This window comes from Pseudomonas paracarnis (assembly GCF_904063055.1).
Taxonomy (GTDB): Bacteria; Pseudomonadota; Gammaproteobacteria; order Pseudomonadales; family Pseudomonadaceae; genus Aquipseudomonas; species Aquipseudomonas paracarnis.
Genome location: NZ_CAJFCN010000019.1, coordinates 1 through 57671, shown reverse-complemented (window position 1 = coordinate 57671; position 57671 = coordinate 1). Strand labels below are relative to the sequence as shown.

50 protein-coding genes and 2 pseudogenes (1 of these 52 running past the window's edge) are annotated in these 57671 nt (G+C 60.9%); 23 read left to right on the top strand and 29 right to left on the bottom strand.

Annotated elements, in window-relative coordinates:
• The 14 genes from JMV15_RS25815 to JMV15_RS25750 form a co-directional block, all read right to left on the bottom strand.
• On the bottom strand, positions 1–116 hold the beginning of the coding sequence (locus tag JMV15_RS25815; protein ID WP_014717831.1) for an acyltransferase. Its footprint begins 706 nt before the window's first position; 116 of the gene's 822 nt are visible here — the first part of the coding sequence; it begins with the start codon at positions 114–116; its stop codon lies beyond the left edge, outside the window.
• The gene (locus tag JMV15_RS25810; protein WP_014717832.1) at positions 113–1516 is read right to left on the bottom strand and encodes an O-antigen ligase family protein; all 1404 of its coding nucleotides are present in this window, start codon (positions 1514–1516) and stop codon (positions 113–115) included. The genes JMV15_RS25815 and JMV15_RS25810 overlap by 4 nt, the downstream gene beginning before the upstream one ends.
• The gene (locus JMV15_RS25805) at positions 1516–2619 is read right to left on the bottom strand and encodes a glycosyltransferase family 4 protein (RefSeq protein ID WP_032903758.1); all 1104 of its coding nucleotides are present in this window, start codon (positions 2617–2619) and stop codon (positions 1516–1518) included. The genes JMV15_RS25810 and JMV15_RS25805 overlap by 1 nt, the downstream gene beginning before the upstream one ends.
• A complete protein-coding gene (locus JMV15_RS25800; RefSeq protein WP_201491956.1) occupies positions 2610–3824 on the bottom strand; it encodes a glycosyltransferase family 4 protein in 1215 nt (404 codons plus the stop codon). The genes JMV15_RS25805 and JMV15_RS25800 overlap by 10 nt, the downstream gene beginning before the upstream one ends.
• 22 nt (positions 3825–3846) lie before the next feature.
• Positions 3847–5187 (bottom strand): glycoside hydrolase 5 family protein, encoded by a 1341-nt coding sequence (locus tag JMV15_RS25795; RefSeq protein WP_201491955.1) that lies wholly within the window; start codon positions 5185–5187, stop codon positions 3847–3849.
• On the bottom strand, positions 5184–6365 hold the full coding sequence (locus JMV15_RS25790) for a glycosyltransferase (protein ID WP_038449663.1): 1182 nt from the start codon (positions 6363–6365) through the stop codon (positions 5184–5186). Before JMV15_RS25790 ends, JMV15_RS25795 begins: the two co-directional genes overlap by 4 nt.
• Positions 6365–8344, bottom strand: coding sequence for a GumC family protein (locus tag JMV15_RS25785; RefSeq protein ID WP_014717837.1), 1980 nt, complete (start codon positions 8342–8344; stop codon positions 6365–6367). Before JMV15_RS25785 ends, JMV15_RS25790 begins: the two co-directional genes overlap by 1 nt.
• A gap of 70 nt (positions 8345–8414) precedes the next feature.
• Positions 8415–9242 carry a polysaccharide biosynthesis/export family protein gene (locus JMV15_RS25780; protein WP_014717838.1) on the bottom strand — a complete coding sequence of 276 codons (828 nt, stop codon included), beginning with the start codon at positions 9240–9242 and terminating at the stop codon, positions 8415–8417.
• Between the two features lie 6 nt (positions 9243–9248).
• Positions 9249–10160, bottom strand: coding sequence for a glycosyltransferase family 2 protein (locus JMV15_RS25775; RefSeq protein WP_014717839.1), 912 nt, complete (start codon positions 10158–10160; stop codon positions 9249–9251).
• The gene (locus tag JMV15_RS25770) at positions 10160–11620 is read right to left on the bottom strand and encodes a mannose-1-phosphate guanylyltransferase/mannose-6-phosphate isomerase (protein WP_032903768.1); all 1461 of its coding nucleotides are present in this window, start codon (positions 11618–11620) and stop codon (positions 10160–10162) included. The genes JMV15_RS25775 and JMV15_RS25770 overlap by 1 nt, the downstream gene beginning before the upstream one ends.
• On the bottom strand, positions 11620–13059 hold the full coding sequence (locus JMV15_RS25765; RefSeq protein WP_014717841.1) for an undecaprenyl-phosphate glucose phosphotransferase: 1440 nt from the start codon (positions 13057–13059) through the stop codon (positions 11620–11622). The genes JMV15_RS25770 and JMV15_RS25765 overlap by 1 nt, the downstream gene beginning before the upstream one ends.
• A 414-nt stretch (positions 13060–13473) precedes the next feature.
• The gene (locus JMV15_RS25760) at positions 13474–15960 is read right to left on the bottom strand and encodes a TonB-dependent siderophore receptor (RefSeq protein WP_038449665.1); all 2487 of its coding nucleotides are present in this window, start codon (positions 15958–15960) and stop codon (positions 13474–13476) included.
• A gap of 104 nt (positions 15961–16064) precedes the next feature.
• A complete protein-coding gene (locus JMV15_RS25755; RefSeq protein WP_038449667.1) occupies positions 16065–17015 on the bottom strand; it encodes a FecR domain-containing protein in 951 nt (316 codons plus the stop codon).
• Positions 17002–17517: a sigma-70 family RNA polymerase sigma factor gene (locus JMV15_RS25750; RefSeq protein WP_014717844.1), complete on the bottom strand. Its 516-nt coding sequence runs from the start codon at positions 17515–17517 to the stop codon at positions 17002–17004. Before JMV15_RS25750 ends, JMV15_RS25755 begins: the two co-directional genes overlap by 14 nt.
• Before the next feature lie 169 nt (positions 17518–17686).
• Between JMV15_RS25750 and JMV15_RS25745 the strand changes: the two genes are divergently transcribed.
• Complete coding sequence (locus tag JMV15_RS25745) at positions 17687–18316, top strand: LysE family translocator (protein ID WP_014717845.1); 630 nt, start codon at positions 17687–17689, stop codon at positions 18314–18316.
• Positions 18317–18727: 411 nt separating this feature from the next.
• On the opposite strand, the gene inhA is transcribed toward JMV15_RS25745, so the two are convergent.
• Entirely contained in the window at positions 18728–19408 is a 681-nt protein-coding gene (gene inhA, locus JMV15_RS25740) for an isonitrile hydratase (protein ID WP_019818712.1), read from the bottom strand.
• Positions 19409–19497: 89 nt separating this feature from the next.
• Between inhA and JMV15_RS25735 the strand changes: the two genes are divergently transcribed.
• A complete protein-coding gene (locus tag JMV15_RS25735) occupies positions 19498–20466 on the top strand; it encodes a GlxA family transcriptional regulator (RefSeq protein WP_014717847.1) in 969 nt (322 codons plus the stop codon).
• Here JMV15_RS25735 and JMV15_RS25730 read toward each other — a convergent pair.
• From JMV15_RS25730 to JMV15_RS25720, 3 genes are read right to left on the bottom strand one after another with little or no spacing between them, the layout of a single operon-like run.
• On the bottom strand, positions 20452–21363 hold the full coding sequence (locus JMV15_RS25730) for an alpha/beta fold hydrolase (RefSeq protein WP_014717848.1): 912 nt from the start codon (positions 21361–21363) through the stop codon (positions 20452–20454). The genes JMV15_RS25735 and JMV15_RS25730 overlap by 15 nt on opposite strands.
• Positions 21351–23177 carry a glycoside hydrolase family 15 protein gene (locus tag JMV15_RS25725; protein ID WP_014717849.1) on the bottom strand — a complete coding sequence of 609 codons (1827 nt, stop codon included), beginning with the start codon at positions 23175–23177 and terminating at the stop codon, positions 21351–21353. Before JMV15_RS25725 ends, JMV15_RS25730 begins: the two co-directional genes overlap by 13 nt.
• Positions 23170–23970: a glucose 1-dehydrogenase gene (locus JMV15_RS25720; protein WP_014717850.1), complete on the bottom strand. Its 801-nt coding sequence runs from the start codon at positions 23968–23970 to the stop codon at positions 23170–23172. The genes JMV15_RS25725 and JMV15_RS25720 overlap by 8 nt, the downstream gene beginning before the upstream one ends.
• Positions 23971–24117: 147 nt before the next feature.
• On the opposite strand from JMV15_RS25720, the gene JMV15_RS25715 reads away from it, so the two are divergent.
• The 7 genes from JMV15_RS25715 to JMV15_RS28475 all read left to right on the top strand — a co-directional run bounded on the left by JMV15_RS25715 (position 24118) and on the right by JMV15_RS28475 (position 31374).
• Complete coding sequence (locus JMV15_RS25715; protein WP_014717851.1) at positions 24118–24519, top strand: cytochrome c; 402 nt, start codon at positions 24118–24120, stop codon at positions 24517–24519.
• 79 nt (positions 24520–24598) lie between these two features.
• On the top strand, positions 24599–25099 hold the full coding sequence (locus tag JMV15_RS25710; protein WP_014717852.1) for a sigma-70 family RNA polymerase sigma factor: 501 nt from the start codon (positions 24599–24601) through the stop codon (positions 25097–25099).
• 26 nt (positions 25100–25125) lie between these two features.
• Positions 25126–26076, top strand: coding sequence for a FecR family protein (locus JMV15_RS25705; RefSeq protein ID WP_019818704.1), 951 nt, complete (start codon positions 25126–25128; stop codon positions 26074–26076).
• A gap of 97 nt (positions 26077–26173) precedes the next feature.
• Complete coding sequence (locus tag JMV15_RS25700) at positions 26174–28567, top strand: TonB-dependent siderophore receptor (RefSeq protein ID WP_019818702.1); 2394 nt, start codon at positions 26174–26176, stop codon at positions 28565–28567.
• A gap of 234 nt (positions 28568–28801) precedes the next feature.
• Positions 28802–29821 carry a type III secretion effector protein gene (locus tag JMV15_RS25695; RefSeq protein WP_172832669.1) on the top strand — a complete coding sequence of 340 codons (1020 nt, stop codon included), beginning with the start codon at positions 28802–28804 and terminating at the stop codon, positions 29819–29821.
• Positions 29822–30112: 291 nt separating this feature from the next.
• Complete coding sequence (locus JMV15_RS28480) at positions 30113–30280, top strand: hypothetical protein (RefSeq protein ID WP_020301887.1); 168 nt, start codon at positions 30113–30115, stop codon at positions 30278–30280.
• Positions 30281–30456: 176 nt separating this feature from the next.
• Positions 30457–31374, top strand: a complete 918-nt coding sequence (locus JMV15_RS28475; protein WP_014717857.1) for a hypothetical protein — start codon at positions 30457–30459, stop codon at positions 31372–31374.
• An 8-nt stretch (positions 31375–31382) separates the two neighbouring features.
• On the opposite strand, the gene JMV15_RS25680 is transcribed toward JMV15_RS28475, so the two are convergent.
• Positions 31383–32534 carry an MFS transporter gene (locus JMV15_RS25680; protein WP_014717858.1) on the bottom strand — a complete coding sequence of 384 codons (1152 nt, stop codon included), beginning with the start codon at positions 32532–32534 and terminating at the stop codon, positions 31383–31385.
• Positions 32535–32883: 349 nt separating this feature from the next.
• Between JMV15_RS25680 and JMV15_RS25675 the strand changes: the two genes are divergently transcribed.
• The 5 genes from JMV15_RS25675 to JMV15_RS25655 all read left to right on the top strand — a co-directional run bounded on the left by JMV15_RS25675 (position 32884) and on the right by JMV15_RS25655 (position 39834).
• Entirely contained in the window at positions 32884–33870 is a 987-nt protein-coding gene (locus tag JMV15_RS25675; protein WP_038449672.1) for a DeoR family transcriptional regulator, read from the top strand.
• 296 nt (positions 33871–34166) lie between these two features.
• Positions 34167–36062, top strand: coding sequence for a type VI secretion system tip protein TssI/VgrG (tssI, locus tag JMV15_RS25670; protein WP_038449673.1), 1896 nt, complete (start codon positions 34167–34169; stop codon positions 36060–36062).
• Entirely contained in the window at positions 36062–36898 is an 837-nt protein-coding gene (locus JMV15_RS25665; RefSeq protein WP_038449675.1) for a DUF4123 domain-containing protein, read from the top strand. The genes tssI and JMV15_RS25665 overlap by 1 nt, the downstream gene beginning before the upstream one ends.
• Positions 36891–37670 carry a hypothetical protein gene (locus tag JMV15_RS25660; protein WP_038449676.1) on the top strand — a complete coding sequence of 260 codons (780 nt, stop codon included), beginning with the start codon at positions 36891–36893 and terminating at the stop codon, positions 37668–37670. The genes JMV15_RS25665 and JMV15_RS25660 overlap by 8 nt, the downstream gene beginning before the upstream one ends.
• Positions 37671–37683: 13 nt before the next feature.
• Positions 37684–39834, top strand: a complete 2151-nt coding sequence (locus JMV15_RS25655) for a lipase family protein (RefSeq protein WP_038449678.1) — start codon at positions 37684–37686, stop codon at positions 39832–39834.
• A gap of 9 nt (positions 39835–39843) precedes the next feature.
• Here JMV15_RS25655 and codA read toward each other — a convergent pair whose 3' ends face one another.
• From codA to JMV15_RS25635, 4 genes are all read right to left on the bottom strand, one after another.
• Positions 39844–41079: a cytosine deaminase gene (gene codA / locus JMV15_RS25650; RefSeq protein WP_014717864.1), complete on the bottom strand. Its 1236-nt coding sequence runs from the start codon at positions 41077–41079 to the stop codon at positions 39844–39846.
• Between the two features lie 50 nt (positions 41080–41129).
• Positions 41130–42398, bottom strand: a complete 1269-nt coding sequence (gene codB / locus JMV15_RS25645) for a cytosine permease (RefSeq protein WP_019818676.1) — start codon at positions 42396–42398, stop codon at positions 41130–41132.
• Positions 42399–42628: 230 nt separating this feature from the next.
• Positions 42629–42985 carry a 6-carboxytetrahydropterin synthase QueD gene (gene queD, locus JMV15_RS25640; RefSeq protein WP_003190259.1) on the bottom strand — a complete coding sequence of 119 codons (357 nt, stop codon included), beginning with the start codon at positions 42983–42985 and terminating at the stop codon, positions 42629–42631.
• A gap of 97 nt (positions 42986–43082) precedes the next feature.
• The gene (locus JMV15_RS25635; protein WP_019818670.1) at positions 43083–44162 is read right to left on the bottom strand and encodes a patatin-like phospholipase domain-containing protein; all 1080 of its coding nucleotides are present in this window, start codon (positions 44160–44162) and stop codon (positions 43083–43085) included.
• A 158-nt stretch (positions 44163–44320) separates the two neighbouring features.
• Here JMV15_RS25635 and JMV15_RS25630 point away from each other — a divergent pair, with 158 nt between their 5' ends.
• From JMV15_RS25630 to JMV15_RS25615, 4 genes are read left to right on the top strand one after another with little or no spacing between them, the layout of a single operon-like run.
• A complete protein-coding gene (locus JMV15_RS25630) occupies positions 44321–44623 on the top strand; it encodes a PepSY domain-containing protein (RefSeq protein ID WP_014717943.1) in 303 nt (100 codons plus the stop codon).
• A complete protein-coding gene (locus JMV15_RS25625; RefSeq protein WP_003190266.1) occupies positions 44623–44934 on the top strand; it encodes a PepSY domain-containing protein in 312 nt (103 codons plus the stop codon). Before JMV15_RS25630 ends, JMV15_RS25625 begins: the two co-directional genes overlap by 1 nt.
• Positions 44934–45602, top strand: coding sequence for a response regulator transcription factor (locus JMV15_RS25620; RefSeq protein ID WP_003190268.1), 669 nt, complete (start codon positions 44934–44936; stop codon positions 45600–45602). The genes JMV15_RS25625 and JMV15_RS25620 overlap by 1 nt, the downstream gene beginning before the upstream one ends.
• Positions 45599–46912 (top strand): sensor histidine kinase, encoded by a 1314-nt coding sequence (locus JMV15_RS25615; protein ID WP_038449681.1) that lies wholly within the window; start codon positions 45599–45601, stop codon positions 46910–46912. The genes JMV15_RS25620 and JMV15_RS25615 overlap by 4 nt, the downstream gene beginning before the upstream one ends.
• A 128-nt stretch (positions 46913–47040) precedes the next feature.
• Here the strand turns inward: JMV15_RS25615 and JMV15_RS28830 are convergent, their stop codons facing one another.
• Entirely contained in the window at positions 47041–47796 is a 756-nt protein-coding gene (locus JMV15_RS28830; RefSeq protein ID WP_370694801.1) for a methyl-accepting chemotaxis protein, read from the bottom strand.
• 102 nt (positions 47797–47898) lie between these two features.
• Positions 47899–48045 (bottom strand): annotated as a pseudogene (locus JMV15_RS28825) (HAMP domain-containing protein); the annotation flags it as partial.
• Between the two features lie 1372 nt (positions 48046–49417).
• On the opposite strand from JMV15_RS28825, the gene JMV15_RS25605 reads away from it, so the two are divergent.
• From JMV15_RS25605 to JMV15_RS28815, 3 genes and pseudogenes are all read left to right on the top strand, one after another.
• A complete protein-coding gene (locus JMV15_RS25605) occupies positions 49418–50737 on the top strand; it encodes a Na+/H+ antiporter family protein (protein ID WP_172832687.1) in 1320 nt (439 codons plus the stop codon).
• Between the two features lie 179 nt (positions 50738–50916).
• Positions 50917–51738, top strand: a pseudogene (locus JMV15_RS28820) (cache domain-containing protein); the annotation flags it as partial.
• A gap of 36 nt (positions 51739–51774) precedes the next feature.
• Positions 51775–52596 carry a methyl-accepting chemotaxis protein gene (locus JMV15_RS28815; protein WP_370874666.1) on the top strand — a complete coding sequence of 274 codons (822 nt, stop codon included), beginning with the start codon at positions 51775–51777 and terminating at the stop codon, positions 52594–52596.
• Between the two features lie 22 nt (positions 52597–52618).
• Here JMV15_RS28815 and trhP read toward each other — a convergent pair whose 3' ends face one another.
• Positions 52619–53932, bottom strand: coding sequence for a prephenate-dependent tRNA uridine(34) hydroxylase TrhP (trhP, locus tag JMV15_RS25595; RefSeq protein ID WP_038449686.1), 1314 nt, complete (start codon positions 53930–53932; stop codon positions 52619–52621).
• 171 nt (positions 53933–54103) lie between these two features.
• Between trhP and JMV15_RS25590 the strand changes: the two genes are divergently transcribed.
• On the top strand, positions 54104–55171 hold the full coding sequence (locus tag JMV15_RS25590) for an AI-2E family transporter (protein ID WP_019818663.1): 1068 nt from the start codon (positions 54104–54106) through the stop codon (positions 55169–55171).
• A 3-nt stretch (positions 55172–55174) separates the two neighbouring features.
• On the opposite strand, the gene JMV15_RS25585 is transcribed toward JMV15_RS25590, so the two are convergent.
• The 3 genes from JMV15_RS25585 to JMV15_RS25575 all read right to left on the bottom strand — a co-directional run bounded on the left by JMV15_RS25585 (position 55175) and on the right by JMV15_RS25575 (position 56251).
• Positions 55175–55357 carry a hypothetical protein gene (locus JMV15_RS25585; protein WP_003190283.1) on the bottom strand — a complete coding sequence of 61 codons (183 nt, stop codon included), beginning with the start codon at positions 55355–55357 and terminating at the stop codon, positions 55175–55177.
• A 91-nt stretch (positions 55358–55448) separates the two neighbouring features.
• Entirely contained in the window at positions 55449–55643 is a 195-nt protein-coding gene (locus JMV15_RS25580; RefSeq protein WP_014717949.1) for a hypothetical protein, read from the bottom strand.
• A gap of 233 nt (positions 55644–55876) precedes the next feature.
• Positions 55877–56251, bottom strand: coding sequence for a hypothetical protein (locus JMV15_RS25575; protein ID WP_019818659.1), 375 nt, complete (start codon positions 56249–56251; stop codon positions 55877–55879).
• A gap of 156 nt (positions 56252–56407) precedes the next feature.
• Between JMV15_RS25575 and JMV15_RS25570 the strand changes: the two genes are divergently transcribed.
• Complete coding sequence (locus tag JMV15_RS25570; RefSeq protein WP_014717950.1) at positions 56408–57226, top strand: shikimate 5-dehydrogenase; 819 nt, start codon at positions 56408–56410, stop codon at positions 57224–57226.
• Positions 57227–57671 lie beyond the last annotated feature (445 nt).

Sequence of the window (57671 nt, the reverse complement as noted above, 5' to 3'; positions counted from 1 at the left end):
TTGGCCAGGCACCAGTCCAGCGCCTCTTCCAGGTCCGGCAGGCTCACGCCCATTTCAGCGGCCAGCGTGGGGAGGCGGTCACGCAAGTCGGTGGAGTGGATCATCCGGTGCTTCATGGTTGGTTATCCTTTGGCGCAATAGCAGCAACAGGGGCGGTAATGGAGGGGCGCAGACGCACCTGTTGCAGGCTCATGCCCATCAACAGCCAGAACAGCGCGATCAGTACAAAGGTGAAGCTGAAATAATGGTCGAAAATCCCCGTCAGCAGTGCCGCCAACACACCACAGAGGCACCCCAGCCACAGCGCATTGTCGGCGGTGACTTTGCGCACCTGGCCCAGGGGGCGCACTTCGCGCCACCACAACAGGGTGACGGTGATAAACAGCAGCATCCCTGGAATGCCGACTTTGTAGATGAAGTTCAGCCACAGGTTGGAGATCCCCAACAGATTGGAGCCGGGCACGGGCGGGTCGATCTTGAAGCCGATCCCCAGGGGGTAGGTCGCCATGGCGGTGGGGAACCGGGCGTACTCGTCAAAGCGGATTTCGGTACTGGCGTTGGTGGTCGAGAAGATGGTCAGCAAGCGCTCCTGCAACGGCGGATAGAACATCACCAGCGCAACGGCGAACGCCGCCCCGATACCGATGATGCGTCCGCTGTTCGGCACGCGCTTGTAGGCCAGCCAGATCAATACCAGCGCCAGGGCCACGATGGCACCACGGGAAATACTCAGCAGCAGGCCGGCACACCCCAGCACCGCCACCGCCAGGCCCAGGGCCCGACGCCAGCCGCTGCGGGTCCAGCCATAGAACAGCGCCAGGGGAATAAACAGCACCAGCACGCCACCGGTCAGGTTGGGGTGCACCCAGGGCGAGGCCATGCGCGTGTAGTTGGCAGAGAAAATATCTTTCACCGCTTCCGGGTGGGCGTATTTGAGGTCGGTGAGAATATCGATCATCGACATCGCATTGCGCGTCTTCAGGAACATGAAGATCGACAGCAGCAGCATCGCCAGGTTACCCAGCAACAGGGCGACCACCACCTTGTCGCGGTCGGCGTCGGTGCGCAGCAACAGCGGCACGATAAACAACATCGACAGGTTCATCAGCCAGCGCACCCAGTTCACCGGGCCGTTGCCTTCGGCATGGATGATCAGCATGCCCCAGATGAACGGAATGGTGCTGAACAGCATCAGCCACATCAGCGCCCGCTCGGTCGGTCGCCACAGCATGAAGCCACGCGTCTTGCCGATGAAAGATTGCCAGAACACCCCGACCCAGGTCAGCCCCAGCACCGCCTCGCTGACGGTGGTGCGGATGCCCAGTTGCAAGGTGGTGTAGGGAATACTGGTGGCCAGTACCGCGAAAATCAGCAAGCCCCACAGGGGAAAGCGGATCAGGGTCAAGGCCACGGCCACACCGGCCACCACCAGCATGACCTTGATCGGCGACAGAGCCAACAGCAACCCGCCGAACAGAAGGCCCAGCAGCAGACTGACGAATTTTCCTGGCAGCATTAGCGGTCCAATTCCTTGAGCAAAGTGTCCAGGCGCGCGCGATAAGCCGGTTCGGCAAATTGCCGGGCCCAGGCGCGGTGTGTTTCGCCGTCTTGCGTGGCCTCGGCGCCGGCCAGTTGTTGCATGACCTTGTGCAGTTGCTCGGCGTCATGGGGGGCGAAGCGCGGGGCATCGGGCGGCGCGATTTCATCCAGGGCGCTGCCGCGTGCCACCGCTACTGGCGTGCCGACACTCAAGGCTTCCACCACCGGCAGGCCAAAGCCTTCGGCATAGGATGGCTGCCACAGGCACGCGGCATGACGGTAGAGCGCTTGCAGTTGCCCGTCCGATAAACCGCTGCACCAATGCAGGCCCGGCAGCTCACCGAGTGCCGCCGGTACATCGCTGGCGTGGCCCACCAGAACCAAGTCCGGCACATCAGGGTTCAGCGCACGGCAGGCCTGCCATTGGCGCAGAAAGAACTCCATGTTCTTGCGCGGCTCCCGCGTGCCCACCACCAGCCAGTAACGCGCCGGCAGGTTGGCGGGCAGCGGTTCTGGCGCTGCATTCAATTCAGGCACCAGGTTGTTCAGCACGCGGAACTTGGCCCGTGCCCAGGGGAACAGGCGCGCGGCTTCATTGCAGGAAAACTGCGACGGGCACCACACCCGATCAGCCTGCCACACCGACCAGGCAATCGAGGCCCCGTCGATCAGGCGGTAGGCCAGGGCCTTGAGTTTGGAGCGATGGAAGTTGCGGTGGGTCAACTGAAACAGGTCATGCAGCACCAGTACATAGCGGGTGCCGGCGGGTTTACGGCACAACGGCAAGCCCATATTGGCGGTGGCGATGTACAGGTCGATCTGCTGCTCGTGCAGCGCCCTGGGCAAGAACCCGCGCTCGAACCGCAGGCGCACTTGTGGGCGTTGCAGGCCGTCCAGCGGGCTGGCCCAGGCCGGGCAAACGGCAGTCTGGCGCTGCGGATGCTCCAGGGGCGCTTCGCTGAACAGCACCACCTCGGTGTTGCCCCGCGCGCGCAGGGCGTCTTCCAGGGCCACGACCTGGCGGGCGATGCCCGAAGACGGCGCAACCGTGGCGGGGCGATAGTCCAGGGCTACACGCATGGCTGAGACTCCTTGGCGGTGAGCAAGCTGCGGTAGAGGTGCTCCAGTTCATTAGCCGCCACCGCCCAGTCGTGGTATTGCCGCGCGTAGTCGCGTGCCGTATCCGCCAGTCGCCCGGCCAGCGCCGGTTCATCCAGCAGGCGCACAACGGCGTCGGCCAGGGCCTCAGCGTTTTCGCCGGCCAAGTAATGTACCTGTGGCTGTACCGCCAACCCGGACACGCCCTGGGCCGTACTCACCAGCGGCAAGCCGGCGGCCATCGCCTCCAACACCTTGAGCTTGGAGCCGCCGCCATGGCGCAACGGGGCGACAAAACCGGCGCAGCGGCGTTGCAAGGCACACAGGTCGGGAACAAACCCCAGCCACTCGATACGTTCATCGGGCCAGCGCTCGCGCCAGTGTTCGGGTAAGCCATAGCCGACCACTGCCAGGCGTGCGCTCGGGCACTGCAACCAGAGCCTGGGGAAGATCTCGTCGAGCAGCCACTGCACGGCGTCCAGGTTCGGTGCGTACTCGTAATTGCCGACGAACAACAGGCGCTGGCTCTGCGCATCGGCGCTGACCTCGGCAAAGGCGCGGCTGTCGACCCCATTGACCACCACGCTTACCGGCGTCGACGACAACGGCCGCATGGCCTGAGCGTCCGCCTCGGTCACGGCGACCACATGAGCGGCGGCATCGAACGCCTTGCGTTCCCATTGCCGGCAGCGCCACTGGTCATACTGTACAAACGGTGCGGCCCACTTGGGGAAACGGTCGTAAGTGGCGCCGCCGAGGCTCGATTCCAGGTTGTGCTCGGTCAGCACAAACTCGCGCCGTTGCTGCTGCAAGGTGCGCAGAAACGGCTGCAGGCTGTAGCTGTGTTCTACCTGAATCATGTCCCAGCGCTCATTCAACAGTTGCGCAAACTGGGCCTGCAACGGTGCCGACAGGCCGTTGACCGTGGTCAACAGCGGCCAGGGCGCGAACAGGCCGCCGAGCAGGGTTAGTGGATGTTTCAGTGGCCGGCGTGGAACGACGATCAGGCGTTCGAGTAACGGCTCCAAGGCCGCATGCGCCGCGTCATCGGCCGGCGTTTTCGATTGCGCCAGCAGCGTGATGCGATGCCCGCGCTCACTCAAGGTGCGCAGCAAATGGTACTGCCGCGTCTTGCCGCCGCTGGTGGTCGGCCACGGCAGGTAGGGCACAATCCAGAGGATTCTCATGTACAGCTCTCCATGCCCGGGGCTACCACACCAGTATCTGCAAACTTGGCTTCACCGCTGGGCGAATACCGTTGTCGTCGCTCAGGGTTTGCCGGGCGCCGGTCAGCGGGTCCAGCAGTTCTGCGTGTTTGATGCCGGGCAGGCTGATGCTGCTGCCTTTGGCGCTCCAATACATCAGCAGGTGTTTTCCGTCAGGGCGGGTCCAGGCCACGCTGTAGAAGCTGTCCGGTACATCCTGCAACTGCGGCGTGTTGCCGGGTTCAAGCGTGGGGCCGGTAATCTCCAGGAAGCGGGCGAGGGCGGTGTATACCGGCTTGGGTTCGCCATCAAGGTTCAACAGGCCGTAATGCTGGTCGCGTGGCGAGGCGCGTTGGTCGAGGTCGGACAGCGCGAACAGGAAAATCTTCTGGTAGTCCTGGGACGCCATCAACGCCAGGCGGCGCAAGGTGTAGTCGGCCTGCCCGTCGATACCGATCAGGTCCTGCATCTCCTTGGGGCCGGCGTAGCTGGACCAGCCCCACTCGGTGGCCCATACGTTCTTGATCCCGGCGCCGTGCAGCATTGAGTTGAGTTGATCACCGCGCAGCAGCACTTCGTTCTTGCCCGGCTCATCGGTTTCCGGGGTCATCGAATAAGGGTGATAGGCCGCGACCATGCCCAGGTTTTGCACACCCAGCGCGCCGAGTGCTTCGAACATCAGGGTTTTGCCACGCGGCGGCATTTGGCTGTAGTACGCCATGCCGCCCATGACCTGCAGTTTGCCGGGCGCGGCAAGGTTCAGGGCCTGGTGACTGGCCAATAACAATTGCCCGTACTCCTTGGCGTCGACTTTGGGGCGCCAGTTGTTCGGCAGGTTCTGCTCGTTCCACACCTGCCAGGCATCAATAGTGGGGTAGCGTTTGGCCAGAAGTGCCAGGCGCAGCGCGTACACTTCCGGATCCCGCGGTCGGTACTGATCCTGGAACTGCGCACCCTTGGGGGCGGTGGTGATAAAGGGCGCCGAGCCCACCAGGTAAAACACCGAGCGGATTTTTTCAGCGGTCAGGGTGCGGTCCAGTTCATCGAAGGTGTTGAGCTGATAACCGTCTTCTTTGGGTTCCAGGCGATCCCAGTGCAGGTCGACCCGCACCCATTGCAATCCAAGCTTTTTATACTGCTTGATCTGCTTGTGGTACTGCTCGGGTGTGAACCACAGAAAGTGTGCGTTTACGCCGAGAAAGTCCTTCCAGACGACGGTGCGCTCCGGGGCCAGGTTCACCGGCTGCGCATCGACTTTTTCACTCAACAGCAGGGCGCTACCGACGGCGATTGACAGCGCCAGCGGCAAGTAGCGCCACAGTGGGCGAACGGGTGACAGGTTCATCGCAACGGCTCCTCACAAGCATCCCGAAATAATTCAGCAAACCGCTGGGCCGTGTTGGCCCACTGGCGTTGGTGGCCGATTTCTCCAGCCCGGGCGGCCCATTGCTGCGCCTGTTGCGGGTCAAGGATCAAGCGGCTCAAGGCGTTGCTCAAGGACGCTGTATCGCCCTGCTGATAGGTGATGCCATTACCGCCAGCCACCTCTTCGGCAAAGGCGCGGGCGTTGGAGGTGATCACCCCGCGCCCGCATGCATTGGCCCACGACAGCGCGCCACTGGTGCCGCGCATTTGCCCTAGGAAACTGAGTTTTTTCGATTCGCGATAGGGCAGCACCATCACGTGGTGCGCCTGGATCGTAGAAGGGATCTGCGCCGATGGCAGGTCCAGTTGCCAGTCCACCACATCCTCAAGATGCAGGGCGCTGATCTGCTCGCGCAGGCCATCAAGGTAGTTGCCGGCGGGGTCAAAGGTCATTTCCGGCGCGGTGCCACCGGCCAGGGTCAGGCGTACCTGGCTTCGGCATTGCGGGTGGGCGGCCAGTGACTGGGCCAGGGCCTGGAGCAGGTCTTCAATGCCCTTGCCACGGTAGATAAAACCGAAATACAGCAGGCGCAACGGTGCCAGTGGCGGCAACGCCTGGGGCACGATGGGCAGGTTGCCATGGGCAATCACCGCCACCTGTTGCGGGTGCAGGCCCATGCGCTGGCGCAGGCAGTCGCCGCCCAGGCGGGTGAGGGTGATCAGCCGGCGCATACCTTTGGCCAGGCGCCGCTCTTCGTGCAAGGTCAACGGGTCGGCCAGCAGCGCCGCCGCCTGGGGCAGCGGATGGGGCAGGCGTTCAAGTAGGGTCAAGGGGAAAAACAGCTTGGCCCGGCGCCAGATCAGGCGCTCCGGGTCATGCACCGTGGCGGTCAACGGCAGGTGCGGTTGCGCCCGGCGCAGGTACTCCAGCGCCTGGAACTCACCGAAGCGCCCACCCCCCAGTTCGGCATGCACCAGGTCCACGCTGGGCCAGTCAAAGGCCTGCAGGCGCTTCAACTGTTCAGGCAATTCCAGGCAGCCGGCGAGCGGGGTCACCACCTCCAGCCCCTGTTCGATCAACGCATGGCGCAGATGCGCGGCGTAATCGGCGATCCCGGTCTGCTCCGGTGGCAGCGGCGCCAGCAGTGCGATACGCATCAGGCCGCCCCGCGCCAGCTGTTGAGTCGTGCCAGCACCTTGGCCGGCACTTCGAAGCGACGGCGGTTGAGGATCATGCCGTCGACTTTGCCGAACGCGGTGGTCAGCAACGACACGGCATTTTCGATCGTCGGTACGGTGCTGGTGCGGGCCTCGATCACCAGTACGATCTGGTCAGCGCGGCGCAGCGTCAGGAAGGCCTGCGGGTTGGAGGACAGCGCCGAGGCGTCCAGCAGCAACACCTCACCCGGCGTTGGCGCGCTCGCCCCATCGACCGAGACGCGGTGACCACGCTCCTCCAGCAGACGCTTGAGTTGCAAGGTGATAAAAGTCACACCCTCGCCATGGCGCGCCGAGGTCAGGCCCAGGGCAAAACCGTCGGCGGCAATGCGATCCAGGGGTAGCAGGCTGTACAAGCGGTAGAGGCTGGCGGTGACGGCTGCCGGCGTTGCGTCTTGCACATCGGGAATGCTGCTCCACAGCGGCACATGGAACATCTCCTGCAAGCGCGTGCCATCGTGGATGCGCTGGTCCAGCAGGTACAGCACATAGATGGTCAGCAAGCCCACGGCCACGCCGGCGGGAATGGCGAACAACAGCATCAGCAGGCTCTTGGGAAACACGCGGGCCGGGTTAAGGGTGGCGTGTTCGATCAGGGCGATGTTGCTGATCTGGCTGTTGTCCAGTTCGTGGTCGATTCGCGCCTGTTCAAGATTGTCCGAGTACAACGCATAGCTCTTTTCGGCCGTGCGCAGTTGTTGGCTCAGGGTGTTGAGTTGCGGTTCATCGGTCATCGCCTGGTCACGCTGGGCGCGCAGTTCGGCAAGGGTCTTGTCGTAGTTCTCGATTTCCCCGGCCAGTTTGCGCTCTTGCAACTGGGCGTCGATCATTTGCTGTTTAACGTTGATCACCAGGCTGTTGGGCGCGGTGTTCTGCGAGCGTTCCAGGCGTGTAGCTTCCTGGGCGCTGAGGGCTTCCATGTCGCGGATGTTCTGCTCGATCTGATTGACCTGCGGCGTGCCCGGCAGGTAAGTGCGCAGCAGCCGAGCCCGCTCCACTTGCAGCGCATTAAGCTGGCGCTTGAGGTCGAGCTGGGTGGGGTTGAGGCTGGTTTCGCGCATCGTGACCACGTCTGCCGGCTGGCTCTTGATCTGCTGGCTGGCGTTGGCCAGGAGGCTGCGAATCCCCGATATCTGGTTCTGTGCGCTGACCTTGGCATCGGTGACGCGGTCGATCTGGTTGGTCAGGTTCTTCAGGCGTGCATCGACACTGATCGAGTCGATCTGCTTCAAGCGGCCTTGCAACTGATCTTTCAGACTCTGGATGTTCTCTGCCACCTTGGCGCGTTCGGTTTCATAGAAGGTGTGCAGGCTCTTGCGCCCGAGAATTCGTGCACGCTCTTCAAGGTAGGCATTGACCCATTCCTCGACGATTTTTTGCGCCACCGCCGGATCGTCCCAGGTGAAGGAAATCTCGATCACCGAAGAACCCGGCTCGTGACCGGCGGTAAAGTTCTTCTCCAGTGAGGTCGCCAGGCGCTCCAGCGGGCTTTGTTTCTCGGCAAGGCCGACGAACTGCAGCACACTACGAATGCCATTGATGACTTCGCCCACGCCCTTTTTGATGTAGAACTTGGTGACCTTCCAGAAGCCTTGCGGCGGTTCGGCGGTCATCGCCATATAGCGCTCGGCGACGATATGCACGATGGGTCGGCCGGTGAGCATTTTTTCTTCGTCGACAATCGGGTCGTGCTGGGTGCTCGGGGCAATCAGCGTCTGACGGTTGGCGGCTTCGATCGGCAACGTGGTGTTGTCCCGGCCCGGCTTTACCAGCAAGCGTGCGTCCGACTCGTAGCGAGCCGGCAACAGGAAGGCACCCAGCACGGCAACGACGATCGTGGTGATCACGGCCAGTTTGAATTCGCGGCGGTAGATGAAAAACAGCCGCAGCAGGTCGCGAAGAGAGCGGATTTCGATCACAGGATCACTCCATTGCATATGGGGGTTACGAAAGGCGGGAACGCTTGGTTCGAGTGATACGAAGCCCGCTTCATAATCCTTGGCCTGCGTTGATGGTTGGGTTGTTGTAGATGGTGTTGCCGCTGTTTTTCACGTCGCTCTTGTTCAGGTCGTAATTCAAGCCAATGCCAATCCCTTTGTTGATCGGAAACAGCTTGGTGAAGTACATGTCCACGGCCTCCACCGTCGCGCCGATGCCCGACTGCGGCACAAAGATCAAATCGCCGCGCTGCAACGCCACCCGCGGGTGATTGGGGTTGGTCAGCATGCTCTCCAGGCTGATGAAGTACGTCCTGTACTTGCCATCGGGCCCGGTACGCAGCAAGGCCACGTTGGAGGCATCCGCCGAGGGCAATACACCACCGGAGCTGAGCAGCGCCTGCTCGACGCTGACGTTGCCGGCCAGGTCGAAAAACGCCGGGTTGGACACCGCGCCGCCGATAAACACCTTGTTGCTCGGTGCGCTGGCGATGTTCACCGTCACCGCAGGTTCGCGGTAGATGCGCTTATACTTCTCGGTGATCTCCTTGCCCAGGTCTTCGGGCGTGCGCAAGGCCGCCTTGACCCGGCCAATGTTGGGCACCGAGATCACGCCGTCGGGGCGCACCACGAACACCGTCATGTCATCGGCCGCCGCCGGTTCCTGGGCATCACGCACGATACGCAGCGAGTCGCCGCTCTGGATCAGCACCTGCGGCGGTGGCAGGTCGGCCAGGGTCAGCGCCGCTTGATGGCCGGCCTTGAGCGTAGTGTTGTCAGGAAGCGGCACCCGCGCGGGGGTCGAACAACCGGCCAGCCAGATTGAGGTGCTCAAAAGGCCGAGCAGGGTAAGACGGAAACGTCGGTTGATAGTCTTCATGACGGCTCAAGTCCAGTAGGTGGAAAACATGCCCAGGCGCCGTTTAAGCGCGTTGGGCAGGTGGCGTTCAAGGTGGCCGAGGCGATAGCCCAGCAATTTAAAGGCACTGCGCACCACCACTTCGGGGGCGCGATACAGCGCGTTGGCCTCGCGCAATGCGTGCAGTTCGGCCAGCACATAACGTTTGCCTTCGCCGCCGGCGTCGCCAAACGCCTGGCGAATCCACGGTTCGCGGCCGTAGAACACACCGATATCGAAGTAGCGGCGAAACTCTTCCAGCAAGCGGTAATCGTGGGAGTGATACACCTGCGCGCTCGCGGCATAGCGCACCTGGTAACCGGCCAGCAGCATGCGCGCGGCCACATACGCGTCTTCACTGCCAATCACATCCCGGGGGAAACCGCCCACCGCGCTCAGGGCGCTGCGCCGGTACACCGAAAACGAGTCAGAGCTGAAGCAGGTCTTGATGCCCAGTTGCGCTGCATCGTCCAGGCGCTTGGTGCGGCTGGCCGCCGGGTAATTGAAGTGCCGCGACTGCGCGCCGAGCACGCCGGCGCCGGGGTGCGGCAGCTGCCGTCCATAGGCCACGCCATTGAGCGGCTCCAGTTGCAGCTCGCTGATCAGGTTGGCGAAGGTCTCGGCGGTGGCGGGAATCGCGTCCTGGGTCATCACGATCAAGGCGTCGCCGCCCACCTGTTCACTGGCCCAGCGCCGGGTGCCGCCGTGGTTGAAGTCGCGGGCATCAATCACCTCCACACGTGCGCCAAACTCGCGAAAGCGCGCCACGGTGTCATCGCTCGATGCGCTGTCGACCACCAGCATCTCGTCCGGTTGCAACGTCTGCATGCGCAGCGCTGGCAACAGGCGGTCCAGGTGACTGGCCGCGTTGCGGGTGGGGATGATCAATGACGTACGCATCAGGGCTTCACTTCAACTGGCGCGCGGCCGTAGATGTCGTCATAACGCACGATGTCGTCTTCACCCAGGTACTCACCGCTCTGTACCTCGATCATCACCAGGTCGATGATGCCGGGGTTGGTCAGGCGGTGCTTGTGCCCGGCGGGAATGTAGGTGGACTCGTTCATGTTGAGCAGGATCTCGCGTTCGCCATTGGTGATCATCGCTGCGCCGCTGACCACTACCCAATGCTCGCTGCGGTGATGGTGCATTTGCAGGGACAGCGAGCCTTTGGGCTTGACCACGATGCGCTTGATTTTGAACCGCGTGCTTTCCTCCAGCACCGTGTAGGTGCCCCAAGGCCGGGTGACGGTGCGATGCAGGCTGAACGCCGGGTGATTCTGGCGCTTGAGTTCGGCCACGATATGCCGCACGTCCTGGCTGCGATGGGCGTCGGCGATCAGCAGGGCGTCCGGGGTGTCGACGATGATCAGGTCGCGCACGCCCACCGCACCGAGTACCCGCTTGGGCGAATCGATGTAGCAGTTATGTACGTCGTGCAGGATCGCCTCGCCATTGATCTGGTTGCCATTGTCATCACTGGGCGTGAGTTGGCGCAGGGCTTCCCAAGAGCCGATATCGCTCCAGCCAATGTCGCAGGGCACGACCGCAACCTGGGCGGATTTTTCCATCAGCGCCACATCAATGGAGATATCCGGCGCGGTGCCGAAACCTTCAGGGCTCAGTTCGCGCTGGCGACTGCTGCTGTTTTGCAGGCTCTGGCTGTGCTCCAGTGCAGCCTTGGCCGCCTCCAGAACCGCCGGGGCGTGGCTGGCCAATTCTTCCAGCAGGGTGGCTGCCTTGAAGCAGAACATGCCGGCATTCCACAGGTGCTTGCCGCCGTCCAGGTAGCCTTGGGCGGTGGCTTGGTCGGGCTTTTCGACAAAGCGCTGCACCCGAAACCCAGCGCCCAGTGCCGGCCCTTGTTCGATATAGCCAAAGCCGGTTTCTGCTCGGTCAGGCTGGATGCCAAAGGTCACCAGGTAACCGGCCTCGGCCAATGCGCGGGCTTTTTCCACCGCCTGGGCAAAGGCGTCTTCATCGAGGACCAGATGATCGGCCGGCATCACCAGCAACTGCGCGTCTGCGCCGAAATGCTCCTGCACATGCAACGCAGCCACGGCGATGGCGGCGGCGGTGTTGCGGCCAAACGGCTCCAGCAGCAGGTCGAGGCCCAGGCGCTGGGTGTTCACCGCGCGGTAGTCGTCCAGGGTGCGAAACAGCAGGTCGCGGTTGGTCACGGTCAGGATGCTGTCGACGCCCGGCAAGTGACTGGCCCGCAGGAAGGTCTTCTGCAACAGGCTCTGGTCGTCGCGCATGCGCATGAACGGCTTGGGCATGTTCTGCCGCGAAACCGGCCACAGCCGCGTACCCGAACCACCGGAGATGATGCACGGGATCAATCCGTTAAGTGGGTTCATCAATAGACTTCCTTGGTGGAAAGAACGGCCGGGACCGTCATGAAAACGATGTAGAGGTCCAGCCACACGGACCATTTGGCGATGTATTCCAGGTCGTATTCGACCCGTTTCTGAATCTTGAACAGCGTGTCGGTCTCGCCGCGGTAACCATTGATCTGCGCCCAGCCGGTGATGCCAGGCTTGACCCGATGGCGCGAGCTGTATTCGCTGACCGCTTGCTCGAAAGGAATCCCGGCCGCCTTGGTGGCCGTGGCGTGGGGGCGCGGGCCGACCATCGACATATTGCCCAGCAGTACGTTGAACAGCTGGGGCAGCTCATCGATGCTGGTCTTGCGGATGATCCTGCCGACCCGGGTAATGCGCGGGTCCTGGCGCGTGGTCTGGTTTTCGGCGTTGAGGTCGGTCTGTTCGACGTACATTGAGCGGAACTTGAATACCCGGATCAGGTTGTCGTTGTAGCCAAAGCGCTTCTGGCGAAACAGCACCGGGCCCTTGGAATCGAGTTTGATCGCGATGGCGGTCACCAGCATCACCGGCGACAGCAGCAGCAGGCCGATGCTGGCCAGCAGCAGGTCTTCACAACGTTTGATAAAGGGCGACCAGCCCCGCAGTGGCAACTGCGAGGTGTTGAACATCAGGATGCCGCCCACATCGGTGATGCGGTTATGGCCGTAGCGCAGGGCGGCCATATCCGGCACCAGCATGACGTTCACCGACATCTGCCGCAGGCGCTTGACCAACCCATTGATGCGCTGCTCGGCAGCCCAGGGCAGGGTGATCATCACCTGGTTGACCTGTTCGGAGCGGATCAGCTTTTCCAGGTCGCGGGTATTGCCCAGCAACGGCAGGCGGCTCAATTCCTTGGGAATGCGCTCGGTACGGTCGTCGATAAAACCGATCAGGCCGGAGCGGATGTCACTGTTGCGCGACAGGTGTTCAGCCACATGCACGGCCGTGTCGGTAAAGCCCAGGATCACGGTGCGCTGGAGGAATTTGCCGTTATCCATCAGATGGCGGTACAGGCGCAGCATCAATATCCGCTCCACGCCAAACAGCACCAGGCTCATGGAAAACCAGGCCGCCAGGTTGCGTGGGCTCAACTGTGGGAAGAGCAGCAGGATCTGGTACATGAACAGCAGGATGCAAAACGCCGAGACCCAGGCCACCAGCATCACGCGAAAACGCAGGCGGTTGCTGAACAGATCCTCGGAGTACACCCCCAGAGCCTGGAACAGAATGATGGTCAAGAGCGCAAAGAACACCAGCAGGCCCAGGTAGTGGTTGCGCATGTGCTCGGCGACGGGGTCCGGGTAGAACAACAGAATAATGGCCGGCACCACAGCCGTAAGGCCGTGGATCAGTTTCACGAAAACGACAAAAAACTCAACGAAACCGGGACGAGTCAGAAACAGGCTATCGACCGACGATTTACCGCGCATAAATCAGATCCTCAATACACCACCAGAACGTTCCTATTCGTTTGCTCATCCATAAGGCAGCTTTGCTTTACAAGTGGTGCAAATCGAACAACTGCTGTTGCTGGGTAATACGTAATGCCTGTTCAGACGCAGGAATTTACGGAGTGATGGCTAAATAGTGGCTCTCTTGAGGGTCCGTGTCAATGTTTTGGCTTTTTGGCCTTTGCCGTCAATGGCTCTCGTAAGGCCTCCATGATATGACGATTAATTGACATGAGAGGGGACGCTTTCAGAAAAATCGAGAATTGATGCTGGCTTTTTGGAGTGTAGGAACAAACGTAGGGATTTGCCTGTCAGCGAAAAAAGCTTTCTGACGATGGCAGGAAGGGGAAGTTGTAGGAGCGAGCAAGCTCGCTCCTACAGGAGGGGCAGTGCCTAGAAGTTGCCTTTGAGGCTCAGGGTCAGGTTGCGCGGCTCTCCATAGAGATTACCCCAGCCTGAGGTGCCCACGGTCTGGTAGTAATTTTTATCGAACAGGTTGTTGCCATTGAGCGCCACGGTCCAGGTGTCATCCACCTGATACGCCAGGCGCGCATTCCACAACGCATACCCGGCCTGTTCCAGTTTGATGGTTTGCAGCCGGTAGTTGCTGCTTTGGGCGTTGACCCCTGCGCCGACTGTCCATTTCGACAGCGCACCGTCCAACTGGTAGTCGCCCCACAAGCGCAGCATATGCCGTGGCACGTAAGTGTTGGACACCGCGCCTTCGGCTGCGCTGTCGATGTTCTTCAGGTTCTTGGTTTGCGTGTAGGTATAGCCGCCAAACACTTGCAGGCGCTCGATCAATTCGCCGCTCAGCTCGGCCTCGACCCCTTGGGCGCGAACTTTGCCCGTGTCGGTGTAGCAGTAGCCGTCGGAGGAGCTGCCGCAGCGGGTCTCGAAATCGGTTTGGGCGGCGTTTTTTTCGATGGCGCGAAACAGCGCCAGGGAGCTGTTCAGGCGCCCGTCAAACCATTCGCCCTTGATGCCCAACTCATAGTTCTCACCCATTTTCGGCTTGAGGGCCGAACCGCTGACCGTAGCGTAGGAGCTTTGTGGCTGGAAGATATCGGCGTAGCTAGTGTACACCGAAAGGTTGTCATTGAGGTCGTAGATCAGCGCGGCGAACGGCGTGACCACCCCGGTTTCCTTGGTGCGTGCATCCTGGTCGGTCCACTCGCCCCAGGCCAGGTTCAGGGATTCACGGCGGTTTTCATACCAACTGACGCGACTGCCCAGAACCAGCATCAAAGGTTCGGCCAGACGCAGGCGCAAGGTGGCGTAGGCACCGTATTGAGTGGCGGTTTCCTTGACCGTGCCGCCACGGTACATGTTGGGCCAGAAGGTGTCGTCGGCAGGTTCCGGGAAGTGGTGGTTGGGGTTGAAGACGCTTTGGCGCTGGGGCAGGTTGCGGATCGCATAGACATCGTCCTGGGTGCCACGGCTGCCATTGGCGCCGAGGATCAACTCATGTTGCAGGCCAAAGGCTTCGAATTGACCATCGATGTAGGCGTCCAGGCCGTAGTCTTTGTGATCGTAGTCCAGCAAGGCTGCATAGCTGGTGAGCGTGGGGGCCGGGTTACCATAGTCCACGGTGCTTTCGCTGGCGGCGTATTTGATGTCTTGCAGGTTGCGGCTATGCACGGCGCTGACTTTGAGCTTCCAGTCGTCGTTGAAGTGATGGGTCAGATCGGCGAACAGCGTGGTGCGCTGGCTTTGCCAATCGTTCCAGGCCTGGCCCAGGCAGGTGGAGCGGCTCAGGCCGAGGCTTTTGCCGTCACGATAACGCGGCAGGCCGCTCCAGCACGGCGTGGAGTCGACATCCTCATAGCTGGCCCCGAAGCCCAGGGTGGTATCAGGGCTGACATCCATGTCCAGGGCCGCGTAAAACGCCTGGTCCTGACGCTTGGCAAGGTCCATGTACGAGCCACGATTCTGTTGGCTAACCGCCGCGCGGCCACGCACCGTGCCGCTGTCGTTCAATGGGCCGCCGGTGTCGAATTCGGCGTGATAGTTATCCCAGGTGCCCGCCGAGAGGCCAAGGCTGGTGGTGGGCTTGTCCTGGGGCCGTTTGCGTACGAAGTTCACCGCACCACTGGCGGTGCCGGCGCCCTTGAGCATGCCAGCAGCGCCCTTGAGGACTTCCACCCGATCATAGATCGCCATGTTCGCGCTGAAACTGTCGGCCTGTACGTAGTCCTTGCCGATATCCAGTGGCACGCCGTCGAATTGGTATTGGCCGAGCATCTTGAAGCCCCGGGAGTAAAAATACTTGCCGCCCATGGGTGATTCGTAGCTGGTGATGCCTGGGGTGCGCTCCAGCAATTGGTCGATGGTGGTGATGTTCTGGTCATCCATCAGCTTGCGGGTCATCACACTCACCGATTGCGGCGTGCGTCGCAGGCTGTGTTCGCCCTTGCCGATGGTCACGGCGCCGGTGGTGTAGGAGCCGGTGCCTTCGGTGGTGGCGCCCAAACGATCACCGGTGATGGTGGTGGCGCCCAGGTTCAGCGTCGAGCCGGCTTGCTGCTGGGGTAGCAGTAACCAAGCGTTCTGGCCCTGGCTTTGCGCCTGCAAACCCTGGCCCTGAAGTAACCGGTTCAGGGCCTGTTGGGGGGCCTGGGTGCCGCTCAGCCCCGGGCTGCTTTTGCCTGCCACGCTGCCAGCGTCATACGACAGGCTGATACCGGCCTGCCGCGCAAACTGATCAAGGGCGCCCGCCAGCGGCCCAGGCGCAATATTCCAGGCGCGGGCCTGGCGCTCGCTGCCGGGCTCCTGGGCACTTGCGGTATACGGCAAGGCGCTGGCCGCCACGCACGCGCCAAGGAGGGTGGCATTGAGGGCGTGTCTGAGGGGTGAACGTTTGGAGGGGAACGCTTGCATGACCGCGGGATGCTCCTGAAGGAAGTGGACAACACGGGCCTGTTGATCGGCCTCTCCTTACAGGTCGAATGGCAATGAGAATTCACCTCATTTATTTTGCAAGGTCACACGCGAGCGGAGACGGTCACCCAGTAACGGCTACGGTAGGTCACATCGATAGCCAGCGATTGCGCTACCAATTTGAGTACCTGGTCGGTGTCGTCCAGTTGGTAAGTGCCCGACACCCGCAGCCCCGCCACGGCTTCGCTGCAACGCAGCAACCCATTGCGATAGCGGCCCAGCTCGGCCAGGAAGTCCTCCAGACGCATATTGTGGGCGCTGATCACGCCGTCACTCCAGGCCCAAGGGTCCAGGCCGTTGTTGGGGGACGGGCGGATACCGCTACGGTTGAACACCACCTGTTCGCCAGGCTGGATCACTTGGCGTGCCGTACCGTCATGGCGGTCGGCAAACACCGCCACCGCACCCTGCTGCACGGCCAGCAGGGTGCCTTGGGGTTCTTCGCGCACCAGCAAGCGTGTGCCCAGGGCGCGTAGGTAACCGTCGCGGGTATGCACCCATAGCGGACGGCGGTCGACGCCGGTATTGATCAATATTTCACCCTGGCGCAGGTTCACCAGCCGTTGTTCGGCGCTGGAGGTAATGTCGACGGCGCTGGCGCTGTTGAGCTGGACTTTGCTGCCATCCTCCAATGCTACCCAGCGCCGCTCGCCAGTGGCGGTGCGGTAGTCCGCCATCGAGGCGGGCAGGGGCGTGTAGTCGCGGCCCAGCCAGGCTAAACCTGCGGCGCCGGCAAACAGCCCGAGCATTTTCAGGCCTTCACGACGGCTGATGTGCTGGCGTGCGCCGTCGAGTGCATGGCGACTGACATGCGCCGGCAAGTGGTTGAAATCGTCATTCAGGGTGGCGACCCGTTGCCAGGCCTGCTGATGCGCCTCGCTGGTCTGCAGCCACTGCTCAAAGGCCGCGGTGCTGGCGTCGTCGGCGGTGTTGTAGCGCAGCTTGATCATCCACTGGATGGCCTGGTCGACCAGGCGCGAGTCAGGAGTCGGCATAGCGCAACCGGTAACAGGCGTGCAGCGCCTTGGACAGGTCGCGCTCCACTGTGGCCTTGGACACGCCCAGGCGCAGGGCGATCTGTGGACAGGTCAGGCCGTCCAATTGGGCCAACAGAAACGCCTCGCGCACCCGTGGCTTGAGCTGGTCGAGCAAACGGTCGATGCGCTCCAGGCTGTCGAGGATCAGCAGCCGTGTTTCCTCGCTCGGCACCTCCATTTGCGCAAAGTGCGCCAGGCTTTCCAGGTAGGCGCGTTCCAGTTCGCGGCGCCGGTATTGGTCGATCATCAAGCTGCGCGCGATGCTGCTCAGGTACGCGCGCGGCTGCTGCAAGGTCTGTTGCTGACGCGCGTTGAGCAGGCGCACGAAGGTGTCCTGCGCGAGGTCGGCGGCGCGCTCATGGCAACCCGTGCGCCGGCTCAACCAGCCCCGCAGCCAGGAATGGTGGGCTTGGTAAAGCTGGCCGATGGCAGCAAGGTCCAGTGGGTGATTGCTCGACATGGTCATCCTGGCGCAGCAGGCTTAATTGATAATGTTTCGCATTCTAGACGTTGGTTGTGGCATTCAGCAATCACTCGGTTCGCTGCGTGAGCAATGTATCCAGCACAATTTTTTGTAGCGCCTGCCAGCGCCGATTAATCTGGATTTTTTCCCAGCGGACGGTTCGACCATGATCAGCCTCGTCACACTTGGTGTTTTTTCCGGCGCTGTGTTGCTGTTGTTGCTGTCACCGGGGCCGAACATGGCATTTGTCATCAGTCAGGGCGTCACCCATGGCTGGCGCGGCGGCGTTGCTTCGGCCCTGGGCATTGGCGTGGCCGACCTGTTGCTGACAGCGTTGACCGCCATGGGGGTGACGGCGTTGGTCGCCAGTTGGCCGCCAGCGTTCGACCTGATCCGTTATGCGGGCGTGATTTACCTGCTGTGGCTGGCCTTCAAAACCTTGCAAAAACGCCCCGGCCTGGACACCGCTCACGTCGGCCGCGTGGCGTTGGGCCGAGTGTTTCTGCAGGCCATGCTCAACAGTTTGCTCAACCCCAAGGCGTTGTTGTTTTTCATGGTGTTCCTGCCACAGTTTGTGCGGCCCGAGGCGGGGCCCATCGCCTTGCAACTGATGGTGCTGGGCGGCGTGCTGACGTTGATCGCGAGCGTGTTTCACATGCTATTGGGCCTGTTTGGCGGGGCGCTCAGCCGCTTCTTCGCCAAGCGCACCAAAAGCGCCTGGCTGCAGAAGTGGGGCTTGGCAGCGGTGCTGACGGCGTTGGCGGTGCGCTTGGCGGTGATGTCGCGTCCTGCCTGAATGACAGGCGGGAAGCCAAGCAAGTTTCTTTGTGGCGGGGGAGCTTGCTCCCGCAACGGCCCGACAGCCAATGCTCATCTACCAGACACCCCGCAATCCAACTGTGGGAGCTGGCTTGCCTGCGATGACGGCATGCCAGCCGACACCGGGTATCAGACCGAGCACATATTCATTCCTGCGGTAACGGCCACCTATTTGACTGAAAGAGATACCTTTGGCCAGCTTTGCCACGACTACCAGGTCAGTCGAAAGACTGGCTACGACTGGACAGCCGTTGAGCACCGAGAGAATCAAAAGGAGTTTCGTACAGCGGACTAGGACTTACCTCACGTTCAAGCGTTGAAACCGGTTCATTCCCACGGACCTTCCCAGTCGCTGCAAATTCAGCGACCGGACGTGAGAAATCCAACTTCACCCCAGCCGCGCAGCTGCCCGCGCAACAATCTCCCCGCGCACTCTGCGTGACTCCACCGTGCGCTTGTTGGCTTCCTCCAGCACATGCCGGGGCGCCGTCTCCGGGCGGCCTGAGTCAAACGGTGGGGCCGGCGCGTATTCGATCTGCAGTTGTACCAGTTGCGCCGCCGCTTCGCTGTACAACTCCGCGGCCAGAGTCAGGGCAAAGTCGATGCCGGCGGTGATCCCGCCGCCGGTAAACAGGTTGCCATCACGCACCACACGTTCCTGTACGGGAATAGCACCGAGCGGGGCGAGCAGGTGGTGGTAGGCCCAATGGGTGGTGGCCTTGCGACCGCGCAGTAACCCTGCCGCGCCCAATACCAATGAACCGGTGCACACCGAGGTCATGTAGCGCACTGTCTGTGCCTGGGCCTTGAGAAAATCCAGGGTTTGCGGGTCTTCCATCAAAGGGCCCACACCGGCGCCGCCGGGTACGCAGAGCACATCCAGGTTCGGGCAGTCGGCATAAGTGATGGTCGGCGTGAACACCAAGCCCGTGCTGGAGGTGATCGGCGCGAGGTCTTTCCACACCAGGTGCAGTTTCACGTCTGGCAGCGAACCGAGGACATCATAGGGGCCGGTAAGGTCCAGTTGCTGGATGCCGGGGAACAATAGAAAACCGATCTGCAAGGTCATGGTTCAAGCTCCGAAAAGGAATGGACGTCCTCACTGTAGAAGCATAGGCTTTGGCGAATACGCCATTGAGCCCACTAATCTCGCCAATCATGCCAAAAATTATTCATGTACTCGCGTTTGAGAATGCCCAGGTGCTCGATGTCACCGGGCCTCTACAAGTGTTCGCATCGGCTAACGATCTCGCGCGCCAACGTGGTTTGCCATTGCCCTACGCGGTCAACGTCATTGCTACTCAGGCTGGGCCGGTAATGACGTCGGCCGGCCTGGCGCTGCTGGCCGAGCCGCTGCCCGCCATTGACCAGCCCTGCGACACGCTGGTGATCGCCGGTGGCTGGGGTGTGTACGGTGTTGCCGAGGACCCGACGCTGGTGCAATGGGTGCGTGATAAATCCCTGCACACCCGGCGCATGGCCTCGGTCTGCACCGGGGCTTTTCTGCTGGCCGCCAGTGGTCTGCTTGATGGTTGCCGCGTGGCCACGCACTGGACGCGCTGTGAAGAACTGGCGCGCAAGTTCCCTGCACTCACGGTGGAGGCCAATCCGATTTTCATCCAGCAGGGCGCGGTGTGGACGTCTGCTGGCGTGACCGCCGGGATCGACCTGTGCCTGGCCCTGGTAGAGGATGACCTGGGGCGTGCGATTGCCCTGGAGGTGGCGCGCCACTTGGTGGTGTTCCTCAAGCGCCCTGGCGGTCAGTCGCAATTCAGCGTGACGTTATCTCTGCAAAAAAGCGACAGCCGTTTTGCCGAGCTGCATGCCTGGATCGCCGATAACCTGACGCTGGATTTGAGCATCGCCACCCTGGCAGCCCAGGCTGGCATGAGCGAGCGCAGCTTTGTACGCCATTACCGCACCGAGACTGGCCAAACACCGGCGCGGGCCGTGGAACTGATTCGCGTCGAAAACGCACGCCGGCAACTGGCAGACAGCACGACCTCCATCAAACGTATCGCCATGCAATGCGGTTTTGGCTGTGAAGAGACTTTGCGCCGCAGCTTTCTGCGGGCCTTGTCAGTGACGCCCCAGGCTTATCGAGAGCGTTTTTCACCGCTCCAGTAGTTCCAGCAGTGCTTCAAGCGTGACCTGCGGCGCTTCCTGGAAAACATTATGACCCACGCCGGGCAACACCTGCCGGCGATAAAAGCCGCTGAAGTGCTCCACATCGTCATCCACAAGCGGCGGCGGGCCCACACCGTCATCGGCCCCACACAACGAAATGCTCGGTACCGATATCGCCGGTTGGGGCACCAGCGCCTGCTCGATGTATTCCAGCGCGGGATCACCCGGCGCATACATAAAGCGATGGCGATAGGAATGAATCACCACCTCGACAAAATCCGGGTTATCAAACGACGGCGCGGTCAGGGCGTAGCGGCTTGGCCCTTCGGCCCAGGACGGTGACCACAGCGTCCAGAGCAATTGGCAGAGTTCACGCCGGTTGGCCGTCAAGCCGTCGACCCCGCGCTGGGTGTGAAAGTAGTACTGATACCAGAGCCGGTGCTCTGTCTCAGGCGGCCGGGGTTTGAGCGACTGGCTGATGGCCTGGATGTTGTAGCCATCGCCGGTCACCAGCCCGCGCACCCGCTGTGGCCATAGCGCCGCGACAATACAGGCGGCGCGCCCACCCCAGTCAAAGCCGGCGAGGGTGGCTTGCGGGATCGACAATGCATCCATGAAGTCGAGCAAATCCTTGGCCAGCGCCGCCTGTTGGCCGGAGCGCATCACTTGCGTGTTGATAAATCGCGTCGGGCCATAACCGCGTAAATACGGGACCAATACCCGATAACCACGTTCAGCCAGCACCGGCGCGATGTCGTCGTAGCCCCGTGGGTCGTAAGGGAAGCCATGCAACAGGATCACCGGTTCGCCATCGATGGGGCCGTGGGTTTCGTAAGCCACATCAAGCAGGGTTGTGCGCACATACAGCAGCGGCGCAGGGGACGTCACGGTTGCCATACGGTTTTCTCCCCGCTGAGTTTGCGGTCCAGGAACGTTGCCGCACTGATCAATGCCAAGTGGCTCAAGGCCTGGGGCGTGTTACCCAAGTGCCGGGCCTGGCTGTCGAACTCTTCGGCGTACAACCCCAGCGGGTTGGCGTAACGCAGCAACTGCTCGAACTCCAGATGGGCTTTTTCGACTTGCCCGGCGCGCGCGAGGCATTCGACGTACCAGAACGAGCAGGCGGCAAACGCGCCTTCGACGCCTTGCAGCCCATCGATCTGGCTGTCGTCATTGCGGTAGCGGTAGACCATGCCGTCGCGCACCAGGCTTTTCTGGATCGCTTCCAGCGTCGCCAGCCAGCGCGGGTCGGTGGCTGCAACGAAGCGCACCAGCGGCATCAACAGCATCGAGCCGTCCAGCGCCGTACTGCCGATATGCTGGACGAAATGCCCGCGTTCTTCGTTCCAGAAGTTGCTCCAGATGTCGGCGTAGATCGCCTGGCGCGTCTGGTCCCAGCGTGCGAACGGGGCCGGCAGCGAACGTTTGGAGGCCAGGCGAATGGCACGGTCCAGGGCCACCCAGCACATCAGGCGTGAATGCAGGAAGTGGTGCTGCTCACCGCGCATTTCCCAGATGCCTACGTCTTTGCGGTTCCAGATCTCACACACTTGGTCGACCACTTCCACCGTGTGTTTCCAGCCTTGGTGGGAGATGGCTTCGCCGTACTTGTTCACCAGATAGACCGCGTCCATCAGTTCGCCATAGATATCCAGCTGGATCTGATCGAACGCCTCATTGCCCACCCGTACCGGTTGGGCGCCGCCGTGGCCGCTCAAGTGGTCGAGGGTGGTTTCCGGCAGTTCCTGGCGACCGTCGATGCCGTACAGGATGTTGATCTTGGTCGGCTGGCCGCAGCAGTCGCTGACCCGACCCCTGAGCCAGCGCATATAGGCGTTGGCTTCCTCGACGAAACCCAGGCGCATGAACGCATAGACGGTGAACGACGCATCGCGGATCCAGGTATAGCGGTAGTCCCAGTTGCGTTCGCCGCCGGGCGTTTCCGGCAGCCCGAACGTGGCCGCGGCGATGATGGCGCCGTGTTTGCGCGAGGTCAGCAGTTTCAGCGCCAGTGCCGAGCGGTTGACCATCTCGCGCCAGCGCCCGCGATAGTTGGACTGGCTGATCCAACCGCGCCAGAACTTCAAGGTGCGCTCCAGGTAGAGGTCAGTACAGTCGTTGGTGACGCGCGCATCCTCCTGGCCACCGAGGACAAATTCGGCGCCTTCATCCTGGGCGAGGGTAAAGGTGGCGATGGCGGTGTTGTCTTGGAGGGTCAGCGGCTGGCTGCCGGTCAGGCGCAGGCCGGGTTGGCCGTTGGCGGTGAACACGACACTGGCAGCCTCGGCCTTCGCCTCGGTAGCGGCCCGGGCATAGTCGTGGCGCACGGCGCAGCTTAAGTGGATAGTCGCCTTGCCACTGACCACCCGTACCCGCCTGATCAGCAAAGGCAGTTCATCGACGTTTTCGCTGACGGTCAGCAGGTCGGTGATCTCCACCACCGCTTCATCGCTCAGCCAGCGGGTCTGCAGCACGTTGGTGTCGGGCAGGTAGATCTGCTCGCGGCGGGCGTTGGGCAGGTCCGGGGTAAGCTGAAATGTGCCGGCCTCGGGCGTGTCGAGCAATGCGCAAAACACCGACGGGCTGTCAAATTCCGGCCAGCAGAAGAAGTCGATGCTGCCGCGGTCGTTCACCAGTGCCGCGCTGCGCATGTCGCCAATGATCCCGTGGGCATCAATGGCACTTTGAGGTTCGTTCTTGAAATCAACCATTGCCACGGAACTCCGGGTAGAGGCTCATACCGCCATCGATGAACAAGGTGCTGCCAACCACATAATCAGAGGCATCGCTGGCCAGCCACACCACGGCGTTGGCCACGTCTTCGACGTCACCGACACGACCATAGGGAATCAATTTAAGCAGCTCTTGTTCTGCCGCGCCTTCGGTGGCCGCGCGGTTGATCGCCGTGCGAATCGCCCCTGGCGCAATGCCATTGATACGGATGCGCTGTTCGCTGACTTCCTGGGCGAGGGTGCGCATCAGCATCTCCACGCCGCCCTTGGACGCGGCGTAATTCACATGCCCGGCCCAGGGGATGACTTGATGCACCGAACTCATATGGATGATTTTGCCGGCGGCCCGTGACACACCATCGCGAACGCCCTGGCGATTGAAGATACGCACCGCCGCCCGCGCGCACAGGAACTGCCCGGTGAGGTTGACGCCAATCACCGTGTTCCAATCCTCAAGGGTCATGTCGACCAGATTGGCATCTTTTTGCAGGCCGGAGTTGGCCACCAGAATATCCAGATGGCCGAAGGCGTCGAGGGTTTGCGCGAACAGGCGTTCGACATCGGCCTCCTTGGACACATCGCCGCCAATCGCAAGCGCTCGGCCGCCGTTGGCATTGATCTGCGCGGCGAGAGCCTCAGCCGGTGCCGCCTGGGAGTTGTAGTTAAGCACCACCGCGGCGCCCGCTGCGGCCAGGGCTTTGGCCGCGCCCGCGCCAATGCCGGAACTGGCCCCGGTGACCAGGGCCACTTGTTGCTGCAAGGAAATCTGCATCGCCCACCCACCGTTTTATGAGAGTCCTTCTTGCTGACTGGCGGCGGGGAGCGGAAGTTCACCCCCTCGCGTTTACGCCCAGCGCGGGTAAAAGCGCGACTTTATCGTATGATGCTGAAAACAAAGGGCAATACAGGAAGCGATGGAATGCAGGCGTGGGCCGATACCAGATTGATCAAACTGTTAGTCAGCGGCGTCTTGGCCGTTTTATCACTGACTCAAACAGCCCTGTGCCTTGCCGATAACAGCAATGGTAAAACGCTGTATCTACAGCGCTGTGCTGTGTGCCATGGGCCCGATATCAAAGGCACGGGGCCATTGGCTCAAAAAAGCAATCCGCCAACCCCCGACCTGACAACCGCCGCCTTCAAGAAACGACTCCATGAATATCCTGGCGTTATCGTCTCCTCGGTCATCCTTCGCCCCAATGGCAACCTGATCCCCAAGACGCTGCAGGACAATGGCGTAAAGATCGCGCCACATGCCTGGAGCGTTAAAGACTTTCGCGATTTGCATCAATACATGAGTGAGGTCATTTCAAACAAATAGTGGGTGGGCGATGAGCAGCAATTGCCCCACTTAATAGGAAGCATTACTATTCACGCCCCGCCTCCCCAGTGCTCTCGCGATGACTCCTCAGCCGCCCCGCAGAACAGGCTTTTTCGAGCACTACGAAGAGTTGATCGGCACCTGGACACGCCGCCTGAGAAACCGTCAGCAAGCCGAAGACCTGGCGCACGACACCTTCGTGCGTGTGCTTGAGTCCGCTGCCTGCGAGGTGGCGCAACCGCGCGCCTACCTGCATCAAACCGCGCGCAATATTGCGGTGGACGCCTACCGCCGCGAAGACCGTCGCGAGACGTTGACGCTGCAGGTGGTTGATCACAGTACGCCGCACAGTAGCGACCCGGAACATTACATGCACGCGATCCAATTGGCCGACGCCATCGAGCGGGCGCTGGCCGAATTGCCGCTCAACTGTCGCAGGATTTTTATCTGGCAGAAGATCGAAGGGCTCACCCAGCAGGAAATCGCCACACGCCTGGGGCTGTCTAAAAACATGGTGGAAAAGTATATGATCCGCACCTTGCGGCATCTGCGTGATCGTCTGGATGCGAGCGCGCCATGACCGGCTTTGAAACAGGATCTTCCACGATGGATAACCGTGTCCGTGATGAGGCCGCGCAGTGGTTTGTACGCCTGCAAGACGGCCCATTGAGCGCCCAGGAACGTCAACGTTTCGATGCCTGGCGCAGGTCGCAGCCCGCGCATCAGTACGAAATCGATGTGCTGCAAGGGCTATGGAGTGCGACGGATTTGCTGCCCAAGGCCCGCTTGCAGGCGCTGGGCGATGCGCCAACCGAGCGCCTTGGACGGCGTGCGCTGCTGCGTTATGCCGTGGCCGCCAGTGTGGTCGCCGTTGCAGTGGGCCTGGGTGCGTACAGCGGTCTGGGGCAGCCAAAGCCCTACAATGCCGAATTCAGCACGCGGTTAGGCGAGCATCGTCAGGTGACCTTGCCTGACGGTTCCGTGATGGACCTCAACAGCCGCAGCGTGGTCGCGGTTCGCTACGAAAAGAGCCGTCGGGGCGTAGAGCTCAAGCAGGGCGAGGCGATGTTCAGCGTGCAACATGACGCCGAACGCCCGTTTGTGGTCGCAGCCGGGGCAGGGCAGGTGACCGTCACCGGCACGCGCTTTGATGTACGTCGGGAGGCGGACCAGACCCGCGTGGCGGTCGAAGCCGGCACGGTCAAGGTGCAGGGCCGGGCATCCGATCACATCGTCACGCTCACCGCCGGGCGTGGCACCCATGTCGATCCCCAAGGCCAAGTGGCGGCGGCCTACGCGGTGAACCCTGAAGAACTGACCGCGTGGCGCAGCGGTAAACTAGTGTTCAACAACGCCACCCTGGTAGACGTGGCGCGGGAAGTGTCGCGCTACCGCGAGCAACCGCTGCGGGTCAGTACGGCAGCGGTGGGCAACCTGCGCTTGACCAGCGTCTTCAAATCCAGCGACACCGACGCTTTGCTCAAGGCCTTGCCCCACATCCTGCCGGTCGCCTTGCGCACTTTGCCGGACGGTAGCCAGGAAATTATTTCACGCTGACGTTCAGGTTTTTTTCGAGTTCTTCGTCTTCTCGTACAACTGCAACTGGTTTGCATTAACGGCTGCGCATGCTTGCGATCACAGGACTAGGTTCGACGTGAAAAAACTTGCTCTTCACAACAATAAAATTTCCCGCTGGGCGCCCTTGGCCCTGGCCGTTGCCATCAGTACCGCACAGGCTGCCGAGGGCATCCACATTCGTGCCCAATCCCTCGGCGCAGCCTTGAGCCAATTGGGCCAGCAGACCTCGCTGCAAGTGTTCTTCAGCCCCGATATGGTGGCTGGCAAGCAAGCTCCCGCGGTCGATGGCAACCTCTCGCCCGAACAAGCCCTGCGGCAATTACTGCAAGGCAGTGGCCTGGATTACCAGATTGACGCCGGCTCCGTGACCTTGCGTCCGGTGCGCAGCGGCACCGGTGAAGCGGGCTCACCGCTGGAACTGGGGGTCACCGATATCAAAGTGGTGGGCGACTGGCTTGCCGACGCCGATGCCGAAGTGGTGCAGAACCACCCCGGTGCGCGCACGGTTATTCGCCGCGAGGCCATGGTAGAGCAGGGCGCGATGAACGTCGGTGATGTGCTGCGCCGTGTGCCTGGCGTGCAAGTGCAGGAATCCAACGGCACCGGCGGCAGTGATATTTCCCTCAACGTCGGTGTGCGCGGGCTGACGTCACGCCTGTCGCCGCGCTCCACCGTGCTGATTGACGGCGTACCGGCTGCGTTCGCTCCCTACGGCCAGCCACAGCTGTCGATGGCGCCAATTTCTGCCGGTAACCTGGAAAGTATCGACGTTGTCCGTGGCGCGGGTTCGGTGCGTTATGGGCCACAGAACGTCGGCGGCGTGATCAACTTCGTAACCCGTGCGATCCCGCAAGACTTCTCCGGGGAAGTCGGCACCACCCTGCAAACGTCTGCCCACGGGGGCTGGAAGCATGTGGAAAACGCCTTTATCGGCGGCACGGCCGACAACGGTATCGGTGCCGCGCTGCTGTACTCCGGAGTCAATGGCAACGGTTACCGCAACAGCAACAACGGCAACGACATCGATGATGTGATCTTCAAGACCCACTGGGCGCCGACCGATCAAGACGATTTCTCGCTGAACTTCCACTATTACGATGCCAGCGCCGATATGCCCGGCGGCCTGACCCAGAAGCAGTTCGATGCCAACCCGTACCAATCGGTGCGTGACTGGGACAACTTCAGCGGGCGCCGCAAGGACATCTCCTTCAAGTACATCCGCCAGATCGACGACCGCACCCAGGCCGAAGTGCTGACTTACTATTCCGACAGTTTCCGTGGCAGCAACATTGCCAACCGCGACCTCAAGACCCTCAGTTCCTACCCGCGCACCTACTACACCTTCGGCATCGAGCCGCGTGTGTCCCATGTGTTTGACCTGGGGCCCAGTACCCAGGAAGTCAGCGTGGGCTATCGCTACCTCAAAGAAGGCATGCACGAGGAGGCCACCAGCCTGAACCTGGTCAACAACGTACCGACGCCGGGCGGGCAGAGCGACGGTCACGTGTATCAGGACCGCACGGGGGGCACTGAAGCCAACGCCTTCTATATCGATAACAAAATCGATATTGGCAAATGGACCATCACCCCGGGCATTCGCTTTGAAGATATCCGTACCGAATGGCATGACCGCCCAGTCGTGGCCCTGAACGGCAAGCGTACCGAGGAAAAACGCCGCGAGGTCCACAACAACGAACCGCTGCCGGCGCTGAGCGTGATGTACCACGTGTCTGACGCCTGGAAACTGTTCGCCAACTACGAAACCTCCTTCGGCAGCCTGCAGTATTTCCAACTGGGCCAGGGCGGTACCGGCGACCAGACGGCCAACGGCCTGAACCCGGAAAAGGCCAAGACCTACGAGGTCGGTACGCGCTACAACGACAGCGTCTGGGGCGGCGAAGTGACGCTGTTCTACATCGACTTCTCGGATGAACTGCAATACGTCAGCAATGACGTGGGCTGGACCAACCTCGGCGCCACCAAGCACAGCGGCATCGAAGCATCGGCCCATTACGACCTGTCCAACCTCGACCCGCGCCTCGACGGCCTGACCGCCAACGCGGGCTTCACCTACACCAAGGCCACCTCCGAAGGTGATGTGCCGTTCAAGGGCCGCGACCTGCCACTGTATTCCCGCCAAGTGGCGACCCTGGGCCTGCGTTACGACGTCAACCACTGGACCCACAACCTGGATGTCTATGCCCAGTCCGGCCAACGGGCGCCAGGCACCGGAACCACCTACATCACCCAAGGCACCGCGGATGGTCAATACGGTGATATCCCAGGGTATGTCTCGGTCAACGTGCGCAGCGGTTATGACTTCGGCGCGCAGTTGTCGAACCTGAAGCTGGGTGTGGGCGTGAAAAACGTCTTCGACCAGCAGCATTACACGCGCTCCAGCGATAACAATGCCGGCTTGTACCTGGGCGAGCCTCGCACCTTCTTTGTACAGGCAAGCGTCGGGTTCTGATCTGTCGTCTCTGGGGAAAATCGCAACCTCAGGGGGGCGATTTTTTTTGCCTGGGCAAAGCGCTCCGCGCACTCATTGCTGCAAGACCACACTCTGTTTCCTACATCACCACAGCACAGATTATGGCTGGATCAGGAACTGATTCCGACGCAAAACCACACATGGGAAAGCTGATGGGCTTCGACACTGCGTTGGAGCGACAAGCTGAAAATCGCCCACTGTATGGAGAAACTTATGTCGGTATCGATGTTGGATACACCCGTCTCTGCTTCATCAACGCCTGACCTTTCACAGGCCAGCGCCAAGGCCGAGGTCAAAAACACGCGCCAGGCTGCACCTTCCTTCAAGGGCCAGAATGCTGCCCATGTGAATTTTCAATCGGGGGACAACAAAGCCGGGCCGGTATTCGGTAACCCCCAGGCACCCACCTCCGCAGCTGACGTGCGTGGACATCACCACAGACCACCGGCGATGCAGAATTTCCTGGGCCAACTCCCGCACTGGATCAGTCATTGGTTCTTCGGACATCGGCCGTCTATGCATCCTGGCTGTGGGCATCCGCCGCCAAAGCCGAACCCAGGTTGCAGCAACCCGCCACCCAGGCCGAACCCCATTGGGAGTAATCCGCCACCGAGGCCGGACCCCACTGCAGGTCGGCCGTATCCGCCCGCCCCCGGCAGGCCTGATCCGCAGTACTCGCTGAAAAATAGAGAAGAGCTGGCGCAGCAGTTGCGCGATAACTTCAATGCCTTCAGAGACCCGAAGAACCCTGGTTCCATTAGCGTTGACAGCATTCTTGCAATGGCAAAAAGAGGGTGGTCGCCCAACCCCGTCATGAACGAGAACATTCGCCTGGCCAATGAACTGCTACGACGTCCGGAACTGATGGCCGCATTGGACCGGCACGGTTCCACGGGCGCTTTGGATGGCCTGATCGACCGGCACAGCCTGAACGCGGTAATCAAAGGAGAAAACTACTTCAAGTACAAGAGCGACAAGGAACTGGCCGGTGAGCTGCTTGAGCATTTCGACGAGTTGAAAAACGGGAGCGGGGGCTCAAGCCTTAAAATCCGCGACCTGAAAAAGTGGGCCTGCCAGCCACTTACCGGCGACGCAGCCAAGGACCATCTGATTCAGTTATCCCAGGAAATAATACGCAAGCGCAGTGATCTGCTGGAGAAAATGGATAACCGCGCCAGTAAAGATGACGACGGGAAAATCAGCCGTACAGGACTGTACTTGTTGTCCCGCTGACCGCTCTTCAGGCGCCGCCTCTCGGGGGCGGCGCCAGTCCAATATGTTTCAAGGAACGAATTACGCCCATTTGCCACAGAGGTGATACTTGCGGTTGTAATTCGACCCGCCGCTTTTCAGATTCTGAATGAGGGAAAACATATGACTTCAGCCTCGTTTAATTCTTCCCCAAACGGTCCCATCGACCTGTTGCGCAGTACCCAACGTACAAGTCCACCAGTATCCAAGGAGCGCGGCCCCTCGCGTAGCTTCCCTTTTGCGTCGACGGAATATGAGGCAGAAGCACGGCGTATGAAGGCTTATGCCGGCGAGCGTAGATTCCAGGCGCCCGTGTCGGACGACTTTTCCCGGGGCATGCTGGCAGACCCGCAGGTCAGGGGGGAGGGCGCCGATTCGTTGAACGACACGGGGTTGATCAATTGCCTGGCAGGCTGGTGGCGTAGGCGCAAGCTGGGTTAACCGCGGCTGACCACGGTTTTACATATTGTCATTGGTAGGTATCGTTGACTCGGAACTGCCGAGTTCCTCCAACCACACATGAGGTGCCTGCCTGGGTAGAGTCCATTCGTTGATTTTGCCCATCAAGGTAAAAATCACCCTGCGGATATGCATCTGAAAAGTGTTGGAGAAAACCCATGACAATCGAGGGTGTATTACCTTCCGGACGGCCTCTGCCCCCCGACAAGCCGGCCGTACACTCAACTACGTCATCAGCGGCCATCCACCCTGAGACTTGGCATCAACCCCCTTCATCGACGTCGGGCGAGGGTTCGCGCAAGCCTTTTCTTTTACGCGGAACATTGTCCGCTCTGCGCCATCGTGACTTGCAGAACTTTCCCCTTGGGCGGGCCAGTGGTACCCCGCCGGGTGCTAGCTCAACGGACAACCAACTGGCGAAGGCCCTGGAAAAATCCTTCGGCCTGCTGCACTCCTTTCTGAATGATGGGCGCTTGACGTGGATGTCTTTGCAGCGGATCGCCGTTCATCCTATGGGTGAAAGCGAGGCGTTGGACGGCGTGATTCAGGTCGTCGGGGAAATGCTCAAGCGCCCGCGGTTATGTGACGCGATCTTCAGTCGTGACGGCGATATCACCCGTGACAGCCTCCGCGCGGCGGCCCAAGCGTTGCAGGGGAACAGCTCGGCAACCGAGTTCAGTCAGGACCCGTTTCATGCGCAAGGCAATGCGCAGGTGGTGGAGGCGCTACAAAGCCAGTTTCCGCTGTTGAGAGACAAGGCCATGGACCGAACCTACCTGTTTGAACCGCATCAGTATGTTGAAATAGCCAGGCTGCGGGAGGTCATGCAGGACCCGCATGAGGTTGATCAGCAGGGCGCGCCGGTGCTGGATGCGTCCACGGGCATGCCCCAGTCCAAATACAGCGAACTCTGTGTCTACACCGCGAAGAACATTATTGAGCGTCCAGGTTTGCTGCCTTCGTTGGAGCGCGCCAATGGCACACGACTATTTGGCCCGCCTCACAAAGAGGGGTGGCTCAGCAACAAAAGCCTCGAACGGTGGCATGAGCAAGACGCCGCACGCAAGGCACGCTGAAAGGCAAGCTACACCTTTAGGACTTTGCCGCTGATGGCCACCGCCGCCAGCAATACGGCGATCAGGATGAAGGCAGTGCTCAAGCTGCTGCCGTGGGCGATAAAACCAATCACGGCGGGGCCGGCGAGAATGCCGGCGTAGCCCAATGTGGTGATGGCAGGCACTGCAATATGCTCCGGCATTACCGTTTGCTTACCCACGGCGGTGTACAGCACCGGCACGATATTCGAACACCCGGCCCCCACCAGCGCATACCCCAGCAGCGCAGTTTCCCACGCAGGCAATAGCGTCGCGAGGAGCAAGCCGGCACAGGCCAGCGTGCCGCCCATCACGATGACCCGCGTGGGGCCCAGGCGTCGAACAATCGCATCACCGGTCAGGCGTCCAGCGGTCATGGTCAAGGCAAATGCCGCGTAGCCCAGGCCGGCGTAGGCCTCATCCAGGCCGCGCTCGGCGCTGAGGAACACAGCGCTCCAATCCAGTACGGCGCCTTCAGCCAGGAACACGATGAAACACAGGCAACCGATAAACAACACCACACCATGGGGCACTGCAAATGCCGGCCCCGAACTTTCACTGCCATAAGGCAGTAAGTGCGGTGCAGCCTTCAACAGCGCCGCCAGTGTAATAACCACCACCACCAGGGTCGCCTGCAATGGCGACAGGCCCAGGCCCAGCAACCCCGCAACCCCCGCAGCGCCGACAATGCCACCCAGGCTGAACAAACCATGGAAACCCGACATCATGGTTTTGCCACTGGCGCGCTCAACGATCACCGCTTGCAGGTTGACGGTGGAGTCCACGGTGCCCAGGCCTGCGCCAAACAGGAACAACCCGGCAATCAGCAACGGGATGGAACTGACGGTGGCCAGCATCGGCAGGGCCAGGCAGATCATCAGTGTCCCTGCGCTCAGCACGCGTCGGCAACCGTAACGCGAGGCCAGCGCGCCCGCTGCCGGCATTGCGATGATCGACCCCACCCCCAGGCATAACAGCAGCAGGCCAAGGGTGCCTTCATTCAGATTCGCACGCGCCTTGGCGTACGGCACCAGCGGCGCCCAGGCGGCGATACCAAAACCTGCGATAAAAAAAGCGATGCGGGTCGACATCTGCTCCAGTCGCCCGGGAACCACGGGGGCAGGAGTGGGAATGGCAGTCATGGAAAATCCTTGGTTTGGCGTTCAACGAACGATGTCCGGCGCGACATCCTTGCATATCAGGCCCTCTTGAGCGAATCGGGTTCCCTAGGTGTTACGGGGCGTGAGGCATTCTTTTTACAAACACGGAACGCTTTGGTGGCCGGTCACCACGTAGAAATGATCGAGCCTGTAGGAGGTGGGCTGGAAGGTGTGTAATCCCTGCGGGGAGTGGTTGAACCCCAGGTTTCTTGCGGCGGATTACCACCTTCCAGCTCACTTCCCACAGACCGGCTGTTGTGTAATACGCTGCTGTCCCGATAGTAGATAAGTGAACGGACGAACCGATGAAGAATTTCCGGTTGGTGTGGTTATGACCCGATTCTACGACGCGCGCGGCAATATCTATGGGGTGGTCAGCCCCGCCTATTTATGCCGCCAGGGTATTGCCGTGCCCGACACTGCCGGCTTGGCTGCGAGCACGCGTAAGGCGTGGGCCGCATCGGCGATTGCGTCGGAATGTGGTTGGGGTTCGTTGCCGCGTCCTGCTGGTGCCAAGGCGCATCGCTGCGATGGTTTGTTGGTCGGGCCATTTCAGGCCCAGCCACCGTTTGATCTGCTGATCATCAATACCGACGGCTCTCTCGCCGAACGCAGTGGCAATGGGCTGACTATCTTTGCCCAAGCGTTGACCGACCAGGGTTTGCTGGTCCATGGCAGCGAGTTGCGGGTGTATCACGACAAGCCGGATGCGGTATCGCCCGTAATCACCTGTGTCGAGCCGGCTGAGCATGAACAGGTGCCAGGCTTCTGGCTGGCCTTGGGCCGGCCCGAGTTTGGCCCCTTGGCGGTGGGGGCGGTTGGCGTGAGCCCGGTGGCTGTGGGGCGGCATGAACTCAGTCATGTGGCAGCCTTGACGTCGCTCAATCCGCAATGGGGGAGCAGTCAATTTGTCCGGGTTGGCAACCCCCATTGTGTGACGCTGGTTGAGCAGGTTTCGGCATTGCCAAGCTGTGACACGATGCATCAGTCGGTACTTTTCAAGCAGTTGAAGGCCATCGCTTTTGCACCGCCGGCAGGGTGCGGCCAACCCTGTGTCGGTGGGGTCAACCTGCAATGGGTTGCTCGAGACGCTGGCAATCGAATCATCGCACGCGTATTTGAGCGAGGAGAGGGGCCTACGGCGTCCTCGGGGACCAGCGCCAGTGCAGTGGCGTGCGCGGCATGGCGAGCAGGTTGGGTTGAGGGGGGCGACGTAGCGGTGGTAATGCCGGGTGGCACGGCGCCAGTGCGCTTGCAGATCGAATCAGGAAACGTGCTGAGTGTTAGTCTTTTCGGGACAGCGCAATTAAAAGTCTGAACATCGGAAATGACTGATGCCTTAAATAAGCGTCAGCCGTTTCCTTAAAACTCAGTTAAGAGAGTACAAGCCGCAGTCAGAGTTTGCCTCTAATTATTAGATGATTTTTTGGCTGTATTTATATTCTGTAAAAGACACTTCCATCTTTGCTGTACGAAACTTCTTTATTATTTCTGAAGGGCCGAAAGTCGCCTGAAATCGCTAAGCTTTAGCGCATTCAGGTGCTTTTTCTCAATCCAAATGGCGTTGACGAGGGAAAGCTGTTCAAACGAAAAGTTGAAGACGGGTAACAAAGGATGGTTAACGCGTTTGTTTCGTCACGTTTCAAATTGGTCCTTGCAGGTATAAAGACAGATTTTCAGATAGTGGCATTCAAAGGCAGCGAAGCCCTCGACCAGCCCTACTTTATACAGGTGCAGTTAGTCAGCGAAGACCCCTTCCTTGACCTGGAGGCATTGCTTCATCAACCCGCCTATCTGCACTTCGGCGAAGCAGGTCAGGGCTTGCATGGGCAAATCTTTGCCATCGGTCGGGATGATCCCGGTATGCGGCTCGCCCTTTATCACCTGACACTGGCGCCACGTCTGGCATCCCTTGCCTATCGTTGCGACCAGCGGGTTTTCCAGCAGCGCAGCGTACCGCAGATCATTGTTGCGGTCCTCGAACAGCACGGCATCTTCGCCGACGCCTATGCCTTTGAGCTCGGGCCGGTGGTGTATCCACCACGCGCCTTTTGCGTGCAGTACAGGGAGTCCGACCTGCATTTCATCCAACGGCTGTGTGAAGAGGAGGGCATTCACTATCACTTTCGTCACAGTGCAGAGAATCATCTGCTGGTGTTTGGTGATGACCAGACGGTGTTTCGCCGGTTGCCGGTACAGCGTTATTGTTCCTCGGCTGATCCATCGCTTGGGGCCCCGGTCGTCCAACGTTTCGACCGGCGCCTGGTCACGCGCAGCCGGCGCACCGTACGTCGTGACTATGACTTTGAGCACCCTTCGTTTCGCCTGCATGACCAAGCCGGTGCCGGGCCGGCGGATCCTTTGGAAGACTATGGCTACCCTGCTGGCTTTACGAGCCATGCACGTGGTGCGAAGCTGGCGCGACGCAGCCTGGAGCGTCACCAGCGTGATCGCCATCGAGTGCTGGGCAAGAGCGATCAACCGGCGCTATGCAGTGGCCACTTCCTTGAACTGTGCGATCACCCGGACCCAGCCTGCAACGACTTATGGTTGCTGACCTCGGTGCGTCATGAGGGTTACCAGCCGCAGGTGCTGGAGGAGTCGATCGTTGATGCCAATGGGTTCCAAGGCTATCGCAACCGGTTCACTGCAACCCCCTGGCGCGCAGTGCATCGACCTGCCCTCAAGCACCCCAAACCGACGATCAGTGGCAGCCAGACCGCGACGATAACCGGGCCTGCCGGCGAGGACGTGCACTGCGATGCCTATGGCCGTGTGAAGGTGCGCTTTCATTGGGATCGCGCGGACAAGGGCGACGAGACGAGCAGTTGTTGGCTGCGCGTGGCGTCCGGTTGGGCGGGTGATGGGTTTGGCGCCATGGTCATTCCACGGGTGGGCATGGAAGTGCTGGTGAGCTTTTTGGAGGGCGACCCGGACCAACCCCTTGTCACCAGTTGCCTGCCCAATGCATCGCACTTGCCGGCGTACGCTTTGCCGCAGCACAAGACACGCAGCGTACTGCGTAGCCGCAGCTCGCCGGGCGGCGGAGGCGCCAACGAGTTGCACTTGGAAGACCGGCGCGGCGAAGAACTCATCTACCTGCGTGCCCAGCGTGACCTGGAGCAACGGGTGGGGCATGACAGTCGCCTGGAGGTGGAGGGCGATAGCGTGACTCGCGTTGGCAAGAGCTTGTTGATCGAAGCCGGGCAGCAGGTTCATCTCAAGGCCGGCGCCAGCCTGGTGATAGAGGCCGGCGCACAACTGAGCTTGAAGGCAGGCGGGGAACACCTGGTGATGCAAGCCGGCAGTATTTCCAGCAGCCGGTCCATCACTCTGGGCGGTTCGCCGTCTGCAAGCCGTTCGGTGAACCCATCAGGGGTTGCCGGCACGCAAATCTCTGCTGTGCAAAACGTCATCATGGACTTGGCCAAGCAACTGGGCGCCGACTTTTGCCCTCTGTGCGAAGGCTGCCGCGAAGGCCTGTGCGATATCCCAGGGAGGGCGGCCTGATGGACAGCTTGCTCCATTGTTGGATGGCCCAACAACAGCAGAGCGGACACCCATTGTGCCTGATGCTTGATGGTAACCACGAGGCTCGCCAACGCCTGATGGCAAACCGTGCTCCGTCGCACTATTGCAACCTCTACAGCGAGACCGCTGCGGCGGAGTTGGCGAATACAGGCCCGCTCATACTGTTACTGGAACAACTGAATGAGCCTGCCTTGGCCGACCTGTTGCTACACCCCGAGTCGAACTGGGGCTGGCTCGCCAGCCTGTCGGCCAGCGACCTGGTGGGTGTGGCGCGCCATTGGCGCGAGAGACTGCGGGTGGCGCCAGAAGGCCGTCAGGTGCTTTATCGCATTCACGACAATCGCACCCTGGCCCGTGCCTTGGCCCATCTGGGCAAAGAGCATTGGCCCGCCTACCTCGGACCACTGATCAGCGTGTGCTATTGGCATGAAGGCCGTTGGCATCACCACGAAAATCCTGCGCCGGGCGACTACCCTGCGCCTGATCCAGCGCCGTGGCTCGACACACCCAACCCTCACGCCGAAGCCATCCTGCACGCCAATATCCTGCGCTACCTGCTGGCTGAGCACAGTGAAGACCTGGCGGCATTGGTCGAATTCCAAGACCCCAGGATTTGGCTGGCCCAGGTACTGGAGCAGGCACGCAGCTGGCAATGGCGGGAGCCGGCGCAGCTCGAGTTCCTGGTGGTACGCCGGTTGGCAGAGGCGACCGGCAGCAGTGTTATTCATTGGTTACCGAGGATTGGCGAGCCGCCAGGGGAGCATTTTGAACGAGTGATGGAGCAGTGGCACAGCGAGGTAGGGAAAGGTGAATAGGTGGATAGGGTGGGTGCTGGTGGTTATTACGGGTGCGTGGCTTTCGGGGTGTACGGGGAGGACGGTGGAGCGTTTTACATTGGAGGTGGATTTGCCGGCGCAATTTGAACTTAAAACGGCTGCCAACTACCGGCCCGCAACGGGTGAGACCTGCACCTTGCCTCGGCGGCGAGGCAAAAGACCTGAGCGAAAAGTCTTTTTTACAGACTACAAGCCTGTAGCGAGCAGCGTGAGTTATGAGTTGCCATTGACTGAAACGGTAGAGGGTTGTCCATTGGTACTACGCAGTGTGGAGTTTGACTTCTATGCGAAGTGGGGGACGCGGATTACGGATGTGGGCGGGAATTTCGGGAGTATTTCCATTCGCGACCGTTTGGAGGCCGACCTACCTGGGATGCCCGAGTCGGGTGTGCAGGAAATACGTGGGCAATGTAAATGGCACTTTCGGACGGTCGGGCCTTTGCACGCGATTAGAAAACTTCTGATCTGCAATTCATTGGATTCGATGGGCAAGTTGCAAGAGTCGCGGGTAGGGGGCGTGGCGCAACGTCCGCAATTACCGGGGAAAAAGCTGAGGTTGGTGCTATCTGTCAGTGAGGATGAGTTACCTGCCTTTGATGATAATTGGATAAATGTTCCAGGTGGATGGAAGCGATGCAGGGGTAAAAACTTTGCCGATCGGGACGCTTATTGCAACGGCAATACCACCGACTTTAAACCGATAAAAATGCCGGATGGCCGCATTTGTAATATTTATCCATCGTGTGAGTAATAAGGAGTAATGCATGTATTTTGACGCAAGGAAGCGCCCCTTTTTCAGTGACAGCACGCCAGCTTGTTCATTGCGAGGGCAATGGGTGAGTTTTTGCTTGGTCGATGAAACTGGAGTTGGTGCGACGTACGGCGGCCTGCCGTACACGGTCCGAGACAGCGCTGGACAAGAGTACAAAGGTAGACTGAACGGAGAAGGATTCGCCAAGCTAAATGATATTTACAGCGGTCCTGTGGTCCTCATTTTTGACGATCTGTATTCAGGAACCGAACAGCCATATCGTCGTTTAATGATGCGGCCGACTTATCAGCTACCTATCACCGAGCTTCAATTTCGTGCTGAGCAAACCAGATTTGCTGCGGTCGATGGACGTCGTATTAAAGCCAATCCTGCCCAACTTCAAGCCAGCCGATTTTATCAAGTCGAAGTGAGAGATTTAGTTCGTCATGTCGCCCATTTGCCTCCAACAACGCCTCGAGTCCACTCTCCCAAGCGTCACGCATTGAAAATGATGGCCGATCTGGGCTTCGGCCCGCCTCAGCCCTCATTGGTGGGTATCGTACTGTTCCCCAACAAGCACACCGTTCTAGAAGTACGACCCCTACGGGCGTTACGCCCAATGTTATCCACCGAAGACAGCTTCTGCGCCTTGAACCTATACCAACTGGCATTGTTTGCTGCGTTGAGTTACTGCGATTTTGGGCAGGTCCCCGCAGAAAGACCGTTAGACGAAGTTCGGTTTCCGTTAGATCCGAGCGTTGGAAATTTATTCGCTGAACAGCTTTCGGTGTATCACGAAGCCTGGCGAATTGATCCGAAGCAATCACACCGTTTTTACCCCCTCTACGAAGATATCCCTTACTCCCAACGCTTCGAAATCCTGCCTTTCGATCCGCAGTTGTATCCACAAAATCGCCCGGAACGGAAGGAAGAACAGGAACACCCCGCACGCTTGCACTTTTTCGATGATGAAAAATTCGGTACTGACACCCAGGCTTTCATCACCCACCACGATGAAGTCATCCTGATTTCTGTGCGAGGAACGGTCAGCCGTGCCGACGCATTACGTGACGCCGACGCCCATCAGGTGGCTTTTGAAGGCGGTATTGGAAAAGCACACGATGGTTTTTACCAGGCCTATCGGGCTATGCGTAATTTCGTATTGCAATATCTTGATCAGTTTCACACAGGTCAGCGCATCGTAATTTGCGGTCACAGCCTCGGCGGCGCCATTGCATTGCTATTGGCCGAAGGACTGCGCCGAACCCCAGACGCCCACTACAACATTCTGCTCTACACCTACGGCGCCCCCCGCGCCGCCGACGCCGAATTCACTGCCGGCGCCTCAACATTGGTCCACCACCGCATCGTCAACCACAACGACCCTGTCCCCAGCGTCCCGGCACCCTGGATGAATACCACCGCCAAGCTCTGGATTCCCGGAGCCATCACGCTATTCAGCCACCCCGTGCCCGGTGGCCTGTTGTTCGCCGCAGGGCTGGTGCGGGTGGGTGGTAACCCTTATCGACATCATGGCGAGCAATATCACTTCATGCCGATCACGCTCCCGGATGGCAGCCACTCCTCGGTGTTATGGAAGCCTGGCTGTGAATCCCTCCAAGAAGCGGGTTGCAACCGCGCATTGCAACTGCAGGGCGACATGCCCGAGCGCGATAATGTGCTGAGGCAGCTGTTTCAAGCCGACCAGCACTTCATGACCACCAGCTACATCCCCGCGGCGTGGGCGACATTGCGCCGCTGGCAACAAACCCTGGAGAGTGAGGGCGCGTTGGTGACTCAGAGGGAGTTCGAGCTGCTCGACCGGGCCTTTGAAGACATGCGCGAGCAACTCCGGGCCAAGCGGCGTGAACTTGCGCTACGGCGCCCTGCCAATGATCGTAGCCATGAACCTACTGATGCCTTGAACGCAGAGATCGACCGGTTGCACACCAGTCGTGAGCGCTTGGCAAGCCTGCGCTGGCGACGCCTGGAAGCCCGCGATGTCTACGGCAGCCATGCCCGTTCTGCACATCTCCAATCGAGCCTCAAACGTTGGTTCAGCCACCGCGAGAATCGTGAGCCGGCCCAATTCGCCAGCATCCCGCCGCCTGCCCACGACGAACAGGCACGGGGGCAAACGCTGGACATCGACTCAATCGTCTAACCCGCGCGGTTACATAAACTCTACCTGCGCCGGTTGCCGCTTCATCAGCACCTTGCCGTTGCGAATCGAGTACAGCGGCAAGCCCTGGCTACGTATGACTTCGTAGTCGCTGTCGGCCGACAGGATCAACAGGTTAGCCGGGCGGCCTGCTTGCAACCCATAACGATCACCCAGGGCCATGGCTTTGGCACTGTTGTCGGTGACCAGGTCCAGGGCGTTTTGCAAATTGCGGTAACCGAGCATATGACAGATGTGCAGACCGGCCTCCAGTACTCGCAGAATGTTGCCGTTACCCAGCGGGTACCAGGGATCGACGATGGAATCCTGGCCGAAACACACGTTCATGCCGGCCTCAAGCAGTTCGTTCACACGGGTGACACCGCGCCGTTTCGGGAAGTTGTCGAAGCGGCCCTGCAGGTGGATGCTTTCGGTGGGGCACGAGACAAAGCTGATGCCGGAATGCCCCAGCAGGCGAAACAGCTTGGCGCAGTAAGCATTGTCGTAGGAACCCATGGCGGTGGTATGGCTGGCGGTCACGCGGGCACCCATGTCGCGGCTGCGGGCTTCTTCCGCTAGGACTTCGAGAAAGCGTGAGTGGGGGTCGTCGGTTTCGTCACAGTGCACGTCCACCAGGCAGCCAGTACGTTCGGCCAGGTCCATGAGGAACTTCACCGAACTCACGCCTTGGTCGCGGGTGTATTCGAAGTGGGGGATGCCACCGATCACATCGGCACCCAGGCGAATGGCTTCTTCCATCAACTCACGACCATTGCGGAAGGACTCGATGCCTTCCTGGGGAAAGGCGACGATTTGCAAATCGATCAGGTGCGTGCTCTCTTCACGTACCTCCAGCAGGGCCTTGAGTGCAGTAAGGTCTGGGTCGGTGACGTCGACATGGGTGCGCACATGCTGGATGCCATGGGCGGCGAGGGTCTGAATGGTTTTTTTGGCCCGGGCCTTGGTGTCTTCCAGAGTAATGGTGGCCTTGCGTTCGCCCCAGCACTCGATGCCTTCAAACAGCGTACCGCTCATGTTCCAGCGCGGCTCGCCGGCGGTGAGGGTGGCGTCGAGGTGGATGTGGGGCTCGACAAAGGGCGGTATGACCAGGTTGCCGGCGGCGTCCAAGTCGCCGGCCATCAGCGCCGGCTCCCCCGTTTGCGCAGTGATGCTGGCGATCCGGCCGTGTTCCAGGTGCAGATCATGCAGGCCTTCACGGTTGCGCAGGCGGGCATTGATGATGTGCATGGGCAAGTTCCTCTTGGCTAAAAACAATCAGGCAGACAGCCGCCAGATCCTCAGGGCGATACCGATGTCCAGGCGGTCATGGCGCGTAGTATGGCGCTGAGCAGCACATAGGTCAGCGATGCGGCAAAAATTCCCACCAACGGCGCGACCCACGGCGAGTTGAATGCGACCACGGTGCCCACCCCATACGCGATCAGACCTGGCCAATTGAACGCCGGTAAGCGAGCCTCTGCCAAGCGGGGATAGTGGCCGCGATAGCGATAAAAGAAGTCCGCCATGATCACGCCTCCTATCGGCGGGATGACCGTACCCAGCAGGATCAGGTACGGCACCAGCAGGTCGTACATGCCGAACAAGGCGAGCAGGGTGCCGATCACCGCGCCGGCCAGGGTCACGCTCTTGCGACGCTGGGTGCGCAGCAAGTTGCAACCGGCGACGGCGAAGTTGTAGATGGTGTTGTCCTGGGTGCTCCAGATATTGAGCAGCAACATCGCCATCGCCGCCGTGGCGAAACCTTGCAGCAGCAAGACCTCCACCACATCCGGTTGCTGATAGACGATGGCGCCATAGGCCCCGATCAGCACCATCAAGCCGTTGCCGACAAAAAAGCCGATCAGGCTGGCCAGCACCGCAACCTTGGCCGAGCGCGAAAACCGTGTCCAGTTGGTGGCCTGAGTTGCCCCGCTGACAAAGGTCCCGAACACCAGCGTGATGGCGGTGGACAAGTCCAGCTCAGCGCTGGGCACCACCGCCAGCAGCCCCTCCCACCCGCCGACCTTCACGGTGGCGACCCACATCGACAGCGTCAACAGGATGCCCATGGCCGGTACCGCGATGTAGGACAGGATTTCCAAGCCGCGATACCCCACGTAGGCGGTGGCGCAGAACAGTAAGCCAAATACCACCATCAGCCCCAGCACACTGCCTTGGCTCAATTGGAAATACTTGCCTAATACCACCGCAGCCGTGGCCGTGCCCCAGGCATACCAGCCAATCTGGGTAAAACCGAGGATCAAGTCACTGAGTTTGCTGCCCACTTCGCCAAAGCAGAAACGCCCCATCAACACCGAGTTCAAGCCGCTCTTGAACGCGATGTAACCCAAGCCTGCGGCGTAGATACCCAACAACAGGTTACCCAGGGCCACGACGCCGAGCATATCCATGAAGCTGAACGCTACCCCCAGCTTGCCGCCGGCGAACATGGTCGCGGTAAAAAAGGTGAACCCCAGCAACACCATGGCCGTAGAGGCCAGGCCCTTACGCGCGTGCAAGGGGACTTCGCTGAGAGGGTAGTCGTTGCCGGGTTCTTGCTGCGTCATGGGGGCTGCTCCCTGAGTGGTGACCCAGGTCGTGTGCATCCTGCGTGCCAATGCAGGTGCAGGCAGGTATGGGCTGACGGGAGCAAGCCTTTTATAAGGCCGCCCCCTCCCAATCAGCGCAAAAGCAGTGCAGCGGTGAGCCAAACTGGCTCAGTCGAACAGCGTCTGTGCGGGTTTCCCAAATGGATCAGCCCGCCGGCGCTTCGAAAAAAACCACCCGCAGGTGGTTCTTACTCACCGCGATAGATGCAGCCACTGGTGCACGTCTCGTGGATACGGATCGCACTGAGTTCCGGCAGCAAGGGTTTCAGTTCATTCCAGATCCACTTGGCCAGCACTTCGCTGGTGGGGTTTTCCAGGCCGGGAATGTCATTGAGGTAGTTGTGGTCGAGGCGTTCATAGAGCGGCTTGAAAATCGCTTTGATCTCCGAGAAGTCGCGAATCCAGCCGGTATGGGGATCCAGGTCGCCGCTCAGGTGGATGGCCACCTTGAACGAATGCCCATGCAGGCGCCCGCATTTGTGGCCTTCCGGTACGTGGGGCAGGCGATGGGCGGATTCGAAGGTAAACTCTTTGAAGATTTCCACAGTGTTTTCAGCTCGGTCAGGTGTCTGGCAGGCGGCGAGTTTAACAGTTTGATCAACCTCTGCGCATACCGCCCCTCGGCCGCAGGCACCCATGCGGTCAAAGGGTTAGCAAACGGTCGCCGAGCTTGCCGTTATCCGCCAATGCCAAAAACTCATCCCCCAGTCGTTGGCTCTCGCTCATGGCAGTTTGCCAATATTTGTTGCGGCCTGGATCATCGCCCATGAAACGCTTGAAGTCGCTGCGGTCTGGCAGCTTGCCGTGGGGCAGGCGGGCCAGGTAGTCCCTGGACGGCGCCAGCAGTAACACATCCTGCAAGCCCTGCTGGTTGCTGCGTCGCCATGGCAGGCCCTTGTCGAACCAGCCGGGGATGACCCGGTCGGTAAAGTGCGGGTACAGCACAATGTCATCGCCGTGGTAGGGCAGGTCGAGGTGGTAATCCAACAGGCCGCCGTCGCGGTAGGTGCCGACCCCGGCCCCGGGCAGGTCGCGCACGCCTTGCATGACCATGGGGATCGAGCCGGACGCGAGCAACGCCTGGCGCAGGTTGCCCACGTCCAGGGTGAGGAAGCGCGAGGGGAAATCTTTCAGGGGGTGTACCGGAGGCGCCTGACGCGGGTCGTGGATGATCAGCCGTTCGAAATGCCGCGACAGCCGTGCGCGGCCCCGCAGATTATCGGCAATCACCGATGACAGGCCCAGCCCCAGCCGCCCACGGTGGTCATCGGCGAGCAATCCGTGGCTCTTGACCACCATGATGTTCAGCCGATAGTCGGGGTTGTCCAGCACCCGCGCATCGCGCCCGGCCAGCAGGTCGTCGAGCATGCGTTGGCAGCTCTGGCTGACTTGCGCCATGGTCACGCCTTTGGCAAAGCGCTGCTCGTTGTACAGGCGGCCCAGGTCGAGCAAACCTTGCACCGGGTCGGGCAGGCAGGCGCTGGCGAACCGCCACGAGCCGATGGACGCGCCGATCAGCGCACGCTCGCGCGGCGCACGGGGCAACCAGTCACCGAACAGCGCCAGGTCCAGCCCTTGGATACCCAGGGCCTTGGGGCCGCCCGCCGCGCCGGGGAGGATACCGACGTCGGCAGGCGCAAGGCCCTGCTCGCGGATGCGGGTGAAGGCGCGTTTGCCGGCCTTGAGGGTCAAGGCCGGGAACTTGATATGGATGGCTGTCATACCGGTCTCTGTTGAGGCGAGCGGGGCAGTATAAGAAATCTCGCAGGCAGTGGGAAAAATGGCTTAACCGGAATTGCCATGGTGGCAATTCAGTTTCAGTTAAGTTGCAGCGCGTACCGTGGCCGGCGTAGGAAAACATCATGTAACGGAGACTTATCATGAAGCGCCTCACTGCCCTGGGCGCCGCCGCTATCATCCTCGTTACGGCGACCCCGGCCGCCGCCGTGGACCCCGACAAGCCACTGATCGTGCCGGCCACTGTTACAATTGTCGCTTTCGATCAATTGGACGCTACGGCCCTGGCCCTTCACCCTGGTTCGACGCTGCTGGACACCGATTTGGATGAGGAATACGGCAAGTACGTTTATGAAGTCGAGCTACGAGATACCGACGGCATTGAATGGGATGTTGAATTGAATGCGCTCACCGGGCAGGTTCTCAAGAATCATCAGGATACGTAATGAAGGTAAATTTACGCGTCGGCAGTCGCGTGGCGCTGGTGCTCATGGTGTTTTGTTCCAGCCTGGCGGCCCGCGACCTCAACCAGGACGAAGCCCTGGCCCTGCGCCAGCAAGGCGTGATCCTGCCATTGGAACAGCTGTTGCAGCAGGCCATGGCGCGATACCCCGGCTCGCGGCTGCTGGAGGCCGAACTGGAAAAAAAACACGGGCAATACGCCTATGAAGTGGAACTGGTGACCACCGAGGGCGTGGTGCGCGAGATCAAGCTGGATGCCACCAATGGCGACCTGATCAAAGATGAGGAAGACTGATGCGCCTGCTCCTGGTGGAAGACAACGTGCCCCTGGCCGACGAACTGATGGCCGGCCTGCAGCGCCAGGGTTATGCAGTCGACTGGCTGGCCGACGGCCGGGACGCCGTGTATCAAGGGCGCAGCGAGCCCTATGACTTGATCATTCTCGACCTTGGCCTGCCCGGTTTGCCCGGGCTTGATGTGCTGGCCCAATGGCGCGCCGCCGCGTTGGCCATCCCGGTGCTGATCCTTACCGCCCGCGATTCCTGGGCCGAGCGTATCGAAGGGCTCAAGGCCGGCGCCGATGATTACCTGAGCAAACCCTTTCACCCTGAAGAGCTGTACCTGCGCATCCAGTCGCTGCTGCGCCGCTCCCACGGCCAGACGAACCAGCCCACCCTGCAAGCCGCCGGCCTGCATTTGGATGAAGGGCGCCAGTGCGTGCTACGTGACGGCGCCGAGATCCAACTGACGGCTGCCGAGTTTCGCTTGTTACGCTATTTCATGCTGCATCCCGAACAGATCCTGTCCAAAAGCCACCTTGCCGAGCACTTGTATGACGGCGAGACCGAGCGCGACTCCAATGTGCTGGAGGTGCACGTCAACCATCTGAGGCGCAAATTGGGCCGCAGCGTGATCGAGACCCGCCGCGGCCAGGGCTACCGTTTCGGCGCCACCCCGGCATGAGGTCAATCCAGCGGCGCTTGAGCCTGGGGTTGATCAGCGTGATGGTGATCGTCGGCGTGGTGCTGGCGCAAACCAGCCTGTGGTTGTTCGAGGCGGGTTTGCAGCGCTACCTTGAAGCGGGCTTGCGCAACGACAGCGAAAACCTGCTGGTGGCGCTGGTGCGTGGGCCCAACGGCGTGCAGTTGGATGAGCAACGCCTGTCGCCGGCGTACCAACGGCCATTTTCCGGGCACTACTTTCGTATCGACTTTGCCGATGTGCATTGGCGCTCTCGTTCACTGTGGGACCAGGAACTGCCCCGGCTCCCGGTGGCGGGGCTCAAGGGCAACCTGCAACTGGGACCCGAAGGCCAGCAACTGTTGGTGCTGCGCTCGGACTACAAGCGCTTTGGCCAACCGATTTCCATCAGCGTGGCCCAGGACTACACGCCTGTGCGCGAGAGCTTTCGCCTGATGCGTCGGGTCGGCCTGGTGATGGGGCTGGCGGCGCTGCTGCTGGTGCTGATCCTGCAACGGGTCACCGTGCGCCGTGCCCTGCGCCCCCTGGAGACCGCACGTAACCAGATCGCCCAACTGCAACAAGGCCAGCGCTCGCAACTCGATACTCAGGTGCCGCTTGAGCTGGAGCCACTGGTGGCGCAAATCAACCACCTGTTGGCGCACACCGAAGACAGCCTCAAGCGCTCGCGCAACGCCCTCGGCAACCTGGGGCATGCGCTGAAAACCCCGCTGGCAGTGTTGTTGAGCGCGGCCTCCAGTGACGCCCTCAAGGATCATCCGCAACTGAGCCAGTTGCTGCGCGAGCAATTGGAGCAAGTGCAGCAGCGCCTCAACCGTGAACTCAACCGTGCGCGCCTGGCGGGTGATGCGCTGCCGGGCGCGTTGTTTGACTGTGAACAAGAGCTGCCCGGTTTACTGGCCACCCTGCGCATGATCCACGGCGAACACCTGGACCTCAGCTACCAGGTGGCGCCGGGCCTGCAACTGCCTTGGGACCGTGAAGACCTGCTGGAACTGCTGGGCAACCTGTTGGACAACGCCTGTAAATGGGCGGACGCCGAGGTACGCCTGAGCGTTAGCGAGACGCCCCAGGGCTATCGGCTGGCGGTGGAAGACGACGGCCCCGGCATTCCCGAGGCCCAGCGCGACCAAGTGTTCAGCCGTGGCGCACGCCTGGATGAGCAAAGGGTTGGCCATGGCCTGGGTTTGGGGATCGTGCGGGATATCGTTGAGGTGTGGGGTGGGGTGTTGCAACTGCAAGAGAGCGAGCTGGGTGGGCTCAAGGTATTGATCCAGTTGCCACGGCGCTAGCATTCACACACCACCGCTCAAAATGTGGGAGCTGGCTTGCCTGCGATAGCATCGACTCGGTTTGCCTGACATACCGAGGTGTCTGCATCGCGGGCAAGCCCGGCTCCCACAGTAAAGCCTTGCTACATTCAGACCCTGAACTGATCCATCAACCCCTGCTGCTGATTTGCCAGGCTGTTCAACGCCTGGCTGACCCGCGCCGATTCATTGGCCTGCTCCGACAACGACTCGGTCACATCGCGAATGGTCGCCACGTTGCTGTTGATCTCTTCGGCCACGGCGCTTTGCTCTTCGGCGGCGCTGGCGATTTGCAGGTTCATATCACTGATCACCGTGACCGCATCGCCAATCTGGCGCAAGGCGGTGACGGCCTGGCCGACCTGTTCGACGCTGCCCTGAGCCTGGCGATAGCTGTTGCCCATGGAGCCGACCACGTCGCTGGTACCGGTTTGCAATTGTTCGATCACCAGGCGGGTTTCTTCCACCGATTCCTGGGTGCGCCGCGCCAGGTTGCGCACTTCGTCGGCGACCACGGCAAAACCGCGGCCGGCTTCACCGGCGCGAGCGGCTTCGATGGCGGCGTTGAGCGCCAACAGATTGGTCTGCTCGGCGATGCCGCGAATCACTTCAAGCACCGAGCCGATCTGTTCGCTGTTGGCGGCCAAGCCCTCTACCTGGGTCATGGCGGTGCTCATGTCGGCGGCGAGCTCGCCAATGTTGGCGGTGGTGCGGTCGATAACCGTCAAGCCTTGACGAGTTGCCTGGTCGGCATCTCGGGCGGCTTGGGCCGCTTGGGCGGCGCTGCGGGCCACGTCCTGGGCGGTGGCGCTCATTTCGTGGGATGCGGTAGCCACCTGATCCACCTGGCGGTACTGCTGCTCCATGCCGGCGCTGGTTTGCGTGGCAATGGCCGCGGACTGGTCGGCAGTGCCGCGGGCGTCCTGCACCGAGCGTTTGACCTCGGCAATGATCGGCTGCAGCTTGTCGAGGAAGCGGTTGAACCAGCCGGCCAATTGGCCCAGTTCGTCCTGTTTGGCGTAGGCCAGGCGCCGGGTCAGGTCGCCTTCGCCGCTGGCGATATCCTCAAGCATGTGCGCCACGCCAAGGATTGGCCGGGTCACGCTGCGCGCCATCAGCCACACCAGGATCAAGCCGACCACGGCGGCGAGCAGGCCCAGGCCCAGTTCTAGCAGGGTGCCTTTGGCGTTGTCGGCGTCCAGCTGGTTTTTCAGCGCTTCGGCGGGGGCGACCAGGACTTTTTCCGGTACATCCAGCAATACGCCCCACGCCTTACCGCCGGGAATCGGCGCAAAAGGCGCCAGTACCTTGAGTTGATGGTCGGTGCGCAGGCTGTGGGTCTGGGTACTGCTGGCCAAGGCACTGGTCAACTGTGCGCCGCTGGCCGGGTCGACCTGCTCCAGGCGTTGGCTGAGTTTGCTGGCATCCGGGCTGTAGCCGGCCAGTAAGCCGGTCGGGCTGAGGATGCTGACCTGGGTCTGGCCGTCGTACAGTTTCTGGCTGGCCTGTTGGCTGACCGCCTGCAGGCTGTTGAGGTTGATATCCACCGACAGCGAGGCGATGACTTTGCCATTGACCATCAGCGGGAACACGATGCTGGTCATCAGCACGTTCTGGCCGTCGATCACATAGAAGTAGGGCTCGATCACGCAGGGTTTGAGAGTCGTGCGCGGGCAGGTGAACCAGGCGTTGGCTTTTTCGCCGCTGGGGCCGATGGAGGTGTCGGCCATGTCGCTCTCGGGCAGTGCCATCGAGGTGATTTTCCCCGGTGTCGGTTGCGACCAGTACAGTGCGAAACGGCCTTTGTCATTGCTGCCTAGTTCTGCCTGGTTGGCGAACAGTTCGTCTTTGCCGTCCAGCGCATTGGCTTCGAACACCAGGGACAGGCCGAGCAGGTCGGGGTTGGCCTGCAGGGCGGCCTTGACCTGGCGGGTCAGGTCTTCACGGGTGTCGAAGGCATCGAGAAAGCGCTTCTCGGCCTGTTCGCGCAAAAACAGCACCTGGCGGGAAAAACCATGGCCGTATTGGTAGGCATCCATGAACTGCTGGCGAATGCCCAGCGCTTGCACTTCGCCTTGGGCCTCGATGCGCGACTGGGCGGCTTCGTCGAGCATCTGCATGCTGGACGCCTTGACCTGCTGGGAGCTCTGCGCCATGCGATACAGCGACAGACCCACCAGCAGGGTCACGATCCCCAGCAGGCAGAGGCCCGCCAGCAGGGTGATTTTCCATTGAATGGAGAGCTGCCTGAGCGACATCGGGACATCCTTACCTGAAAGCACATAGAGACAGCGTATCGGCCAGCGCCTGTAATTCTTTATGCGTGCAGAGGGCTTTGCCTCACCACAGTTTTTGACATGACAGCCCAGCTCCTGCAAAGTGCGCGCCCTCTAATAAGACCTCTTTCAAGCTTGCACGCCGGCAGCTGTTCCCATGGGCCGCGCGCGGGCATGCCTGTCTTTTTTGTTTCTGCTTGAGGTAACCATGATTAACGCAGTCATCGCCGCGGTCGGCACCATGCTGGTACTCAGCCTGTCCCGCGTGCACGTGGTCATCGCCATTATCGTCGGCGCCCTGGTGGGCGGCTTGACCGGTGGCCTGGGTATCGAGGCCACGCTCAAGGCCTTCAACGGCGGGCTGGGCGGCGGCGCAACCGTGGCCTTGTCCTACGCATTGCTCGGGGCTTTCGCCGTGGCGATTGCCAAGTCCGGGCTGGCCCATGCGCTGGCGGACAAAGCCTTGCTGCTGGTGGACCGCCAGGACGCCAGCGGTGGCAACCACGTCAAATGGCTGCTGATCGGCCTGTTGTGGGTGGTGGCGATTGCCTCGCAGAACATCTTGCCGATCCACATTGCGTTTATTCCGCTGCTGGTACCGCCGCTGCTGTATGTGCTGACCAAGCTGCAACTGGACCGTCGCCTGATCGCCTGCGTGATGACCTTCGGCCTGATCACCCCGTACATGTTTCTGCCGGTGGGCTTTGGCAATATCTTCCTCAATCAGATCCTGCTGGCCAACGTCGCCAAGAGCGGGGTGGATATCAGCGGGGTCAATGTCACCCACGCCATGGGCTTGCCGGCGCTGGGCATGGTGGTCGGCCTGCTGGTGGCGGTGTTGATCAGCTACCGCAAAAAGCGTGTGTACGACCTGAAGAAAATCGAGCGTGTCGAGCAAGTGGCGGTGCAGTACAACCCGCTGACCCTGCTGGTGGCCGGCCTGGCGATTGCCTCGGCGTTCATCATCCAGTTGTGGCTGGACTCGATGATCATCGGCGCCCTGGCCGGGTTCCTGATCTTCTCGGTGTCGGGCATCGTGCGCTGGCGCGACACCGATGACCTGTTCACCGAAGGCATGAAGATGATGGCGATGATCGGCTTCATCATGATCGCGTCCTCAGGTTTTGCCGAAGTGCTCAAGGCGACCGGTGACGTGAACTCGCTGGTGCAGGCCTCGGCAGCGCTCATCGGCCATAGCCGGGGCGTCGGCGCGTTGTTGATGCTGCTGGTGGGGTTGTTGGTGACCATGGGCATCGGCTCGTCGTTTTCCACGGTGCCGATCCTCGCGGCGATTTTCGTGCCGCTGTGTGTGCAACTGGGCTTCAGCCCGCTGGCCATCGTGTGCATTGTCGGTACCGCCGGTGCCTTGGGCGACGCCGGTTCGCCCGCCTCGGACTCCACCCTCGGGCCCACCTCCGGCCTGAACATCGACGGCCAGCACCACCATATCTGGGACACCGTGGTACCGACCTTCCTGCACTACAACCTGCCGCTGCTGGCGTTCGGCTGGCTGGCTGCGATGACGCTCTGATCCAAGTGAGCCCCCTGTGGCCAGAGATTGCTCCCGCTGGGCTGCGAAGCAGCCCCAAAAAGCTTGGGGGCGCTGCGCACCCGAGCGGGAGCAAGCTCTGGCCACACAAGCTCGCGCCTACAGTAATCGCTCACATGGCCGTTAACCTCTCAAGTCGCCACTAACAAGAGAGAAAAGCCATGCGTCTGAGTTTGAAGGCCAAAGTCCTGGCCCTTGCTGTCGTGCCGGTGTTGTTGTTTGCCGTGGTCATCAGCCTGACCACCGTGTGGATTCTGCAGGGCCAGGCCCGCAACGAGGTGGATGAAACCCGTCAGCGCCTGCTCAACGACGCCAAGGCCACCCTGCAAGGTTATGTCGAGGTGGCTATGACCACCATCAAGCCGCTCTACGACGCGGCAGCCCCCGGCGACAGCGCGGCGCGGGCGCAGGTGGTCAAGTTGCTGTCCAATACCAGCTACGGCAAAGACGGCTATTTCTTCGGCTACGACTCCGAGACCATCCGCCTGTTCAAGGGCAACAGCCCGGACGGCGTAGGCAAAAGCTTCAAGGACAACCGCGACCCCAACGGCGTCTACGTCAACCGCGACCTGGTCAAGGTCGGCAAGGACGGCAGCCACTACCTGCAATACAGCTCGACCCAGCCCGGCCAGACCGAACTGGTGCCCAAGCTCGGCTATACCGAGTACCTGCCCAAGTGGGACATGGTGATCGGCACCTCGGTGAACCTCGATGGCATCGACGCCCAAGTGGCGGTGGTGCAGGCAAAAGTCGAGAAGCGCATGCAAGGCGTGCTGTTGAGCATCCTCGGCGTGGCCGTGGTGGTGTTGCTGGTGATCGCCGCCGTGGGCATGCTGCTGGCCAATACCATCCTGCGCCCGCTGCACCTGATGAAAGCCAACCTCGATGACATCGCCGCGGGTGAAGGTGACCTGACCCGCCGCCTGGCCATTACCAGCCAGGATGAACTCGGCGACCTGGCCGGTGCATTCAACCGCTTTGTCGATAAAATCCACGGCCTGGTGCGCCAGATCACCGACATGACCGCCCAACTCACCGGGCTGGTGAGCCAGGTGTCCGACCAGGCCCAGCGTTCCGAACAGGCCATGGAACGCCAGCGCCACGAGACCGACCAGGTGGCCACTGCGATCAACCAGATGTCTTCGGCGGCGCACGAAGTGGCACGCAGTGCCCAAGGCGCCGCCGTCGCTGCGCAGCAGACCGACGCCGAAGGCCAGGCCGCCAAACGTGTGGTAGACGGCAGCATCGCGCAGATCCATGCGCTGGTGAACGACATCCGCAGCAGCGGCGTGTCCCTGGACAGCCTGCAGCAGGACGTATCGTCAATCGTCAGTGTGCTCGGCGTGATCCGCTCCATCGCCGAGCAAACCAACCTGCTGGCGCTCAACGCTGCCATCGAGGCCGCACGGGCCGGGGAGGCTGGGCGTGGCTTTGCCGTAGTCGCCGATGAAGTGCGCGCCCTGGCCAGTCGCACCCAAACCAGCACCCAGGAAATCCAGGGCATGATCGATCGCCTGCAAAAAGGCACCGAGGCGGCCGTGGACGCTATGCGCCGCTCCAGCGATGCCGGCGACGGCACTTCGGCCCAGGCCAACCAGGCCGGCGCGTCCCTGGACACCATGGCGCAACTGATTGGCACCATCAACTCAATGAACGCCCAGATCGCCAGCGCCGCGGAAGAGCAGACCGCCGTGGCGGAAGAGATCAACCGCAGCGTGCATCAGATTGCGGTAGCGGTGGACAGCGTGGCGGACGAAACCCAACTGGGCGCTCAGACGTCTCGCAGTCTGGCCGACCTGGGCCAGCGCCTCGGGCAGTTGGTGGGCCAGTTCAGGATCTGATCCATTCAACCCATGGCAGGGTTTAAACGTCGCGCATCAGCAGGCCAAAGCGCAGGTCCATCTGCGCCGGAATCGGCACATACACCGTATGCCCGTCCCCCGGCGCCACCTCAATGCTTTCGCCCTTGGCGTTATGCAGGCTCGGCAAGTCAAAATGAAAATTGCCCGCGGGCGTCATCAACTCCAGGTGGTCGCCCAGCGCAAAGCGGTTCTTGACCTTCACCTCGGCCAACGCGCCACGGCGCTCGCCGGTCAGCTCCCCGACAAACTGCTGGCGCTCGGAAACCGAGCTGCCGTTCTGGTAGTTCTGGTATTCATCGTGCACGTGGCGGCGCAGGAAACCTTCGGTGTAGCCACGCTGGGCCAGGGACTCGAGGTTGGTCATCAAGCCGCGGTCAAATGCACGCCCGGCCACTGCGTCATCGATGGCCTGGCGGTAGACCTGGGTGGTGCGCGCGCAGTAAAAATGGGACTTGGTGCGGCCTTCGATCTTCAACGAATGCACGCCCATCTGTGCCAGGCGTTCCACATGCTGCACGGCCCGCAGGTCCTTGGCGTTCATGATGTAGGTGCCGTGTTCGTCTTCGAAGGCGGGCATGGAGTCATCGGGGCGATTGGCTTCCTGTAACAGGAACACCTGATCGGTGGGCGTGCCGATCCCTAATGTGGGTTGATATTCATGGACGATATCGCCAGTGGCATTCTCCACTGCCGGCGTGGCCTGGTATTTCCAGCGGCAGGCATTGGTGCAGGTGCCCTGGTTGGCATCGCGCTTGTTCATGTAGCCCGACAGCAGGCACCGCCCGGAATAGGCCATGCACAAGGCGCCATGTACAAACACCTCCAACTCCATCGCCGGCACTTGCTGGCGGATTTCGCCGATCTCTTCCAGGGACAGCTCCCGCGACAGAATCACCCTGCAAATGCCTTGTTGCTGCCAGAACGCCACGCTGGCCCAGTTCACCGTATTGGCCTGTACCGACAGGTGGATCGGCATTTGCGGGAAGTGCTGGCGCACCAGCATGATCAACCCCGGGTCGGACATGATCAGCGCATCCGGGCCCATGGCGATCACCGGCGCCAGGTCCTTGAGGAAGGTCTTGAGCTTGGCGTTGTGGGGCGCAATGTTCACCACCACGTAGAAACGCTTGCCCTGGTCATGGGCTTCGTGGATGCCGAGGGCCAGGTTGGCGTGGTCGAACTCGTTGTTGCGCACCCGCAGGCTGTAGCGCGGCTGGCCGGCATAGACCGCGTCGGCACCGTAGGCGAAGGCGTAGCGCATGTTTTTCAGGGTGCCGGCAGGGGCGAGCAGCTCGGGGGCAATCATCGAGGGCATGGCTGTAGGTCGCAAAAGGCGCGAGGGTAGTGCAGGGCCGGGCGCCGTTCATTGATCCACGTCTACACATGGCGATCTATGCTTGTTCGATAAACAAGGGCACTCCCACGTTTGGCTGCGGACTAAGCAACAGGGCCGCCATCGGCCCTGTTTTTCTGACATGGACCGGACATGAATCAAACCAACCTGCAATTCAAAACCCTGTTGCTGCTACTGGCCTTGGTCACCGTGGCTTTTATCTGGATATTGCTGCCGTTCTACGGCGCGGTGTTCTGGGCCGTGATCCTGGGCATTATCTTTGCGCCGATGCAGCGCCGCCTGCAGCAGCGTTTTAGCTGGAACCGCAACCTGACCTCCCTGACCACCTTGATGGTGTGCCTGGTGATCGCGATTCTGCCGGTGATCATCACCAGTGCTTTGCTGGTGCAAGAGGGGGCCACGCTCTACAAAAACATCGAGAGCGGCAAACTCGACGTAGCGGGTTATATCGAGCAATTCAAGAACGTCCTACCACCGTATTTCCAGCAGTTGCTCGACCGTTTTGGCATGGGCAACCTCGAAGGGCTGCGGGAAAAGGTCGTCAAGGGCGCGATGCAGGGCAGTCAGTTCTTTGCCTCCCAGGCGTTCAGCTTCGGCCAGGGGACGTTTGATTTCCTGGTGAGCTTTTTCATCATGCTGTACCTGCTGTTTTTCCTGCTGCGCGATGGCCCGGAACTGGTACGCAAAGTGCGCACAGCCGTACCGTTGGCCGAGCCGCAAAAGCGTCGCCTGCAGCTCAAGTTCAACCGCGTGGTGCGCGCCACGGTCAAGGGCAACGTGCTGGTGGCTGTGACCCAAGGTGCGCTGGGAGGTTTGATCTTCTGGTTCCTGGACATCCCCAGTGCCTTGCTCTGGGCCGTGCTGATGGCGTTCCTGTCGCTATTGCCAGCGGTGGGTGCCGGGCTGGTCTGGGGGCCGGTGGCGGTTTACTTCCTGTTGAGCGGTTCGATCTGGCAGGGCGTGGTGCTGGGGCTGTTCGGGGTGTTCGTGATTGGCCTGGTGGACAACGTACTGCGCCCGATCCTGGTGGGCAAGGACACCAAGATGCCGGACTACCTGATCCTGATCTCGACCTTGGGTGGCCTGTCGGTGTTCGGCCTTAACGGCTTTGTCATCGGGCCGCTGGTGGCGGCGTTGTTCATGTCGTGCTGGGCGTTGTTCGTCGAAACCAAGCCGCGGGTCAAGTTGCCGCTGCCATAGCGTTCAGGCTTCTAGCCTGAAGTCGGTTGCCATTCGGCGTTGTGTTTCGGCATCCGATAACGAAGTGAGCGGGCCGCTGATCGGCTCGCCATCGCGCACCACATACCAGCAGGCGAGCAAGCCCAGTTTGCGCAGAGGGGCGGGGACGGCGCTACCGATGACAGACATGATTTGAACAGTGGGCATAAGTACCTCCAAACGTTATGGAGGTCACCTTACGGTTTGCCGGTGCTTGGGAAAAATCACCTGGCTCGATAGTCGACATCAATGCCAGGCGTTAATCCACCACCTGGTCGAGCATGTTCACCACTTCGTGCTCACTGAGCAGGCCCTTGCGCACCAGGTTTTCGGCCAGCAATGCCAGGAACTTGGCGCTGCGATGGCCTTCAAGGTGCTTGAGTTCAGTCAAAGCGTTATAGACCTTGCTGGAGGTGCACAGGCCGGCGGTGCGGTGCGGGTTTTGCGTGGGCATGGTCAATCGTCCTTAATTGTTATTGGCTGGACTGGGTCGATAGTGCGACTGTTTTGTGACGCAAACATGACAGCGCAGCCCGCCATCGATCAAGAGGATATTCGACGCTCATGATGTGGGATTGGCGCTCGTGCGTTGTTCTCACAGCGACATCGGCAGGATAAATCCGGACTTTTCAGGCAAAAAAAGGCCCCGCGTGTGGGCGAGGCCTGTGTCTGTCAATGGATTAAAACTTACCAACCATGGCGGTAGTAGCCGTGGGGCGGGCCGTAGTAGCCGCGAGGTGGCCCATAATAACCGCGCGGTGGGCCGTAATAGACGGGCGCCGGGCGGTAGTAAACCTGCTGTTGCACATACACTGGTGGCGGTGGCGCGTAGTAGACCGGCGGCGGCGCGGCATACACCGGCTGCGGCTGCACATACACCGGTTGTTGCACGTACACCTCACGCGGCTGGCTGGCAACCACAGAGCCGACTACCGCTGCGCCGACAAGCGCACCGAACACGGCCGGGCCACCCCAACCACCACCGTGGGCGGAAGCTTGGCCGGCCATTGCGAGTGCGCCGATAAGCAAGGCGATCCTGGGAAGTTTACGCATGATGGTCATTCCTCAATTAGCCCCTGCGCTTGTGGTCTGCAATCAATAGACTCAAGGATTGTCGCGGGGATACTTTTAAGACAACGTATTTCGAGAAAACAGCACGGCCAGTGAGTAAAGGTTGTGTAAGGTCTGTACCGATTTGCTTACTTCAAGGAGTTATCCATGCAGATGCACCCCAACAAGGACACCCAACTGTGCATGTCACTGTCGGCGCGCCCTGGGAACTTTGGCCTGCGTTTTCATAACCACCTGTATGAACAACTGGGTCTGAATTTTTACTATAAAGCCTTCAGCAGCCAGGACCTGCCCGGCGCGATCGGCGGTATCCGCGCCCTGGGTGTGCGCGGTTGCGGGGTGTCCATGCCGTTCAAGGAGGCTGCCATTGCCTTGGTGGACGAACTCGACGATTCGGTTCAAGCCATCGACTCCCTGAACACCATCGTCAACACCAACGGCCACCTCAAGGCTTACAACACCGACTACATCGCCATCGAGCAACTGCTGAAAAAACACGCGGTACCCAAGGACTCCAGCTTCGCCCTGCGCGGCAGCGGCGGCATGGCCAAGGCGGTCGCCAGTGCCTTGCGTGACGGGGGGTACGCCAATGGCGTGATCGTGGCACGTAATGAGGTGGCGGGCCAGGCATTGGCCAGGAACCTGGGGTACGCGTGGCAGGCGGATCTGGGCAGCCTGCGGCCACAGATGCTGATCAACGTGACGCCCATTGGCATGACCGGCGGTGCGGAAGCGGATGCGTTGGCGTTTGACGCCGAGGCAATCGATCAGGCCGAGACGGTCTTCGATGTGGTGGCGATCCCAGCGGAAACGCCGTTGATCGTGCGTGGCCGTGCCCAGGGCAAGCGGGTGATTACCGGGCTGGAAGTGATCGCTATCCAGGCGTTGGAGCAGTTTGTGCTTTATACCGGTGTGCGGCCTACGCAGGAGCAGTTCGAGGCAGCGGTGGCCTTCGCCCGCAGCTAAAGCCTTACGCACAACCATTCGGTGACCTAACTGACGCGCACGCGATCCAACTGTGGGAGCTGGCTCGCCTGCGATGGCGGCCTGCCAGGCGACGGCTATCTACCTGACACCCCACGATCCAACTGTGGGAGCTGGCTTGCCTGCGAAGACGGCCTCACAGTCGACGCCGTAATACCCAGTACATATCCATTCCTGCGGTAACGGCTACTTAGGGTTCCGCTTTTACAGCCAGCCCTTTCAAGGTCTTCTGTAAAATCCCCTGAAATTCATTCAGGGGGTACCTAAACGATGTGGGCGGAAGTTCTAGCGCGTTTCGAAAAAAAAGCACCTGCCAGTGTCATGGCCAAACTGGCGCTGCAGCAGGCTATTGCCCCCGAGTGGATTGATCAGGTTTTCGAAGAACACCGGCAACGGCAGTATTCTCGTGAGCTATTGTTCTCGACCA

Excerpts from the sequence above, each read along its gene's own strand:
- JMV15_RS25730 (WP_014717848.1), bottom strand. The coding sequence starts at position 21,363 with ATGGCAACCGTGACGTCCCCTGCGCCGCTGCTGTATGTGCGCACAACC.
- JMV15_RS25630 (WP_014717943.1), top strand. The coding sequence starts at position 44,321 with ATGAAGCGCCTCACTGCCCTGGGCGCCGCCGCTATCATCCTCGTTACG.
- JMV15_RS25715 (WP_014717851.1), top strand. The coding sequence starts at position 24,118 with ATGCAGGCGTGGGCCGATACCAGATTGATCAAACTGTTAGTCAGCGGC.
- JMV15_RS25580 (WP_014717949.1), bottom strand. The coding sequence starts at position 55,643 with ATGCCCACGCAAAACCCGCACCGCACCGCCGGCCTGTGCACCTCCAGC.
- trhP (WP_038449686.1), bottom strand. The coding sequence starts at position 53,932 with ATGCCCTCGATGATTGCCCCCGAGCTGCTCGCCCCTGCCGGCACCCTG.
- JMV15_RS25765 (WP_014717841.1), bottom strand. The coding sequence starts at position 13,059 with ATGCGCGGTAAATCGTCGGTCGATAGCCTGTTTCTGACTCGTCCCGGT.
- JMV15_RS25795 (WP_201491955.1), bottom strand. The coding sequence starts at position 5,187 with ATGAACCTGTCACCCGTTCGCCCACTGTGGCGCTACTTGCCGCTGGCG.
- JMV15_RS25800 (WP_201491956.1), bottom strand. The coding sequence starts at position 3,824 with ATGAGAATCCTCTGGATTGTGCCCTACCTGCCGTGGCCGACCACCAGC.
- JMV15_RS25620 (WP_003190268.1), top strand. The coding sequence starts at position 44,934 with ATGCGCCTGCTCCTGGTGGAAGACAACGTGCCCCTGGCCGACGAACTG.
- JMV15_RS28830 (WP_370694801.1), bottom strand. The coding sequence starts at position 47,796 with ATGGAGCAGCAGTACCGCCAGGTGGATCAGGTGGCTACCGCATCCCAC.
- JMV15_RS25665 (WP_038449675.1), top strand. The coding sequence starts at position 36,062 with ATGGACAGCTTGCTCCATTGTTGGATGGCCCAACAACAGCAGAGCGGA.
- JMV15_RS25575 (WP_019818659.1), bottom strand. The coding sequence starts at position 56,251 with ATGACCATCATGCGTAAACTTCCCAGGATCGCCTTGCTTATCGGCGCA.
- codB (WP_019818676.1), bottom strand. The coding sequence starts at position 42,398 with ATGACGCAGCAAGAACCCGGCAACGACTACCCTCTCAGCGAAGTCCCC.
- JMV15_RS25745 (WP_014717845.1), top strand. The coding sequence starts at position 17,687 with ATGATCAGCCTCGTCACACTTGGTGTTTTTTCCGGCGCTGTGTTGCTG.
- JMV15_RS25755 (WP_038449667.1), bottom strand. The coding sequence starts at position 17,015 with ATGCCGACTCCTGACTCGCGCCTGGTCGACCAGGCCATCCAGTGGATG.
- JMV15_RS25790 (WP_038449663.1), bottom strand. The coding sequence starts at position 6,365 with ATGCGTATCGCACTGCTGGCGCCGCTGCCACCGGAGCAGACCGGGATC.
- JMV15_RS25655 (WP_038449678.1), top strand. The coding sequence starts at position 37,684 with ATGTATTTTGACGCAAGGAAGCGCCCCTTTTTCAGTGACAGCACGCCA.
- JMV15_RS25760 (WP_038449665.1), bottom strand. The coding sequence starts at position 15,960 with ATGCAAGCGTTCCCCTCCAAACGTTCACCCCTCAGACACGCCCTCAAT.
- JMV15_RS25750 (WP_014717844.1), bottom strand. The coding sequence starts at position 17,517 with ATGTCGAGCAATCACCCACTGGACCTTGCTGCCATCGGCCAGCTTTAC.
- JMV15_RS25625 (WP_003190266.1), top strand. The coding sequence starts at position 44,623 with ATGAAGGTAAATTTACGCGTCGGCAGTCGCGTGGCGCTGGTGCTCATG.
- JMV15_RS28480 (WP_020301887.1), top strand. The coding sequence starts at position 30,113 with ATGAAGGCTTATGCCGGCGAGCGTAGATTCCAGGCGCCCGTGTCGGAC.
- JMV15_RS25770 (WP_032903768.1), bottom strand. The coding sequence starts at position 11,620 with ATGAACCCACTTAACGGATTGATCCCGTGCATCATCTCCGGTGGTTCG.
- JMV15_RS28815 (WP_370874666.1), top strand. The coding sequence starts at position 51,775 with ATGACCGCCCAACTCACCGGGCTGGTGAGCCAGGTGTCCGACCAGGCC.
- JMV15_RS25705 (WP_019818704.1), top strand. The coding sequence starts at position 25,126 with ATGGATAACCGTGTCCGTGATGAGGCCGCGCAGTGGTTTGTACGCCTG.
- JMV15_RS25615 (WP_038449681.1), top strand. The coding sequence starts at position 45,599 with ATGAGGTCAATCCAGCGGCGCTTGAGCCTGGGGTTGATCAGCGTGATG.
- JMV15_RS25635 (WP_019818670.1), bottom strand. The coding sequence starts at position 44,162 with ATGACAGCCATCCATATCAAGTTCCCGGCCTTGACCCTCAAGGCCGGC.
- JMV15_RS28475 (WP_014717857.1), top strand. The coding sequence starts at position 30,457 with ATGACAATCGAGGGTGTATTACCTTCCGGACGGCCTCTGCCCCCCGAC.
- JMV15_RS25805 (WP_032903758.1), bottom strand. The coding sequence starts at position 2,619 with ATGCGTGTAGCCCTGGACTATCGCCCCGCCACGGTTGCGCCGTCTTCG.
- JMV15_RS25680 (WP_014717858.1), bottom strand. The coding sequence starts at position 32,534 with ATGACTGCCATTCCCACTCCTGCCCCCGTGGTTCCCGGGCGACTGGAG.
- tssI (WP_038449673.1), top strand. The coding sequence starts at position 34,167 with ATGGTTAACGCGTTTGTTTCGTCACGTTTCAAATTGGTCCTTGCAGGT.
- JMV15_RS25590 (WP_019818663.1), top strand. The coding sequence starts at position 54,104 with ATGAATCAAACCAACCTGCAATTCAAAACCCTGTTGCTGCTACTGGCC.
- JMV15_RS25695 (WP_172832669.1), top strand. The coding sequence starts at position 28,802 with ATGTCGGTATCGATGTTGGATACACCCGTCTCTGCTTCATCAACGCCT.
- JMV15_RS25725 (WP_014717849.1), bottom strand. The coding sequence starts at position 23,177 with ATGGTTGATTTCAAGAACGAACCTCAAAGTGCCATTGATGCCCACGGG.
- JMV15_RS25810 (WP_014717832.1), bottom strand. The coding sequence starts at position 1,516 with ATGCTGCCAGGAAAATTCGTCAGTCTGCTGCTGGGCCTTCTGTTCGGC.
- JMV15_RS25710 (WP_014717852.1), top strand. The coding sequence starts at position 24,599 with ATGACTCCTCAGCCGCCCCGCAGAACAGGCTTTTTCGAGCACTACGAA.
- JMV15_RS25780 (WP_014717838.1), bottom strand. The coding sequence starts at position 9,242 with ATGAAGACTATCAACCGACGTTTCCGTCTTACCCTGCTCGGCCTTTTG.
- codA (WP_014717864.1), bottom strand. The coding sequence starts at position 41,079 with ATGCACATCATCAATGCCCGCCTGCGCAACCGTGAAGGCCTGCATGAT.
- JMV15_RS25735 (WP_014717847.1), top strand. The coding sequence starts at position 19,498 with ATGCCAAAAATTATTCATGTACTCGCGTTTGAGAATGCCCAGGTGCTC.
- JMV15_RS25720 (WP_014717850.1), bottom strand. The coding sequence starts at position 23,970 with ATGCAGATTTCCTTGCAGCAACAAGTGGCCCTGGTCACCGGGGCCAGT.
- JMV15_RS25585 (WP_003190283.1), bottom strand. The coding sequence starts at position 55,357 with ATGCCCACTGTTCAAATCATGTCTGTCATCGGTAGCGCCGTCCCCGCC.
- JMV15_RS25570 (WP_014717950.1), top strand. The coding sequence starts at position 56,408 with ATGCAGATGCACCCCAACAAGGACACCCAACTGTGCATGTCACTGTCG.
- JMV15_RS25675 (WP_038449672.1), top strand. The coding sequence starts at position 32,884 with ATGACCCGATTCTACGACGCGCGCGGCAATATCTATGGGGTGGTCAGC.
- JMV15_RS25775 (WP_014717839.1), bottom strand. The coding sequence starts at position 10,160 with ATGCGTACGTCATTGATCATCCCCACCCGCAACGCGGCCAGTCACCTG.
- inhA (WP_019818712.1), bottom strand. The coding sequence starts at position 19,408 with ATGACCTTGCAGATCGGTTTTCTATTGTTCCCCGGCATCCAGCAACTG.